Raw genomic sequence first — 55,398 nt, 5'->3', positions numbered from 1 at the left:
TCGACGGGTTGTACGTGGTGGACTTCACCGGCATCTCGACGGTGAGCGGCCCGGACTTGGCGAATCCGAGCTTCACGGTGACCGTCTGGCCCCGCCTCGGCGCGTGCTTCAGCTTCTCGAACATCAGATGGTTGCCACCGCTGCGGAACACGAGCTTCCCGTGGGCCGGTATGGCGAAGGAGGACCGCTCCGTCATGGCGCCGCCCGTCGTGCTGTGCATGGTGACCTCGCCGGCGGCGTCACTGGTGACCGAGGTCAGCTCGTCCTCGGAGGCGCCCTTGTTGGTGATCGTGAGGAAGCCGGCGGCCATGTCGGCGGAGACGGGCTGGGGCATGTAGGACGCGCTGACGGACAGCTCGGCCCGCCCGGGCCCCGTACCGGAACCCGAGCAGCCCGTGAGGGCGAGGGCACCGGTGAGCGCGCCCGCGGTCAGGGCGGCGGTACGACGCCTCACGGGGTGGCTCCCTCGACGAGCTTGGGCAGGTCCTTGGTGTAGTCGTCGACCGAGGCGCTCTCGCCGTAGAGCACGTACCCGGCGTCGGTCTTCGGGGAGAAGGCGATGACCTGGGTGCCGTGCACCGAGACGAGCTTGCCGTTCTTGTCCTTGCTCGTCGGCTCCACGGAGATGCCGACGGACTTGGCGCCCGCCTGGATCTTGGCGAAGTCGCCGGTCAGGCCGATGAACTGGGGGTCGATGCCCTTGAGCCACCTGCCCATCTCGGCGGGGGTGTCCCGGCCGGGGTCGGTGGTGACGAACACGACCCGGAGGTCGTTCTGCGCGGCCTTGGGCAGCGCCTTCTTGGCGACGGCGATGTTGCTCATGGTGGTCGGGCAGACGTCGGGGCAGTGGGTGTAGCCGAAGTAGACGAGGGTCGGGTGGCCCTTGGTCTCCTTGCGGAGGTCGTACGTCCGGCCGTGGGTGTCGGTGAGGACCAGGTCCGGCTTGTCGAACGGCCGGTCGAGGACGGTGGCGGCCCTGCCCGCGCCGGATCCTCCCTCCACCACGGCGACCGACGAGCCGGCGTCGTCGTCCCCGGAGCCGCAGGCGGAGAGGGTCAGGGTGGCGGCGGCGAGCAGGACGGCCGCCGTGAACGTCTTCTTGCGCATAGAGAAATGTCCCAGATGTATGAACTCCGGCGCGCACCGGGGTCGTGCGGGCGTCACGACGACGGCCCCGCACGACGCCCGGTACGCGCGGCGGAACGAGGGGCTCAGGCGGTGGTCCGGCGGCGGCTCGCGACGACGCCGTAGCCCACGCCGGCGACACCGATGACGATGCCCACCACGCCGAGCACGCGGGCGGTGGTGTCACTGCCGCTGCCGGAGTCGGCGGCGGCCGTCTTCTCGGTCTTGTCGGCCGTCTTCTCGGCGGCTGCCGAGCCGTGGTGGTCGTCGGTGGCGGCGGACAGCTCCAGGACGGGGGCCGGGTTCTCCGGTTCGTCCTGGCCCTCCTGCGGCACCTCGATCCAGCGCACGACCTCCTTGTTGGAGTACGTCTGGACCGCCTTGAAGACCAGTTCGTCGGTGTTCTCGGGCAGGGCGCCCAGGGAGACCGGGAACTTCTGGAAGTAGCCGGGCTCGATGCCCTTGCCGTCGGCGGTCCAGGTGACCTTGGTGACGGCCTCGTCGATCTTCTCGCCGTGCATGGTGAGCGGCTTGTCCAGCTTGGCCTTGGTGACCTCGACCTTCCAGCCGGGGAGCGCCTCCGGCATCACGGAGGCGATCGGGTGGTCGGCCGGGAGGTTGACCTCGACCTTGGTGGTCGAGGCGTTGTCGCGCTCGTTCGGGACCTTGAAGTCCACGACCGCGTAACCGCCCTTGGCCGCCGTGCCCTCCGGCTGCACGGAGACGTGCGCGAAGGCGGGGGCGGACAGCGTGAGGACGGCCGTACCCGCGACGGCAGCGGCGGCGGCGATACGAGAAGCCTTCATGGAAGCAGACACTCCACTCTGAGTCAGGTCCGGGTGGTTCCGGTGGTGAAGAGGAATACGCGCACGCGCGCGTGCCGCTCGACGGCGGCGCACCGGAATCCCTGTTCGTGAAGAAGTGGAGCGGTGACCGCGTCAGGCGGCGAGGAGGAAGCCGGCGGCGGGCGGGCCGCGGCGGATCACCGTGTGCTGGAGTACGGCGGTGTGCGGGGCCGGTGCCTCGTCGCGGTCGTCGCGCGGGCCGCGGGGGCCGGGCCCGGTGGCGGGCGGCAGCCCGGAGCACAGGGCGCGCGTCAGCGCGAGCGCGGCGCGCAGGGACCGTACGAGCGCCCCCTCCGCGACTCCATGCGCCGACAGGGCGATCAGCCGCAGCACGGCCAGGTCCCCGCGGCGCAGCAGCCAGCCCACGGCGAGGGCCGCGAGCAGATGGCCGAGCAGCATCGGCAGCGACGGCAGCAGGCCGGCCGAGGCGCCGGTCGCGTCGTGCGCGTGCTCCATGGTGCCGAGGGCGGCCGTGGGCCGTCCGGCGCGGTCGATGAGACGCGCGTCGAGCAGCAGCCGGAAGGCATGCCCGGGGGTGAGTGACGCCGGGGCCGACCCGCACACCAGCCGGGCGGCCTGCTCGACCAGCGCGCTGTCGCTCAGCATCCCGCCGGTCGTCGCGCCGCCCGTCGGACCGCCGGCCGTCATCGACGCCGCCGGCATCCCGCCGGAGGTCACGGCGGTCCCGTGCTGGCCCAGCCCGAACAGCGTGTGCAGCACGGTCTGGCCGAGGGCGAGGAGCGCGGCGATGCCCGGCAGCGAGCGGGCCCGCCCGGCGAGCGGTGCCACGAGCAGCAGCGAGCCGAGGAAGCCCGCGCAGAGCGTCCACAGTGGCACGCTCGCGCAGGAGGCCAGGGTGTGCCCGCACGCGGCCAGCGCGACGCAGACCGCGGCGAACACCGCGGCCCGCAGAATCCGGAGCCCGGCTCCGGGACGCGCCGTGCGCGGGTGGGGGGCAGTCATGGCCGCCTCATCATCGCACTGCCCGCACCGGCGGCGTACGCCAGGTCGTCCGATCCGGCCGCGATGCGCGTCCCTCATACACCGATTCCTCCCGGCGCACATCGGCCGTATGGGCTCGGTCACGGCGACGGAGTGCTTACGGAAACCTACGGGCGGCAATACGTAACGGTATGTCGAGCCGCGGCCAGGAGGCTGGAGCATGAGCATCTGGTGGTCACTCCATCTGCGGCGCGAGGCCGCCAGCGTGCCGCTCGCCCGGCGGCTGCTGATCGGCACGATGGAGACGGCGGGCGTCGACCCCGAGATCTCCTACGACCTGTCCGTCGCCCTGAGCGAGGCGTGCGCGAACGCCGTCGAGCACGGCGGGGACGCCGCGCGCGGCGCCTCGGAGGCGTACCGGGTCACCGCGTACCTCGACGGCGAGAAGTGCCGCATCGAGGTGGCCGACTCCGGTCCCGGTCTCACCCGCCCCCTCGACCCCCGGCCGGCCCGCCCGGACGCCGAGCACGGCCGCGGCCTCTGTCTGATCCGCGAACTCGCCGACCACGTCCACATCGGTGCCAAGCCCGGCCGGAGCGGCACGGTGGTCAGCTTCGACAAGATCCTCAAGTGGAAGAAGGATCCTTCGCTGCTCACGGCGTGACGAGCACGGGCGCGAGGGCTCAGCGGGGCGGCCCCAGCACCTTCGCCAGTGCCTCCAGGGCCTCCGGGTACGCCCGCTCCCGGGGGGTGCCGTAGCCGACGACCAGGCCCTGCGGCCGGCCGGCGCGCGGGCTGTGCCAGTGCTCGCCGAGGGTGCCCAGCGCCAGGCCCTCCGCCTCCGCCCGGGCCAGCACCTCGGCCTCGTCCGGAACCTCGATCAGCGCGTGCAGCCCCGCCGCGATCCCGCGCACGCTCCTGCGCGCCCCCAGCCGGTCCAGCAGCTGGTCCCGGCGCCGCCGGTAACGCAGTCGGCACGCGCGCACGTGGCGGTCGTAGGCGTGGCTGTCGATCAGCTCGGCGAGGGCGAGCTGGCCGATGGTCTCGGTGTGGTGGTCGCTGTGCAGCTTGACCTCGGTGACCGCGTCGACCAGGTGCGGGGGCAGCACCATCCAGCCGAGGCGCAGCGCGGGGCCGAGCGTCTTGGAGGCGGTGCCGAGATAGACGACCTGTCCGGGCGCCATGCCCTGCACCGCGCCCACCGGCTGCCGGTCGTAGCGGAACTCGCCGTCGTAGTCGTCCTCGACGATGAGCCCGCCCCGCGCGCGGGCCCAGTCGGTGAGCGCCCGGCGCCGCTCGGGGTGGAGGGTCACCCCGGTCGGGTACTGGTGGGCCGGCGTGACCACCACGGCCGCCGCGTCACCCAGCTCCTCCGGGCGCACCCCGCGCGTGTCGACCGGGACCGGCAGGACCGTTCCGCCGTTGTGCCGCACCACGTCCCGGTGGAACGGCAGCCCCGGGTCCTCCATGGCGACGGCGGCACCGCCCAGGACACGCGTGAGCAGCGCGAGGCCCTGGACGTACCCGGAGGTGACGACGATCCGCTCCGGCGGCGCGAGCACTCCGCGCGCCCGGCCCAGATAACCGGAGAGCGCGGTGCGCAGCTCGATCCGGCCGCGCGGGTCGCCGTAGTCGTACGCCAGCGAGGGGGCCGTCGCTATGGCGCGGCGCAGCGCGCGCAGCCAGGCCGCCGCCGGGAACGCGCCGACATCCGGGCTGCCCGGGCGCAGGTCGTGGCGGGGGGCACGCGCGCGTGCGTGCGCCTGCGGCGCCTCGGCGTCCACGACGGGCAGCTCGGCGACCCGGGTACCGGAACCCTGCCGGGCCGTCAGGTACCCCTCGGCCACCAGCTGGTCGTACGCCGCCTTGGCGGTGCCGCGCGAGATGCCCAGGCCGGCCGCGAGCCGCCGGGTGGCGGGGAGCCGGGTACCGGGCGCGAGCCGCCCCTCGCGTACGGCGTCCCTCAGCGCCCGTTCGAGCCCGACCCGGCGTCCGTCGGCCGAGTCGGGTTCGAGTTGCAGGTCCACACCGCATGCGGCCCAGAAGTCGTCCACGTGTCCACCCCCGTGAGTGCAGCGCCCCGTAAGGGGCGCGGGGACCTGCGCGACCAGCCACGGCTCCACCCGCAGACGAAATGGCCGGGCACCTCCCCGGTACCCGGCCATTCAAACGCAGATCAGCCCTTCAGCGAGGCCATCCAGGATTCGACCTCGTCCGACCGCCGAGGCAGCGCAGCGCTCAGGTTCCGGTTGCCGTCCTCCGTCACGAGGATGTCGTCCTCGATCCGGACGCCGATGCCCCGGTACTCCTCCGGCACGGTCAGGTCGTCGGCCTGGAAGTACAGCCCGGGCTCGACGGTGAGGACCATGCCCGGCTCCAGCGTGCCGTCCACGTACGTCTCGGTCCGCGCGGCAGCGCAGTCGTGGACGTCCATGCCGAGCATGTGCCCGGTGCCGTGCAGGGTCCAGCGGCGCTGGAGGCCCAGCTCCAGAACGCGCTCGACCGGGCCCTCGACCAGGCCCCACTCGACGAGCCGCTCGGCCAGCACGCGCTGCGCGGCGTCGTGGAAGTCGCGGTACTTGGCGCCCGGCCGCACGGCCGCGATACCGGCCTCCTGGGCCTCGTACACGGCGTCGTAGATCTTCTTCTGGATCTCGCTGTACCTGCCGTCGACCGGCAGCGTGCGCGTGACGTCGGCGGTGTACAGGGTGTGCGTCTCCACGCCCGCGTCCAGCAGGAGCAGGTCGCCGGAGCGGACCGGACCGTCGTTGCGGACCCAGTGCAGGGTGCAGGCGTGCGGGCCGGCCGCGCAGATGGAGCCGTAGCCGACGTCGTTGCCCTCCACGCGCGCGCGGAGGAAGAACGTGCCCTCGATGTAGCGCTCGGACGTGGCCTCGGCCTTGTCGAGGACCTTCACGACGTCCTCGAAGCCGCGCACGGTGGAGTCGACGGCCTTCTGCAGCTCGCCGATCTCGAACTCGTCCTTGACCAGACGCATCTCGGAGAGGAAGACCCGCAGCTCCTCGTCGCGCTCGGCGGTGACCTTGTCGGTCAGGGCGGCCTCGATGCCGGCGTCGTGGCCGCGCACCACGCGGACCGGGCCGGTGGCCTCGCGGAGCTGGTCGGCCAGCTCGCGCACGTCGGCGGCCGGGATGCCGTAGAGCGCCTCGGACTCGGTGAGGGAGTGCCGGCGGCCGACCCACAGCTCGCCCTGGCCGGAGAGCCAGAACTCGCCGTTCTCACGGTCCGAGCGCGGCAGGAGGTAGATCGTCGCCTCGTGGGCGTCGCCCTTGGGCTCCAGGACCAGGACGCCGTCCTCGGTCTGGTTGCCGGTGAGGTACGCGTACTCGACGGAGGCGCGGAAGGGGTACTCGGTGTCGTTCGAGCGGGTCTTCAGGTTGCCCGCCGGGATCACCAGGCGCTCGCCGGGGAAGCGGGCGGAGAGCGCGGCACGGCGGCGCGCGGTGTGCCCGGCCTGCTCGACCGGCTCCAGGTCACGCAGCTCCGTGTCGGCCCAGCCGGACTTCATGTTCTCGGCCAGCTCGTCGGAGACGCCCGGGTACAGGCCGTTCTTCCGCTGCTTGACGGTCTCCTCGGCCTCGGTCTCCGGGCCCTCCGCGGTAGCGGAGTCGGGTACAGCCGGGTTGAGCTCGTCGGACACGTGATCCTCCTCGATACGCCATTGATCTCCCCCGGGGCCCGCGACGCTCCTGCTTGTGGCCGAGCGGGGACCTCCATCATCGTACGGTCGTACCGGGTCCGGGCGGGGGCGGATGACCTGTTATGCCCGGTCATGCCAGCCGCCGGAGCGCGGCGCTCGGTGGGAGCGCGGTGCTCGGCCGAAGCGTGGCGCTCAGTCGAAGCGGGCCGCGAGCAGGACCACGTCCTCCTCGCTGTCGGCGGCGTCCAGGCCGTCCGGCAGGACCGCGCGCAGGACGTGGTCGGCGACGGCTCCAGGATCGTGCCGCACCGCGCGCGGGAGGCCCGCCGCGGCGGCGTGCAGCCGGGCGAAGGCCCGGTCCATCGGGTCGCCGGTACGGTGCAGCAGTCCGTCGGTGTAGAGCAGGACCGTCTCCCCGGCCGCCGCCTGGATCTCCACGCTGGGCGCCTCCCAGCAGGCGAGCATGCCGAGCGGGGCGGAGACGGAGGTCTCGGCGAACTCGGTGCGCCGCTCCCCGGTCAGCAGAGGCGGGCTGTGCCCGGCCCCGGCCAGGGTGATCTTGCGCAGGGCGGGCTCGCAGTAGGCGAACAGGGCGGTGGCGGAGCGTGCGGGCTCGGTCAGCCGCAGCAGCAGCTCCAGGTCGGACAGGACGGCGACCGGGTCCTCGCCCTCCATCACGGCGTAGGCGCGCAGGGAGGCCCGCAGCCGGCCCATGGCGGCCACCGCGCTGGGCCCGGAGCCGGTGACCGAGCCGACGGACAGGCCCAGCGCGGCCTCCGGCAGCGGCAGGGCGTCGTACCAGTCGCCGCCGCCGCGCGGACCGGTGCGGTGCCGGGCGGCGAGCTGGACGCCGGCCACCCGGGGCAGCCGGGAGGGCAGCAGCTCCCTGGTGAGCGTCGCCACGCACGCGCGCGTGCGTTCCACCTCCAGCAGCCGGGCGAGGTGTTCGGTGGCGTTCCGGACGTAGAGCCCGACGAGGTGGCGCCGGCGTTCGTCCGGCTCGGCCGGTTCGTCGTAGAGCCACACGGCGGCGCCGAGGCGGCCGGCGGTCTCGGTGGCCAGCGGGAGGGCGTAGCTGGCGGCGTAGCCGAGGCGGGCGGCGACCTCACGGTGGCGCGGGTCCAGGCCGTCCTCGGCGAACAGGTCGGGGTGGGCGATCTCGGCGGCGGCGCCGGTGTCGTACGGCAGGGCACCGGGCGGCACGGTCTCGATGTGGCCGAGGTCGGCGCGGCCGAGGCCGAGGCCGAGCGTGGTGCGGGGGCCGAGGCCGTCGGCGGGCTCCAGGACGACCAGGCCGCGGCGGGCGCCGACCAGGGTGGCTCCGGCGCGCAGCAGTTCGTGCAGGGCGTGGTCGAGGGCGTGGGTGCGGGAGAGGCGCTCGGTGAGTTCGTGGAGGGTCGTCAGATCGGAGACCCAGCCGGCCAGCCGGTCCTGGAGGACGGCGCCGGGGGCGGGGGCGGGGGCGTGGGGGGCGGGGACGGCGGGGGCGCCGGAGGCGGGCGGGGCGGGTGCGACAGTGTGGGCGGGAGTGGGAACCGTGGGATCGATTCCGGCCACTTTCGGAGGATGCGGGGCGTTCATGGCGCCCGGCCTTCAGACCGGTGCGTATTGCTCAAAAGCATCGCGAACCCCCATGTCATTCTGCGCCGCTAGCAGTGTCTCCACATGTACACGCACTCGTGAGGGGATGTCCAGCATTGTCCTGCGAGGATTCCTGGTGTCCATGGAGTCGGGGAGGGTTTTTCCCGAACCCCTTGCCTTACTGCCAAGTTGGCTAAAAACTGCCTTAGGTATCGCCTCATTGCGGTCGACTGGCCTTGCTCCACGGAGCGTCACAGCGGTCGTGATGGGTACGTACTCGGTGAAGGCCAGGGGTGGTTGGGGACCACCCGGAACCTGGCGACGGACCCGGGCGTCATAGCCACCGACGGCCGAGCCCCATCCTCCCGTGGCGGAGGCGGAGAGAAATACGCGCGACGGCAAAACGCCAGACTTCGCCACCCCCACGCCGCAGCCGTGCTTTTGATCGACGCACTATGGACGCGGCACGGCCGACGTTCGACCCCTTGGGGTTTCACCGGCGTGCGCAGGGGTGTGATGCGCCACAAGGTACGCACAGTGAAGTGATCGACACATGGTGTGATGTAGCCCACGGTGTTGCCAGCGGTGCAACGGAAAGGAACGAGCGCTCATGCGCGAGATCCTCGGAAGGCGACGCAGGCTTCTGTCCAGGCGGAACGGCGACAGGCCTGAGCTGATCGGCGCGGCCCTGACCTTCGCGACGGAATGGCAGTGGCCGGTACTGCCCGGCGTGGCACCGGATCCGCAGGGGCGGGCCCGCTGCGCCTGCCCCGACCCGGAGTGCACGGTGCCCGGTGCCCATCCCTTCGACCCCGGCCTGCTCGCGGCCACCACCGACGGGCGCATGGTGCGCTGGTGGTGGACCAACCGGCCGACCGCCCCGATCGTCCTGGCCACCGGAGGCACGGCGCCCTGCGCGGTCAGCCTGCCGGCGCTCGCCGCCTCCCGCGCCCTCGCCCTGCTCGACCGGCGCGGCATGCGGCTCGGCCCGGTCGTCGCCTCGTCGAGCCGCTGGGCGCTGCTCGTGAAGCCGTACTCCATGGAGCAGCTGGGCGAGCTGCTCTACGCCAAGGACTTCGTCCCCGGCTCCCTGCGCTTCCACGGAGAGGGCGGCTATCTCGCGCTGCCCCCGTCCGAGACCGGCCAGGGCGCCGTCCGCTGGGAGCGGGCCCCGCTGCCCGGCTCCGCCTCGCCGTGGGTGCCGGACGTCGAGGCCGTGGTGGACGCCGTGGTCGACGCCCTCACTCGTACGGGTGTGAGCGCGCCCGAGTTGTAGGGGTGTCGGGCGCGGGCGGGCGGCCGAGCGCCGCTCGCTCGTTATCTTCCGCCTATGCTGCGTCATTCCGGGCGTTCTTCCGGGCGTCATGCCGGGCGCCACTCCGGGCCTCGTTCCGGGGGTCCCTCCGGGCCTCGTTCCGGGCGCCACTCCGAGTCTCGTTCCGGGGGTCCTTTCGGGGGTTGGTCCGGCGACCACCGTGCTCCGTGGCCGCTGTGCGGTCTGCGGGATCCCCGACGGCTCCGTGTGCTCGCCCTCGTGGGTGTCGTGGTGGGCGTGGTCGCGCTGCCGCTGGCCGTGGCGTCCGCCGGGCAGGTGGGCGACGCCGGCCCGGCCGTCGACCCGTCCGCAGCGCCGACCGCCGCGCCTGCCGCTGCCCGCGGGAGTGCCGACGACCGCCCGGACACCGCCCGGCGCTCCCCCTTCCTGCTCGGCGTCGGGCTCGCCACCGCCGTCCGCTGCGGACCGGAACTGACCTCGCCCGACGGCATCGAGGCGCAGACCTGTGTGCTGACGCAGGGCGAGGACACCTGGGCGCGCGCGTACTACCGCAACGCCACCGGCGAGTCGCTGGACTCCCTGTTGAGCCTGATGGGGCCGGGCGGCCGGAACGTGCAGATGCGCTGTGTCACCGGGGCCGACGACGAGCCCGCCACCTGTGAGACCCCGCGCGAGCACAGGCGGGGCCGACCGGACGCCTACACGGCCGTCACGGAGTTCGCGGAGCGCGGGGCGCGGGGCGCGCTCCTGCTGCGGTCGGGAAGTAATTCCTGAGCGGGACACGGGAGTTGCAGTGCGGGGGGTGAGGGGCCCCGCGCCGGCGGGGCGGGCGAGGCGCGCCGGGTGTCGGGAGAACCGGCGCCGGGCGGCCGGGGATGTCCCGCTGAGGTGTCGCGGGCGTCGGGGGCGGCGGTGCCGGGGGGCGCCGGTGCCGGGATGCGGGGCCTTCGCGCGGGGGCGGCAGGGGAAGCGGCGCGGGGCGGCAGGAGAGGCCACGCGGGGCCGGCAGGAGAGGCGACACGGGTCGCTGTGCGGCGGCGGGCGCACAGATGGAAAGACCCGGTTGCTGGCGACGGGGGATGCACCAGCAACCGGGCTACTGGAACGGTAACAAGAGATCGGCGGTTCGCAAATTCCGGGTTGCCTATTCGGACACCGATTTCCCTGCTGGAACCGGGAGTTGTGACAGGAGTCACCTGCCCCGCGGCCCGGCGCCAGGGCTGACCGACCGGTCAGCCGTGACACGCGCGAGCGGGATGTCAGCTGAGCGTGACCTGCCGGTTGGTCAGCCCGCCGCGCGCCCGGCGCTCTTCAGGAGTGAGCGGTTCCTGCACGGCGAGGGCGGCGGCGAGGCGCTCGGCGAACTCGGCGGCCGGCTTCTCCACGTCCTCGGCACCGACTCCGCTCGGCAGGTCCCAGACCGGCACGGTGAGGCCGTGAGCACGGAAGGAGCCCACGAGCCGGGTGCCCTCGCCGAGGCTGGAGCGGCCCGCCGCGTGCAGCCGGGCGAGGGCGTCCAGAAGCTGCTCCTCCGGGTGCGGCATGACCCAGCGGAGGTGGTTCTTCTCCGGGGTCTCGCACCAGTACGCCGCGTCCACGCCGGCCAGCTTCACGGTCGGGATGGCGGCGGCGTTGGCCCGCTCCAGAGAGGCGGCCACCTCCGGCGTGGCGTTCTCCGCGTCCGGCACCCAGAATTCGAAGCCGCTGTGCACGACCGGCTCGAAGGCGGCCTCCGGGTCGAGCAGGTCCTGCAGCCGGGGCCCCTCGGCGGGGGCGCGGCGGCCCTGCACCGGGGTGCCGGGCTCGGCCTCCAGCGCCCGCCGCAGCGTGTCGGCGAGGTCGCGGCTGATGTCGCCGGACGCCGTGTCGTTCTGCAGGCCGATCAGGACCGAGCCGTCGTCGCGGCGCAGCGCGGGCCAGGCCATCGGCAGCACCGTGGCCAGGGTGACCGAGGGGACGCCCTCGGGCAGGCCGTCCTTCAGGGTCAGCTCGGCCGTCGCCGCCGGGACCAGCTCCCGCATCGCCACCCAGTCGCACTCGCCGGGCAGCCCCTCGAACGGGCGGTGCACCAGCTCGGTCGCGGCGTGCGCGGCGGCCCGGCCGTGGCAGGCCTTGTAGCGTCGGCCGCTGCCGCAGGGGCAGGGTTCGCGGGCGCCGACCACCGGGATTTCCCCGTCGATCGGCTGCGGCTTGGCCTTCGTCTGGGGTCGCTTCTTGGCCATCGTGGGTGTCTCCCGGTTACGGCGCTTCTCGTACGGCGGGAGCCTAGCCGTTCACGACACAACCAACGGGAACCTGTGGACAACGCACGCGCGCTCGACGCCGGTGGTGTGACCGGGGGCCGTCGGCCGCCCCGGTCAGTCCAGGTCCTCGAAGGCGTCCGCGAAGTCCAGACCGGACAGGCCGGGAAGACCGGAGAGACCGGGCAGACCGGCGAGGCCGGGGAAGCCGGGCAGGTCGGGCAGCCGTGACGGCTCGGCCAGGCCGGGGACACCCGGAGTGCTCACGTCGGGCACGCTCGGCGTGCTCAGGTCGGATACGCCCGGAGCGGTCAGGTCCGGAAGCGTGGGACGGGTGACGCGCGTAGCGAAAGCCTCACGGCTGCACCGGGCGTCGGGATCGTGGACGTCCGCGTGGACCACCACCCAGACCGTCACCTCGCCCTGGACGTCGTCCCGGACGCCCCAGTCGTCGGCGAGCGCCGTGATGATGTTGAGCCCCCGCCCGCCGTGCGCGGTCACCGACGGAGTGGCCGGCGCCGGGCGGGTCGGGCCGCCGCCGTCCGTGACCTCCACGATGAGCCGCCCACGCGTGTCGACCCGCCAGGCGGCGCGGACGTCCCCGTCCCCCACCGGCGCGTCCCCAAGAGGGCGCCCGTGTTTGCAGGCGTTGCTCAAAAGTTCGGAAAGGATCAGTACGGCGTCGTCGATGACCGATTCCGGTACGCCACCGCTGCGTAGCTGCGCCCGCATCCGGTGCCGCGCCTTCCCCACGCCCGCAGGGCCATGGGGTACGGCCATGCTCGACGACGTGGGCACCTCCTGTGCCACCACCAACGCCACCCCCGAGACCTCCTTCGCCCCACGCCACGGTGTGGATGCCCTCTTGGCCTGTACCGGAAACCGGCCAATCCCCTTCCGGTGAGGCACTCGACGGGACCGAACACGCACCGAACGCGCCGGAGCACTCCACGTGACCAGGAGGAGGGTCGGGAGGCGCCCGGTACGCGCCGGAACGGGACGGGTGGCGGACCGTCCGCTCAGCGGCCCAGTTGCCGCAGCACCGCGCGCGGGCGGTTGGTGATGATGGCGTCCACGCCCAGTCCGACGCAGAGATCGACGTCCTCGGGCTCGTTCACGGTCCAGACGTGGACCTGGTGGCCGGATCGCTTCAGCCGCTCCACGTAGGCGGGGTGGCTGCGCACGATGCGGATCGAGGGGCCCGCCACGCGCACGCCCGCGGGCAGCCGGCCGTCGCGCAGCCGGGGCGAGACGAACTGCATCAGGTAGACCGTCGGCAGGGTCGGCGCCATGGCGCGCACGCGGTGCAGCGAACGCGCGGAGAAGCTCATGACCCGGACCGGCGACTCGGCGGCGGAGGCCGGCGCGTCCAGTCCGAACCGCTTCAGGAGTGTCAGCAGCCGCTCCTCGACCTGGCCCGCCCAGCGCGTGGGGTGCTTGGTCTCGATGGCCAGCTCCACCCGCCGTCCGGCGTCCGCGACCAGTTCCAGCAGCCGTTCCAGGGTGAGGACGGAGGTCTCCTCGCGGTCCTCGGGACGGTGCTCCCAGTCGGGCTCCTCGTCCCGCCCGCGCCAGGCCTCGCGCGTCTTCCAGGAGCCGAAGTCGAGGGCGGCGAGATCGGCCAGTTCGAGCGCGGAGACCGCGCCGCGGCCGTTGGAGGTACGGTTCACCCGCCGGTCGTGGACGCAGACCAGATGGCCGTCCGCGGTCAGCCGTACGTCGCACTCCAGGGCGTCCGCGCCGTCCTCGATCGCCTTCCGGTAGGCGGCGAGGGTGTGCTCGGGGGCGTCTTCCGACGCGCCCCGGTGGGCGACGACCTGGAGGGCATGCTGTCGTGCGTGGGTCACCGCGTCATGGTGCCACCGTCGCCGGGTACACGGGGCGGCACTGCACCCGTGGATAAGACCTTTGCCTCGAAGATCCTATATAAACCGATATAAAGAAGACCGTCGAACCCACAGCAACGGCTTATCGTGCTCTGACGGCCAGTGGGAAAAGCTGAGTGCAGACCAGTGCTTGACTGCAGACCAGTGTTATCGACGACAACAGGCGTGGACCGAGGAGAAGACCTGTGAGCACCGAGAACGAGGGCAACGCGGTACCCCCGGCGCCGTCCGCACCTCCCGTGCCGATGGCCTCTCCCGCCGTCTCCCCGCAGGGCCCCGCGCCCGTGGGGAGCGCACCGACCGCTCCGCTCCCGCCCGTGCCCCCGGAGGCCCCCGCGGCCCCGGCGGCCTCCGCGGCGCCGGACCACGGCCCGGGGTACCAGGGGCCGCCGCAGCCCGGCCCGGCCCCCGACGGCTCCTGGCCGCCGCCGGCCACCCCGGCCTACAGTGACGGCGGCACCGGCGGCCCGGGTGCCGGTTGGGGTGCCTCGTACCAGCAGCCCGCCCCCAAGCCGCGCAGCGGACGCGGCGGACTGGTGGCGGCGGTCCTGGTGGCCGCGCTGGTCGCGGGCGGCCTGGGCGGCGGCCTCGGTTACACCCTGGCCAAGGACCGGGACGACCGCGGCTCCACCACCGTCTCCGCGAGCGACAGCGCCACGCAGGTCAAGCGCGCGCCGGGGACGATCGCGGGCGTGGCCGCCAGGGCGCTGCCCAGCACGGTGACCATCGAGGCGGAGAGCAACAACGGCGAGGGCGGCACGGGCACCGGGTTCGTCTTCGACACCCAGGGCCACATCGTCACCAACAACCACGTGGTGGCCGACGCCGTGGACGGCGGCAAGCTCACGGCCACGTTCCCGGACGGCAAGAAGTACGACGCCGAGATCGTCGGCCACGCGCAGGGCTACGACGTCGCGGTCATCAAGCTCAAGAACGCGCCGTCCGACCTCAAGCCGCTCGCCCTCGGTGACTCCGACAAGGTGGCCGTCGGCGACGAGACCATCGCCATCGGCGCCCCCTTCGGGCTGTCCAACACGGTGACCACGGGCATCATCAGCGCCAAGAACCGCCCGGTGGCCTCCAGCGACGGCAGCTCCAGCAGCAAGGCGTCGTACATGAGCGCGCTGCAGACCGACGCGTCCATCAACCCGGGCAACTCCGGCGGCCCGCTGCTGAACGCCTCCGGCGCGGTCATCGGCATCAACTCCGCGATCCAGTCCAGCGGGAGCGGCGGCTTCGGCACCGGCCAGTCCGGCTCGATCGGTCTGGGCTTCGCCATCCCGATCAACCAGGCCAAGTACGTCGCCCAGCAGCTGATCAAGACCGGCAAGCCGGTGTACGCCAAGATCGGCGCGTCCGTCTCCCTGGAGGAGTCCACCGACGGCGCCCAGATCACCGACCAGGGCACGGGCGGCGCCGCCGCGGTCGAGGCGGGCGGCCCCGCAGCCAAGGCCGGCCTCAAGCCCGGCGACGTCATCACCAAGCTCGACGACCACGTGATCGACAGCGGTCCGACCCTGATCGGCGAGATCTGGACCCACAAGCCGGGCGACAAGGTGGTGATCACCTACAAGCGGGGCGGCCAGGAGCACACGGTGGACCTCACGCTGGGGTCCCGCCAGGGCGACAACTGACCCGCCCCGCCCCGCACACGCGAGGGAGCCCGGTACGCTGTACCCGCTCCGTCCCGGCCGGACGGAGCGAGGTGGGTTGCCCGAGCGGCCTAAGGGAACGGTCTTGAAAACCGTCGTGGCGCGAGTCACCGTGGGTTCAAATCCCACACCCACCGCGCAGGTTGAAGGCCCCTGACCAGGAACATTGGTCGGGGGCCTTCGTCGTACGCGGTGCCCGCTCGTAACCGTGGTTCCCCGTGAGTTCCCGGTCCATCGGGCGCGGTAGGGGCACGGTCAGACGTTGCGACCGAACCTGGACACTGAGCCGCCAAAAGCAACTAGCAGGGGTGCGAGAGCGATGGCGTTGGCGTAGGCCGAGGCGGCCAGACCAGCCTGCGGCCACGCGATCAGGATCAGGACGATCACGATGATCGGGTACTGCTTCCGCCCGTGGTTTGACAGGTCCCACGGGGCAAGGGCCACACTCATTATTGGGCCTCCTAGAGGTTCGAAACCCGCTCCTGCCGTGCACGCCTAGGAACCTGTTCGGCAGGGGCGGGTTCTCTGTGCTGCCTGGCTCATGGTGACCCAATCCAGTGAGTTGGCAAATTCGATCTGGCTTTTGCCCCGGACGGAGCCGCACCTCCTCACACCGCTCGAAGCGTCCCGGATCGTGCGGAGCGCGACCAAGCCGCATGACCTGCTGATCGCGCTCCTTGCGTACGCGGGTCTGCGAGTTGGCGAGGCTTTCGCCCTGCGGCGTGTGGACATCGACGTGTCCGGCGGTCTGGTCCTGGTCGATGAGAACCTGGCGGAAGCCAACGGCGCCCTGGTCTTCGACACGCCGAAGTCACATCAGAAGCGGCTTCTCCGGGCTGGCCCGACGTGGGCTACGCCCCTCGGCCGACACCTGGAGCAGTGCCCGGTGGAGATGACGCGCTCCTCTTGACGACGCCCGGCGGCAAGCCCCTGCTCGCGAGCCACCGTGGGTTCACATCCCCCACCCACCGCGTGATCAACGGCTCCTGACCAGGAGAGATGGTCAGGGGCCGTTGTGCTGCGCTGCGCTCCTCTAATAACCGCCGCTTTCCGCTTCGTCAAGTCCCGAATCCTCGGAGCGTGACCCTGTTGCCGGATTCCGGCCTACTTGAAGTGCGGGCCTCACCGGAAACCCCCCAGGAACACGAGGCACCGGGACGTGAAAAGCGTCTTTCACTTCACGAGGAGAGCCATGATCCGCAGCATCCGCAAGCAGAACCGAGTCCGCAGCAACCGTGCTCTGGCCCTGGCGACGATCACCGCTTCGGCCGCCGTCGTCGGCGGCGTCGTGATCCCGGCCGGCGCGGCGCTCGCGGCCCCGATGCCGGATTCCGCGGTGGTCACCTCCGCACCGGGCAAGGGGCACCACAAGAATCACCACAAGAACCTCTGCACGGACAAGAAGTGGCACAAGAAGCACTCCAAGGACTCGAGGTACTCCTGCTGGTACCGGAACCAGCAGTTCTTCTGGGACAAGCACCACAAGGTGTTCTTCGTGGAGAAGGACAACAAGCCGCGTTTCCTCGCCCCGAGCCTCAACAACATCAACTTCTTCCAGACCGTCAACATCACCAACAACCAGACCAACAACATCACCAACAACGGCATCCTCAACGGCGGAATCAATATCAACAACGGCAACCAGTTCAAGGACGAGAAGGGAATCGAGAAGCTGGCGGATCAGAAGAAGAAGGAGGAGGAGCAGAAGAAGACTGACGAGGAGAAGAAGACCGACGACGAGAAGAAGGCCGACGACGAGAAGAAGGCCGACGACGAGAAGAAGACCGACGACGAGCAGAAGAAGCAGGAGGACCAGCAGAAGAAGGCTGACGACGAGCAGAAGAAGACCGACGAGGAGCAGAAGAAGGCCGACGACGAGCAGAAGGCTGACGACGAGCAGAAGAAGCAGGAGGACCAGGCCCCGGCCCAGGACAACGCCGACCAGCCGGCCGACCAGAGCGCGGACCAGCCCGCCGACGTGCCCGCCGACCAGAGCGCGGACCAGCCCGCCGACGTGCCCGCCGACCAGAACGCGGACCAGCCGGCCGACCAGCCGGCCGACCAGAACGCGGACCAGCCCGCCGACGCGCCCGCCGACCAGAACGCCGACCAGAACGCGGACCAGCCCGCCGACGCGCCCGCCGACCAGAACGCGGACCAGTCCGCCGACCAGAACGCGGACCAGAGCGCGGACCAGTCCGCCGACCAGTCCAGCGGCCAGTCCGCCGACCAGCCGGCCGCGGACGCCGGGGCCGGTGACGCCGGGGCCGCCGACGCCGGTGAGTGATCCGTCAGTCCGTTCCCTGTGGGGTGAAGGCCTTCCCGGCCTTCACCCCACAGGCATGCTCACGGCCGGTGCCCGGTCAGCCGTGCCGCCGACGCGATGGTGGCGCGGGCCTCGCGTTCGGTCAGCCCGGTGTCGCGGGCCGCGGCCACGAGCGGGGCGACGAGGGCGGGCCCGATGCCGCTCTCGTAAGCCCGGCAAGCCGCCCAGAACAGGCGGGTGTTGCGCTGCCCCTCGTGCGCGGCGAGGACGAACTGGACCAGTCCCTGCCCGTGGCCGCCCGTCGGCGGATGGGCCGCCGAGGCGGGGTGCGGCGCGCGGGGCGGGGGCAGCAGCAGGCGGAGCAGGGACGGCGGACAGGGAGCCGGGGGCAGGTGGGCGGTGCCGGGCGCGGTGGTGTAGACGCCGTGGTCGGTGCGGGAGCCGGGGCCCACGAGATAGCCGCCGGCACCCCGGATGTCGATGCCGGGGGCGAGCCGGCCGGCCGAGTTCGGTACGACGGTGTCCGGCGGGCCGGTCAGCCACAGGTGCCGTCCGCCGCTCGGGGTGAGGACGACGACCGTCTCCGGGATCGTGAACAGATGGCGCAGGGCCAGCTCGCGCAGGGCGGCCGAGGAGTCCGTGCCGGACTTGGTGTCCAGGTCCACGCCGATCAGGCGGTACGGGGGGAGTCCGCAGGCGATGCCGTAGCCGGTGGCCCAGGGCGCGGCGGCGAAGAGCGCGCGGATGCGGACCGGATCGGTGGAGGCGTCGTACACGCCGTGGCCGAAGCGTCCGCACTCACCGTGGCAGGGGCGTCCGGCCGGACCCGGGCTCGGGTCGGCGTGGTGCGGGGAGCGCAGGGCCGGGAGCTTCGTCCGGGACAGGGGGATGACGGCCAGACCGCGTTCGGCGGCTGACAGGGCGTGTGCGAGGGCCAGCGTCCTGGCCTGCCGGTCGGTGGTGGCCATGGAACCATGTTCGTACGTACGTTCGAAAAAGGGAAGGGCGGCACGGGGTGACACGCCGGTGTGGGCGGGGGTGGTCGGAAAAGTGCCGGAACGATTCATCCCTTGTGTTGCCTCAGGGGAGGGATGCGGGAGGCGGTCCGCATGGGGGGGCGAAGCGGCAAAAGGTGGCGATAGGGGTTTATCGACTTGTCCTCACGCTTACGTGCTAATCGCGGCTTCCGAGACGGTTCGCCGGGGATTCGGTGGGCAACTCTGGTGGCGCGACGTCGTCCACGACTGTCAAGGCGGTCGGCCAACTGCCTCGACACCAACCACAGTTCACGAACTCCCGGCCTTCGGGCCGCTGAGTGCTTGGTTCTGGAGGAACACATGGCACGTATCCGTACCGCTCGCGTTCTCGCCGCCGTCTCCGCCCTCCCACTCGCAGCCGCCCTCTTCGCCGGTGTCGCGGCGGCGGACAACGGCGCCATCGCGGACGACGGATCGAACGCGGGCGTGGCGGCCGTCCTCGGCAGCGGGGTCGGCGGCATCAACACCGGAAACTCGGCCACCACGAACCAGAACGCGGTCGGCTCCGGAGCCTCGAACCAGAGCAACACCGCGCAGGTCGACGGCTCCGCGTTCGCGGCCGTCCAGCAGGGCAACGACAACGTCCGCGTCGACTTCGTGAACCTGTGGTGAGCCTCGGGCGGGGGCCCTCCTGACGAGGGTCCTCGCGGGGTGTGCTTCAGGGTCGCACGACGTCTGCGCGGCGGTGCCTCGGCGCCGCCGCGTCGGCGTTCCCGCGGAGAAGGGCGGGCCGGCCGGCCCCGGCCGGGGAAGCGTGCGGTTCGCGCAGTGCGGGGTCCGACGGTGACCTTGACACTCCCGGTAATCTGACGGACAGTCAGAAATCGTTCCCGACGTCAGGGGGTGGCGGTGCGCGAGGAGCGGACGTACGACGAACTGGGCGCGCGGCTCAAGGAGTTCGAGGGGCGGCCGGCCGCCGCCTCCGGGACCGGGAAGGACCCGGTGAACGCGCCGATGATCCGGCACTGGTGCGAGGCACTGGGCGACACCCACCCCGCCTACACCGGCCCGGACGCCATCGCCCCGCCCACCATGCTCCAGGTCTGGACGATGGGCGGCCTGAGCGGACACCAGGGCCGCACCGGCGCGTACGACGAACTCCTCGGCCTGCTGGACGCGGCGGGCTGCACGGCCGTGGTGGCCACCGACTGCGAGCAGGAGTACCTGCGGCCCCTGCGGCCGGGCGACGAGATCGTGTTCGACACGGTCGTCGAGGAGGTCTCCGGCCGCAAGACGACGAGGCTCGGCACCGGCTACTTCGTCACGACCCGGATGGAGGTCCGGGTGGACGGCGAGCCGGCCGGCACCCACCGCTTCCGCATCCTCAAGTACGCCCCCGCCTCCGCAGCACCCCGGGCGCGCCGCCCCCGCCCGGTGGTCAACCGGGACAACGCCGGCTTCTGGCGGGGCGTGGCCGAACACCGGCTGCTCATCCAGCGCTGCACGGGCTGCGGCACCCTCCGCCACCCGTGGCTCCCGGGCTGCAACGCCTGCGGAAGCCCCGAGTGGGACACGGTGGAGGCGGGCGGCGAGGGCACGGTCCACTCGTACGTCGTGCTGCACCACCCGCCCTTCCCGGCCTTCGACCCCCCGTACGCGGTCGGTCTGATCGAGCTCGCCGAGGGCGTGCGGATGGTGAGCAACGTGGTGGGGGTGCCGTACGACAAGGTGCGCATCGGGCTGCCGGTGCGCCTGGAGTTCCGCGCGTACGACGAGGAGCTGACGCTGCCGGTGTTCCGGGCGGTGGAGCGGTGAGGGCCGGGGACCGGCTGGCGCCGCTGGAGATCCCGGTGACCCGCACCCTGATCGTGGCGGGCGCCATCGCCTCCCGGGACTACCAGGACGTGCACCACGACCCGGAGCTGGCCCGGCAGAAGGGCGCGCCGGACGTCTTCATGAACATCCTGACGACGAACGGCCTGGTCGGCCGGTACGTCACCGATCACTTCGGCCCCACGGCGGTGCTCCGCAAGGTCGCCATCAGGCTGGGGGCGCCCAACCATCCGGGGGACACCATGGTGCTGACCGGCAGCGTCGAGGAGGTCCACGGTGACACGGCCGTGGTCCGGGTCGTCGGGACCAACGGCCTCGGCACCCATGTGACGGGCACGGTGACGGTCACGGTCGCGGAGGCCGCCGTCCCGCGGGCCGTGGTTCCGGAGATCGCGGTCACGCAGGCCGTGGTTCCGGAGATCGCGGTCGTGGAGGCCGTCGTCCCGGAGACCACGGTGCCGGAGGCCGGTCGATGAGCCTGCGCCGCCGCGACACCCTCGGCGGGCGCGCGGCGATCGCCGGCATCGGGGCCACCGAGTTCTCCAAGGACTCCGGCCGCAGCGAGCTGCGCCTCGCGGTGGAGGCGGTACGGGCCGCGCTCGACGACGCGGGGCTCACACCGGCCGACGTGGACGGGCTGGTCACCTTCACCATGGACACCAGCCCGGAGATCACCGTGGCCCAGGCGTGCGGCATGGGCGAGCTGTCCTTCTTCTCGCGGGTGCACTACGGCGGCGGGGCGGCCTGCGCCACCGTCCAGCAGGCGGCGCTCGCGGTGGCGACGGGCGTGGCCGAGGTGGTGGTCTGCTACCGGGCGTTCAACGAGCGGTCGGGCCGCCGGTTCGGCGCGGGGGTGCGGCACCGGGAGCCGTCGGCGGAGGGCACGGCGCTCGGCTGGGTGCTTCCGTTCGGGCTGCTCACCCCGGCCTCCTGGGTGGCGATGGCGGCCCGGCGCTATCTGCACGCCTACGGCCTGGCACCGGAGGCCTTCGGGCACGTGGCCGTGGTGGACCGGGCGTACGCGGCGACCAACCCGGCCGCGTACTTCCACGGCCGCCCGATCACCCTCGCCGACCATGCCGCCTCCCGCTGGATCGCCGAGCCGCTGCGGCTGCTGGACTGCTGCCAGGAGACCGACGGCGGACAGGCGGTCGTCGTCACCTCCCTGGAGCGGGCCCGGGACCTGCCGCACCCGCCCGCCGTGATCGCGGCGGCGGCCCAGGGCGCGGGCCGGGCCCAGGAGCAGATGACCAGCTTCCACCGGGGGGACCTGACCGGCCTGCCGGAGATGAGTACGGTGGCCCGCCAGCTGTGGCGCACCTGCGGTCTCGGCCCGGACGCCATCGACGTGGGCATCCTCTACGACCACTTCACCCCGTTCGTGCTGATGCAGCTGGAGGAGTTCGGGTTCTGCGGCAGGGGCGAGGCGGCGGACTTCGTGGCGGAGCGGAGGCTGCCGCTGAACACCCACGGGGGCCAGCTCGGGGAGGCGTACCTGCACGGTATGAACGGCATCGCGGAGGCGGTCCGTCAGCTGCGGGGCACGGCCGTCAACCAGATCCCGGGCGCGTCCCGCACCCTGGTGACGGCCGGCACCGGCGTGCCGACGTCCGGCCTGGTCCTGACGGCGGACGGCTGACCTCCCCCGGGGATGCCCGCCGTGACCCTCATGGGTGTACCGGGGTCCAGCCGTGGGTCTTCCGGTGGTGCCCGCGGACCCCAGGGTGGTACCCCTGATTCTCCGGGCCGTACCCGTGCGTCTCAGGGCGGTATCCCTGGACCTCCGGGCCGTACCCGTGCGTCTCGGGGTCGTACCCGCAGACGGGACGAGGCCGCGCTCCACCTTCAGGAGGTGCAGCCGGCCCCACCCCTACAACCTGAGGGGGACTCCGCTTCGGGACCTGCGGCCGATCCCGGGCGGTGGGTCCCGCTCCTAGCGTGGAGCCATGACCACACCCGTCTGCACCAGCGCCTCGGCCGCCGCCGCACCCGCGCGGCAGACCCGCACCCACTACCCGTCGTTCGCGTCCTACGTGCGGGCCCGTCAGCCGGTCCTGCTGCGCACCGCCCGCTCGCTGACCGCGAACCCCAGCGATGCCGAGGACCTGCTGCAGACCGCGCTCGCCAAGACCTACGTGGCCTGGGAGCGCATCGAGGACCAGGGGGCGCTCGACGGCTATGTGCGCCGGGCACTGCTGAACACCCGGACCTCGCAGTGGCGCAAGCGCAGAGTCGACGAGTTCGCCTGCGACGAGCTGCCCGAGCCGGAGCCCGCGCCCGGCCACGACGACCCGGCCGAGCGGCAGGCGCTGCACGACGCGATGTGGCAGGCGGTCCTGCGGCTGCCGGTCCGCCAGCGGGCGATGGTCGTCCTGCGGTACTACGAGGACCTCAGCGAGGCCCAGACCGCCGAGGTGCTCGGTGTGTCCGTGGGCACGGTGAAGTCGGCCGTGTCGCGCGCGCTGGGCAAGCTGCGGGAGGATCCCGAGCTGGTGCTGGCCCGCTGACCGGGGTTCCCGTCACCTCAGTGACGTACCCCCTAGTGACATACCGCGTGGTATGTGCGCAGAATCAGCGCACCCCTACCCCCGCGTAGGACCACCGCGAAGGCAATGTCGCCCGGGAGGACTCCGTGCTGGCCACCATGCAGGACGTACCGCTGTTGATCTCCAGGATCCTGACCCACGGGTCGACGGTCCACGGCTCGTCGCAGGTGACCACCTGGACCGGGGAGCCCGAACCGCACCGGCGCGGCTTCGCCGAGATCGGAACCCGCGCCGCCCAGCTGGCGCACGCCCTGCGGGACGAGCTGGGGGTGAGCGGCGACGACCGGGTGGCCACCCTCATGTGGAACAACGCCGAGCACGTCGAGGCGTACTTCGCGATCCCGTCCATGGGCGCCGTCCTGCACACACTGAACCTGCGGCTGCCCGCCGAGCAGCTGGTGTGGATCGTGGGCCACGCGGCCGACAAGGTCGTCGTCGTCAACGGCTCCCTCGTCCCGCTGCTCGCGCCGCTGCTGCCGAAGATGCCGACGGTCGAGCACGTCGTCGTCTCCGGGCCCGGCGACCGCGCACCGCTGGCGGGCGCCGGCGCCCGGGTGCACGAGTACGAGGAGCTGATCGCGGGTCGGCCCACCCACTACGACTGGCCGGAGCTGGACGAACGCCAGGCCGCCGCCATGTGCTACACCTCCGGCACCACCGGCGACCCCAAGGGCGTGGTGTACAGCCACCGTTCCATCTACCTGCACTCGATGCAGGTCAACATGACCCAGTCGATGGGCCTGACCGACCAGGACACCTCGCTCGTCGTCGTCCCGCAGTTCCACGTCAACGCCTGGGGGCTGCCGCACGCCACCTTCATGACCGGCGTGAACATGCTGATGCCCGACCGGTTCCTGCAGCCGGCCCCGCTCGCCGAGATGATCGAGCGTGAACGGCCCACCCACGCCGCGGCCGTCCCGACCATCTGGCAGGGCCTGCTCGGCGAACTCCAGGCACGGCCACGCGACGTCTCCTCCCTCACCCAGGTCACCATCGGCGGCGCGGCCTGCCCGCCCTCGCTGATGACGGCCTTCGACGAGCTGGGCATGCGGGTCTGCCACGCCTGGGGCATGACGGAGACCTCCCCGCTGGGCACGGTGGCCCGCCCGCCGGCCCACGCCGTCGGCACCGACGAGGAGTTCTCCTACCGCGTCACCCAGGGCCGCTTCCCCGCCTCCGTCGAGGCCCGGCTCGTCGGCCCCGACGGGGAACACCTGCCCTGGGACGGCGAGTCGGCGGGCGAGCTGGAGGTGCGCGGCCCGTGGATCGCCGGCGCCTACTACAACGGCCCGGACGCCGCACCGCTCTGCCCCGCCGACAAGTTCAGCGAGGACGGCTGGCTGCGGACCGGTGACGTCGGCACCATCTCTCCCGAGGGCTTCCTCACCCTCACCGACCGCGCCAAGGACGTCATCAAGTCCGGCGGCGAGTGGATCTCCTCGGTCGAGCTGGAGAACGCGCTGATGTCCCACCCGGACGTCGCCGAGGCCGCCGTGGTCGCCGTACCGGACGAGAAGTGGGGGGAGCGCCCGCTGGCCACGGTCGTACTGCGGCCCGGCGCGACCGCCGACTTCGAGACCCTGCGCACGTTCCTCGCCGAGGAGGGCCGCATCGCCAAGTGGCAGCTGCCCGAGCGCTGGACGGTCATCGAGTCGGTGCCGAAGACCAGCGTGGGCAAGTTCGACAAGAAGGTGCTGCGGCGGGAGTACGCGGAGGGCCGGCTGGACGTCACCCGCCTCTGACGGTGCCCGTCCCTGATGATCCGCCTCCGCCTTCGACGGTCTCCGTCTCTGACTGCCTGCGTCTCTGACGGTCTCCGTCTCTGGTGGCCTGCGTCTCTGACGGTCTCCGTCTCTGGCGGCCTGCGTCCCGGATGGTCTCCGTCTCTGGCGCTCTCCGTCTCTGACGGCCGCGACCGTCACCGGCGTCCGCCCCGAACCGTCGACGTCCACCCCAGCACCAGCCACACCCCCGCCACCGCGCACACCCCGCCCCAGCCCCAGTGGCCGAAGGCGGGGCCGGCGACGGCCGAGGCGAGGGCGCCGCCGGCGAAGCCGGAGACGACGTAGGCCGTGTTGGCGGTGGCCGGGGTGGACGTCGTGGTCAGCGCCAGCGTCTGGTTGGCGACGTGGGAGGCGACCAGGGCCGCGTGGATCGCGACCGCGGCGGCGAACAGCGCCGGCAGCACCTGCCCGCCGAACCAGAACAGCGGTACGGAGACGGCGGCCAGCACATACGCGGCGCCTACCACCTTCGCCGCGCCGAACCGGTCCACCAGGCCGCCGGCCAGCGGCGCCACCGCACTGGCGGTCAGGCCGAAGAGGCCGAAGAGCCCGGCGGTCGCGGTGGACAGGCCGTAACCCGGCCCGGTCAGCAGCAGCGCCAGCGAGGTCCACAGGGCGCTCCACGCGCCGAACATCCCCGCCTGCCGTACGCACGCCCGCCACAGGTCGGGCGAGCGGCGCAGCAGCCCCGGCAGCTCGGCGATGCCGGAGAACAGCCCGCCCCGGCGCTCCCGCCGCTCGGCCGGCAGGGCCAGCGCGGTGGCCAGCCCCAGGGCGAGGGTCAGCACCGCGGACCCGGCGAACACCCAGCGCCAGCCGAAGGCCTGCCCGGCGAGACCGCCGACGACCCGGGCCGCGACGATGCCGGTGAACAGCCCGGCGATGACGGCCGCGACATGCCGGGCGCGCCGGTCGGCCGGGGCCCGCGCGGCGACCAGAGGCACGAGCAGCTGCGGTACGACGGTGGCCGCGGCGGCGACGAACACGGCGGCGGCGAGGGCCGCGGCGCCCGGGGCGACGGCCGCGACGAGCAGCGCCGCCGTGGTGGCCACGGAGAGCCCGCCGACGAGCCGGCGACGGTCGACGCGGTCGCCGAGGGGGGCGAAGAAGAGCAGACCGGCCGCGTAGCCGAGCTGGGCGACCGAGGCGATCCAGGCGACGGCCGAGGGGACGGTGCCGAAGTCGTGGGCGATCAGGGGCAGCAGCGGGGCCGCGAGGTAGATGTTGGCGGCCGTGACGGCGGTGCAGACGGCTATGAGCAGGAGGAACAGGGAGCCGGAGGCGGACCGCTCGCGGGCGGTGGCCGGGACCGCGGGCGTCTGGCGGGTGCGGGTGTCTGACGGCATGAACGGATGTACTCCTTGGAGCCGACTCACATAACCAACTGGTTGGTTGTAACGAGGAACAGACTGCACCCGTTCGGCATTCCCCGTCAACCAAACAGTTGGTTACCGGCCGGGGCGCGCCTACCCTGTCCCCATGGCACCAGTGAGGGACCCCGAGGCCACCAAGGCCCGCATCTTCGACGCGGCGGTCGCCGAGTTCGCCCGGCACGGCATCGCGGGCGCCCGCATCGACCGCATCGCCGCCGCGGCCAAGGCCAACAAGCAGCTGATCTACGCCTACTTCGGCAACAAGGCGGAGCTGTTCGGCCGGGTCCTCGGCAAGGCCATGCTCGACCTGGCCGCCGCGGTCCCCGTCGACCCGGACGACATCGAGGGCTGGATCGACCGCCTCATGGACTACCACGAGGCCCACCCGGAGGTGGTGCGCCTGCTCTTCTGGGAGGGCCTGGAGTACGGCACCACCACCGAGCTGCCCGACGAGGCCGAACGCCAGGAGCACTACCGCCGGAAGGTCGCGACCCTCCAGGACGGCCAGGACCGCGGTGTCGTCACCGACGCCCTCCCGGCCCGCGACCTGATGTTCCTGCTGATCGCCGTGGCCAACTGGGCGTCGGTCGTCCCGCAGATGAAGCGCATCCTGGTGGGCGCGGAGAGCGCCGACCGCGACCGCCTGCGCGCCTCGGTGAAGGAGGCGGCGCGCAGGCTGGTCGCCCGCTAGTTCGTGCCGATCCGGGCCAGCAGGTCCACGATCCTGCCCTGCACCTCACCGCTGGTCGACCGCTCGGCGAGGAACAGCACCGTCTCGCCCGAGGCCAGCCGCGGCAGGTCGGCCTGGTCGACGGCGGCCGTGTAGACGACCAGCGGCGTGCGGTTGAGCTGCCCGTTCGCGCGCAGCCAGTCCACGATCCCGGGCCGCCGGCGGTGCACCTGCATCAGGTCCATCACCACCAGGTTCGGCCGGAACTGCCCCGCCAGCGTCACCGCGTCGTTGTCGTTCGCGGCCCGCGCGACCTGCATCCCGCGCCGCTCCAGCGTCGCGGTCAGCGCCAGCGCGATCTCCGCGTGCTCCTCGATGAGCAGCACCCGCGGCGGATGCTGCTCGCTGTCGCGGGGCGCCAGCGCCTTCAGCAGTACGGCGGGGTCGGCACCGTACGCCGCCTCGCGCGTCGCCTGCCCCAGTCCCGCCGTCACCAGCACCGGCACCTCGGCGGCCACCGCGGCCTGGCGCAGCGACTGCAGCGCCGTCCGCGTGATCGGCCCGGTCAGCGGGTCCACGAACAGTGCGGCGGGGAAGGCCGCGATCTGGGCGTCGACCTCCTCGCGCGAGTGCACGATCACCGGCCGGTAGCCGCGGTCGCTGAGCGCCTGCTGCGTCGTCACGTCCGGCGCGGGCCACACCAGCAGCCGACGGGGGTTGTCCAGCGGCTCCGGGGGCAGCTCGTCGTCCATCGGCTGCGGACGCGGCGGGTCCGCCACCTCCACGGCCCCACCGGGACCGTCCAGCGGCTCCGGCCCCTCGGCGGCGTCGGGCTCCGGGGCGCCTATGGCGTACGACCGCCCGGCCCCCTCGGTGCCGGCGGCCGGCCGGGACTGCCCGCCGAGCGAGGGCTGCGGCACGGGCGCCGCGCCGGGCGCGGGGGCGGCCTGCGGTGCCGCCTGTGGTGCGGACGGCTGCGCGGGCAGCGACGACGGTGCGGGCGTCGGCTCGGTCGGGGGGTGCGGGCGGGCCGCCTGGTCCGGCTGCGGATCCGGGCGGGTGGCCGGGTCGGGGGGCGTGCCCAGCTTGCGCCGCCGGCCCGAACCGCCCGGCGCGTGCGGTGGCGGAGTCGCCGTCGGCTGCTGCACCTGGACGGCCTGCCGCGCGAACGGCACGCCCTGCCCGAGGGTACGGACGCTGATCGCCCGTCCCTGCGTCGAGTCCGGGTCGACCGGCACACCGCCCGCGGCCTCCGCGGGCAACGGCATCGCGGCCCGCGGCGGGGTGCCGGGGGCGGGAACGCCGGGCGCGGAGGTACCGGTTGCCGGGGCCGGGGTGGTCGCGGTACCGGCGGTCGCGCCGGCACCGGGCCACTGCTGCGGGACACCGGCCGCCTGGCCGCCGGCGGGCGGCACGGCCACCTGTCCGGTTCCGGCCTCGGCCGGCAGCGGGAGCGCGCCGGGGGGCGGTACGGCGGTACCGGCGGGCGGGGTGCCCGGCTGGGCGGCGGCCGGGGGCTGGGGCGCCTGGGCGGGTGCGGCCGGAGGCTGCGGGGTTCGGGCGGGTACGGCCGACGGCTGCTGCGCCGGCGGGGTGGGCGCGGGCTGCGCCACCGTGCCGTGCGGGGGCGTGGCGTGCGCGGGTGCGACCGGCGCGGGTGCGGGCGCGTCCGGGGCGGGGGGTGCTGCGGGAGCGGCGGGTGCCGCCGGGGTGGGCGTCGGCGTGATCTGCGGGGGCACGGCCCGGGCGTGCGGGGCCTGGGCGGGAACCGCGGGGTGGGCCGCCGCCTGCTGGTCCGGGGCGCCGGGCTGGGCACCGGGAACCGGCGGCTGGGCCGGGGCGGCCGGCTGGGCCGGGGCGGTCGGCTGTCCCGGCGACGGTACGGGACCGGCCTGGACGGGGGCGCCCTGCCCGGCGGCACCCTGCGCCGGGACACCGTGCGGTGCCTGGCCGGCAGCCGGCGGTACGGGGGCCTGGCCGGGTGCGGCCGGGGTCGGAAGGGGCTGCGGCGGGGTCTGCGCGGGCGTGCCCGGGGCCACCGGCTGGGCCACGGCCCGGCGCCGGCGGCCGGTCGGGGCACTGGTGGGGTGCGGCTGCGGCGGGGTGTGGTCCTCGGCCTGGTCGAGCGGTACGGCGTCGTGCCGGCCGTCGTCTCCCGGGACGGCCGCCACGGCCACCGGCATCTGAGCGGGCACCTGCACCTGGCCGGGCAGCTGACCCGGCATCCGACCAGGCACCGGGGCCGTCCCGGCCTGCGGTGCGCCGTCGGGAACGGCCGGGTTCCCGGCGTCCGGAGCCACGGGAGCCACCGGGCCCCCGGCGTCCGGAGCCACGGGCGCGCTCGCACCCGGCGCCACCGGAACGGCCATGGCGGGGATCGCGGGCGCCGTGGGGTCCGGGGACCGGTCGGCCTCGGCCGGCGGCAGGGCGAAGACCGTACGCGCGGCGCCCGCCTCCTGGGCCGCGGCCCGCTCGGCCGCGGCGGCCAGCGCCCGACGGCGCCGTCCGGTCGGCTGCGCGCCTTCGCCCGGGACCGCCTCGGCCTGCGGAGGAGCCGCCGAGGCACCTTCACCCGACACACCAGGGACACCCGGAGTACCCGGAACGCCCCGCGCCCCCGCTGCCGGGAGTGCCGGCGGCAGGGCGGCCTGCGGGGCGTCGGCGTCGCGGCGGGCGCGCCGGCCGGTCGGCGTGGGCACGCCCTGCGGCGGCACGGTGCCACCGAGCCCGGTGTTCGAGGCGGCGGCCGCCACGCCCTGCTCGGCCGAGGTCACCACCGCACCCTCGGCCACACCCTCGCCCTCGCCCGTGTCCGCACCGGCGCTGTCGGCGGGCCGGCCGCGGCGCCGTCCGGTCCCGCCGGAGCCGGTCTCCGCGCCCTCGGCCTCGGCCGCGGCAGCCGCCTCGACGGGCGCGGCGGCGCGCCGTCGGCGCCGCCCGGTCGGTACGGGCGCCTGCGCCTCACCGGCGTCGGCCGCGCCGGCCACGTCACTCTCCAGGAAGGCGTCCGTGGAGGGCCGCCGGCCCCGCCGCCGACCGCCGGCGGCCTGTTCCACGGCCTGTTCGGCGGTCGTGCCGGCGTCGTCCGCCACGACCTCACCGGAGTCGGCGAGCTGCACCGCGGCGCCGGCCGGGACACCGGTGACCGCGCCGGCCCCGCCGCCGAGCGGTACTTCGAGGACGTACGCGCTGCCGCTCATGCCCGGCACCTCGTGCGTCTGCAGCACACCGCCGTGGGCGCGCACGATCCCGCGCACGATCGGCTCGTGCACCGGATCGCCGCCGGAGTACGGCCCGCGCACCTCGATGCGCGCGACCTCACCGCGCTGCGCCGCGGCCACGACGACGGTGTTGTCCAGGTAACCGCCCGCCGAGACGGGCGTGTTGCCGGTGGCGTCGACCCCGGCGACATCCGCCACCAGATGCGCGAGCGCGGTGGCGAGCCGCTGCGGGTCGACCTCGGCCTCGATGGGCGGCGCGTGGACGGCGAACTGCACCCGTCCCGGCCCGATCAGCTCGACGGCCCCGTCCACACCGGCGGCGACGACGGCGTCCAGCATCACCTTCGTACGGGTGATGTCCTCACTGCCCGCGTCCAGCCGCTGGTAGCCGAGCACGTTGTCGATCAGGGCCGTGATCCGCGAGTACCCGGCGGAGAGGTGGTGCAGCACCTGGTTGGCCTCGGGCCACAGCTGCCCCGCGTCGTCGGCGGCGAGCGCGGACAGTTCGCGGCGCAGCTCGTCCAGCGGCCCGCGCAGCGACCGGCCGAGCAGCGTGAGCAGCTGCTCGTGCCGCCCGGCGAGGGCCTCGTAGCGGTCCTTCTCGCGTTCGGCGAGCGCGGCGTACCGCTCCTCGCCGGCCGCCAGCTCCTCCGCGTGCTGCTCGCGCAGCTCCTCGATCTCGGTGACGTGCTGCTGGCGCAGCGCGGTCAGGTCGGAGGCGTGCTCCTCGGAGAGCCGTTCCAGCTCGTCGGCGTGCGCCTTCTCCAGCGCGGCCTTCTCCTCGACCAGGGCGTCGTACGGCCGCCGGTCGGTGAAGGTCATCACGGCGCCGACGAGCTGGTCCCCGTCGCGCACCGGCGCGGTGGTCAGATCGACCGGAACCTTCTTGTCGCCCTTGGACCACAGCACCTGCCCGCGCACCCGGTGCTTGCGCCCGGAGCGCAGGGTGTCGGCGAGCGGCGACTCGTCGTACGGGAAGGGAGTGCCGTCGGCGCGGGAGTGCAGCACCAGCGTGTGCAGCTCCTTGCCGCCCAGCTCACCGGCCCGGTAGCCCAGGATCTGGGCGGCGGCCGGATTGACGAGCACGATCCGCCCGTCGGTGTCGGTGCCCACGACACCCTCCGCGGCCGCCCGCAGGATCATCTCGGTCTGCCGCTGCGAGCGGGCCAGCTCCGCCTCGGTGTCGACGGTCCCGGACAGGTCCCGGACCACGATCATCAGCAGCTCGTCGCCGGTGTAGCCGTAAGCGTCGTACGCCTGCTGGCCGCTCTCCAGGTTCGCGCTGGTGACCTCGACCGGGAACTCGCTGCCGTCGGTCCGCCGGGCGACCATCCGGGTCGGCTTGGTCCGTCCCGTGGGATCCATGTGATCGGGGCGTCGCATGGACCCGGGGATCAGCCGGGAGTCGAACTCGGGCAGCAGATCGAGCAGCCCGCGCCCCACGAGAGCCGTACCGGGCGCCTCGAAGGCCTCCAGCGCGATGGTGTTGGCGTTGACGACGGTTCCGTTGGCGTTGACCAGGACCAACGCGTCCGGCAGCGCGTCGAGTATGGCTGCGAGGCGAGCAGCGCCTCGGGATGGCCTGCTGCTCACGAGACGCCTTCCTCCCTGTTACCGCACCTTGCCGACCGCTCGGGCCATCTTGCCAACCGGCCCGCGACGTGTCACGCGAGGGAGTCTAAGGGCATGGGTTGCGCTCGCGGCGCCGGATGAGGGGGAGGTCCCACGACGAAGTGACGACGAACGCATGACCGCATGCTCCGACTCCCCGAGACCTCCCCCGGACCTTTACGGAACCAATGCGTCCGCCAAGGCGCGACTCCCGCACACGACTCCGTCGCGCGGTTCCCCCGTACGGCCGTCTCTCACGGCTCCCTCACGGGACTCCCTGGTACGGCCGTCCCGCAGCCTCCCACTGCGCGGCTCCCACCGAGCCGAGAGGCTGCCTCGTACGGCGGCTCCCTACGCGGACGCGCCCATCTCCGGCAGCAGCGGCACCATCCGGTCCCACCGTCCGATCTCGCACCCGTCGCCCCGGTCGTACGACGCGTCGACCGGGCGTCCGGCCCAGGTCCCGGTGACCCGGGCGGTGGCCGGGCCGCCGTAGATCATGGTGCAGGCGCTGCCGGGGGGCACCGGCGCGAAGGGGTCCCGGCCCCACCGCGTCCGTGCGTCGAGCACCCGGCACGCCCCGGCGGCGTCCGGGTGCCGTCCGGCGCTGGGGTGGCAGGACACCCGGTACGTCCCGTCCCGCCCCGCACCGGCGTGCCGGACCACGACCGTGAGGTGGTCCCCCTGGTCCTCGGGCCGCACGGGCGGCGGCAGGGCGCCCGCCGCGGCGGCGGGCACGGCGGTGAGGGGGACGACGGGGACGAGGGGCGCGACGGCGCACAGGGATGTCAGCAGAAGGCGCCGTCCGGCGCCCGGCAGCACAGAGACCATGCCCCGTCCAACGCGGATCCGGCGGAGACGTTGCGCCCCACCCCTCCCTCGGCCCTCCTCCGGTTCCCGCCCCGCCGGGCGAAGCCCTTTGCCCTGCGGCCCGAGTGCCTAGTACCGTGGGGGGCGATTGGTGACGCGGTGCTCGACTGTGTCATCATCTGCACGCACCAATCGCGCGCTCGCGTGAGCGGTTGTGCTGGAGGCGTCGCCTAGTCCGGTCTATGGCGCCGCACTGCTAATGCGGTTTGGGCCTTAAAGCCCATCGAGGGTTCAAATCCCTCCGCCTCCGCCCCGATCCCGAAGCCCCGGTCCCCAGGACCGGGGCTTCGGCGTTCCCCGGCTCCGGGTCGCTTCCCCGGGACTCTGGACGTTTTCGCAGGTCACAAGGGGTGTGCGGATCGGATTTCACATGACGGCGGCAGTCATGTAATGTTCTTCCTGTCGCCGCGAGCGGGCCGAAAGGACCGGGAGCGGGGGCAAAACAAAAGAACAAGCACTCGTAGCTTAACGGATAGAGCATCTGACTACGGATCAGAAGGTTGCAGGTTCGAATCCTGCCGAGTGCACAACAGACCAGAGGCCCTGTGGAGCGATCCACAGGGCCTCTGGCTTTTGCCTTGACGGCAGTGCTTGACGGCAACCGCCTCCGAGGGCGGGAGCGGGACCGATCAGACGGCCACGAGTACACCGGCCGGGCCGTCATCATCGTCCGGCCCGTTGCCGTCACCCCTCAGTGCGTCGCCGACGCGGTCGAAGGCGGACCGCTGGGAGTCGAGCCGTACGAAGGTGTAGATGTCCATGGTCACGCGGATGGAGCTGTGGCCCAGGACTTCCATGATCATTCGGGCGTCGGCGCCCTGTTCGTGGAGCAGGGAAGCGCAGGTGTGGCGCAGGTCATGGAAGCGGACCTTACGGACTCCGGCGCGAGCGCACAGCGCCTCGAAGGACCGGTTCAGGTTCCGCGGCTCGATGGGGGTCCCGTTCTTCGTTGTGAAGTTTGCATCGGTGTGACAGCCGATCCCGCGATCCACCCCACTCCTCCATCTTCGACTCCGGGCAGGGCGGAGGCCCGCCCTCGTGTGCTACAGGTGCCGGATAGCCAGTCGGTGTGACAGTGGCCGGGTAAAAGTCAGCTCTGCCCACCCGCACACACGGCATCTTGTAATCCCCTGCCTGTGGATAGAGTCCGCCGACCGTCAGAACAAACAGGAACCAATGCGGCTATAAGCGCCATAGAGGTGTCGATGCTGCGGAACGGGTGGGTAGGTGGGGACCGCGTGGCCGCACGCCCGGCCAGGGCTCAGCGCAGCGGAGCTGTTCAGAGTTTCTTTACTGGATCAAGGCGCCCCGCCTGCGGCGGGCCGCGCGCGCTGGCGGCCCGTGGCCGCCGCCGCTCCCTGTCTCCGCCACCGCTCCGGCGGCCCCCCGCCGCTCAGCGCGCAGCACCGCCAAGGCTGTCGACCAGGCCAGGAGGAAACCCGACCTCCCCGAGCACCAGGACCAGGCCGCCGCTGACCATGCGTGACCACACCGCCCAACCGGCCACCGCTCCGAGCCGGATGGGCCGCAGAGCCGCATGCGGTGCCCATGCGTCATGCAGCGCTGACAACGCTCCGGCCGGAATGGGACCGAGGACCATGACGCATTGAAGAAGCGTGGTCGAGGCCGGCGGGTGGTCGCTGGAAACACACGTGACGGGTGCTCGTTCGGCGCATCCGCCGTCGTGGCTGACTTTCGGTGGCTCAGGTCAGAAATCCTCTCCAACTCGACAACGAGGGAGCGGGGTTCCAGCAGCACCCGCATACGAGCACGCCAACCGCCCCGGTACCATCGGCACCGGGGTCCTGACCAGGGACTCCGCGACCGGGCCACCCTGAATGCTGTCCAGGCGGAGGGGTGGTCCGGTCTTCTGCTTGTGGATCTATGGCTCAGCTCAGGGCCTTACCGACCTCGTAGATCGTGGGCCTGTCCTCGGGCGCCGGACTGAGCATGGCGTCGATCAGTTCGCCCAGCTCGCCATGCACCTTCACGGGCCGGCGCTTGCCGCTCGCGACGGCTTGTCTCTGCTCGGGGCGCGGTGCGTCGTCCGGGTACTCGACGGGCCGCCAGCCCGTGGCGGAAATGAGCAGGGACGCGCCGAGCGCATAGATGTCCGCTTCCTGCGTAGGCTGCGCCTCTCCGGTCGCAAGCACGCTGCGCGCGATCTCCGGCGCCTCGTAGTGGACGAGGCAGCCGCGGAACGGAAAGTCGTACCCCTCGGGGACGTGTCCGCCGCGCGCCAAGGCCAGGTCGATGAGGTGCGTGCGATCCGGGCCGATGATGAAGTGTGCGGGCTGCACGTCGCCGTGGGCCCAGCCCTTGCCATGTAGCTCGGCCAGCGCCTCTACGCAGCCGAGGGCCGCGCCGGGATGAGGTTCCGTACGAGAGTCCGGCTCACGACAGGGTTTCCACAGCTCGTACAGGTCGGGCCCTTCGTGCCACGGCTGGAAGTTCCAGGTGCCCAGCTCCCATTCGCCGTACGCGAAGTCATCGAGGCCGAGTCGGTACAGCACGGCCCCTTCGCGCGCGGGGGCAAGTGCCGTCCAGGGCTGTGCGGACCAGTCGGCCGTGGCCTCGATCGGGTAACCGACCTTCACGGCGTACTGCCCCCGATGGCTCTCGACCTCCCAGACCATCGAGCCCCGACGATTGACGACCAGGCGCTGAGCCTTGGGCATCAGTGCGTCGAGCACGACGATCGGCAGTTCAGGGGGTCTCCCGGACAACGTCTGTTCTCCTTCCGGGCGGCGCGGCCGACCCCGCATCGAGGCCGGCCGCGTCGCTGGTGTCGTGTCGCTACGCCTGACCGTACGGACGGCCGCAGTCCGCGTCGCACTGCGCGAGGTTCGTGCCGTCCATGGTCCAGAGGTCGTCGAAGACCATGAACCCGGCCGCCTTCATCGCGTGTGCGGACGCGGTGACCTTCTTCGGGTCACGGGGCCCTCCGCCCGGCATGGGGTTGTGGTGGAGGAAGCGGCCCGCGTACCGGTCGCAGAGCGCGGCGTACTCCTTCGTGTGCAGGATGAGTGCGTGCAGACCGAGGTCCACGTCGTCGGACGGGACCATGGGGACGGTCGCGGTCGCGGCGGTGACCACGAAGGCCACCGCCTGGTCCGCGATCCGCTCGGCCCGTTCGCGGGACTGCCCGTTGTGGACGATCACGAAGTGGGTGAGGCTGTCGAACAGTTCCTCACCAGCCACCGCGCGACCGGTTTTCTGGTCGTTGGCCGTTGCCGTCATGCGAATACTCCTTGAGTGTCGCTGTGCTCTGGCACTTGCGCATGCGTCGGTCGCCGAGGCACGGCCTATGGCGACCAGCGGATGGAAGGCCGACCCCGAACGGGGAAGGGGGAGCCAGGGAAGGTGGCACCCCGTTCGGGGCGGCCGGTCTACTGGCTGGTTCCGAGGGCCATGCCGATCACCAGGCCACACGATCCGCTGATCATGATGATGAACAGGACCCCGGCATACTGGCCGATGGCGCGCATCACAGGCCGTCCCGGCTGTTGCCGTTCTTGATGGCCAGGCGGGCGCTCAGTTCTTCCCGCGCAGTCGGGGCCACCACGTTGTCCGGCAAGGCATCCCACTCGACGCCGCCGCCGACGGGCCTTATCTGCACCCGGGCGCCGATCTCGCCCATGACGACGCCGATACGTCCACTGGCAGTGTCCTTCGCCAGTTCACCGATGCCTGGTCTGGTCTGCTGGTTGCTCGCCATGCGGACGAGCATCCTGCCGCTCATCAGGACGTCGGAACCTCCGACAAACCCCACTTCGGGACGTCCCGCGTCGGGTAGAACGTCCCTAGTGCCGTCCCCGGCTGTTAGGAGAGATTGGGATGCCGAACGAGAGGTTACGTGCTGCCATGGCGGCCGGCGGCTGGACTTACGCCGCCCTTGCGGACAAGGTCGAAGTCGACCCCAAGTCCGTTGAACGATGGGTCAATCTGGGGCGTACGCCGCGCCGGGCCACGGCCATGCTGGCAGCGGAAATACTAGGAGAAGACGTGCACGCTCTATGGCCCGCGCTCCGGCAGGCACGCCCTGCCCGCGCTGTCAGTCCGGAACTCGTGGCTCTCTACGACCAGCGGGCGGACATCCCCGTGTCCACCTTCGTGGACATGCTGACCCAGGCGCGCGAGCACATCGACGTGCTGGTGTACGCCGCTGTCTTCCTGCACGAGGCGTACCCGCGGCTCAACGACCTCCTGCGAGAGCGAGCGTACGAGGGATGTGTGGTCCGTATCGCGATCGGTGACCCGGACAGTACGAATGTGCAACAGCGCGGTGCGGAGGAGAGGTTCGGCCACGGGATCGAGTCCCGTTGCCGACTCGCCCTCATGCACTACCGCCCGCTTGCCGGGGTACCTGGCATCGAGGTGCGCACCCATGCCACCACGCTCTACAACTCGATCTATCGTGCAGATGACCAGGCACTGGTCAATGCCCATGTCTGGGGCGTGAACGCCTACGGTGCTCCCGTGTGGCATCTCCGGCGCAGCGGGAAGGGCGGCATGTTCGACACCTACGCCAGCAGCTTCGAGGCGGTGTGGGAAACCGCGACGCCGGTACGAGAAGGGTGACCATGGCACGGACCGAGTACTACGACGACCCAGCGGCACCGGAGCCGAACAGCCTGGTGGTCGCAGCGTCCGCCGCGGTCACCGACGACGAAGGGCGCATTCTCCTTCAGCGCCGACGGGACAACGCTCTCTGGGCGCTACCTGGTGGCGGCATGGAGCTGACCGACTCACTCCCAGGAACGGCCGTCCGCGAGGTGAAGGAAGAGACCGGTCTGGACGTAGAGATCACCGGGCTCGTGGGCACGTACACCGACCCTCGTCACGTCATCGCCTACTCGGACGGTGAGGTGCGCAGGCAGTTCAACGTTTGCTTCACCGCCCGCGTGGTCGGGGGCCGGCTCGCGATCTCGGACGAGTCCACGGAGCTGCGGTTCGTTCAGCCAGAGGAGATCGATCAGCTGCCGATGCACCACACGCAGCGACTTCGGATCCGTCACTTCCTGGAGCACCGCGATCGGCCTTATCTCGGCTGATCGCACCCGCGACACCGCTTCAGGAGTCCGATCCTGAGCGCGGCCTGGCGATACCACCGCGTCGTCGGGCGAGCGTACCGGGCTGACCCTGTACCCCGGCCTTGGTCGCGCTGCTTCCCTCTCTGATTCCGTGAGGCTCCAGCACGGTGGTTCGGCTTCTGCCTACTGGGAAGCGCACGCTGTCCCCGGTGCACGCGGGCGCACGTCCACGTCATCAGCTTGGGATTTTTCGATCACTCATGACATGACCGGCCTTCCGCGTGCGCGTCCGTCTTCACTGCCGTGGAAGCCCTTCGTCGGTGGCTGAGCAGTGCGCCGATCGGCAGGGCTGCCGCCAGGCCGCTGAGCAGGATGGCGGCGAGTGCACCGAGGATGGCGGGCTGGTCGTTGAAGGCGATGCCGATCGCGGCCAGTGCGGGACCGGCGTTGCGTACAGAGGTGACGCCGCCCATGGTGGTGCGTCGTACGGATGGCCCCGTGGACAGCAGCGTTCCGACGGTGAAGGCGGCGGCGGAGAGCAGGAAGCCGGCCAGGAGAGCGAGGGAGCCGAGGAGCGCGACGACACCCCGCCAGTTTCCGAGCAGCATGCCCGCCAGCACGATCAGGAAGGTGATGTTGGAGACCGTCGCTGCCGGGGGGTGCCATGACCTTGCGGTGGTCTCGGCGTAGTGGCGTATCAGCAGGCCGATGGCGAACGGTACGAGTTGCAGCAGGGCCACGGTCCGGACCAGTGCTCCGACGTCGAGGGAGACATTGGTGCCGACGTCGGCGGCGGTGAGGAGGCCGTTGACGGTGGGGGCGAAGGTGAGGCTGCCGATGGAGGCGAGCAGCACCTGCATCGCCGCGCCGACGACGACGTCACCGCTTTGCACCATGGCGAGTTTCGCCCCGAAGGGGCCGCCCGGGGAGGAGGCGACCAGGACGAGCGCGATGAAGGAGGCGGAGGGAAGGCTGAACAGCGCGCCGATGCCCCAGCCGAGCAGCGGGACGACCACCATGTTGGCGATCAGTGCCAGCAGCAGGAGGGGGAGGTTGGTGAAGACCCCGCGCAGTGCCGGCACGGTGGCGCCCAGTCCGGCGGCGAACATGGTGGCCGCGATGAAGATGACGGTGACGGCGTTGAGCACCAGGTGCAGGGTCTCCATCAGGCTTTCCTCATGTCCGTCCGGTCCCCTCCGCCGGCGGTGCGTGGGGGCCGGTGCTGGGCCGGCCCGTCACCGCGCTGTCAGTCGTGCAGGTCGCCGAGCCAGCGCAGGGCGGTCAGGCTCGGCAGGAAGCAGTACTCGCCCCCGCGGGTGACGACGAAATGCGGCAGCGAGGCCAGGCGCCGGCGCAGCGGCCGCCGGGGGATCGTGAAATCGGTGGAGCCGTCGCGGGATCCGGTCACGGGGTCCTGGGCGTTGTTCGCGCCGAAGAAGACGCCGTCGTTCATCCACTGGGACTGGACGAACTCGAACTGCCGCCCCGGATGGGCGCCGATGAACGCGAACATCAGGCCGCGGTCGACTCCGTCGTCCTCCAGTACCCCTTCGGGCAGGGACGGACCATAGACGGCGCCGCGCCGGATCATGCGGTGCAGTCGCACCTCTCCCGCCACTGCGGCGTCACGGGGATTGGCCCGGCGGATGTGGCAGCCGCCGGGTGTCTTGAACCCCGCCGGGTCGTCGCTCTCGTACAGGAAGGTGTTACGACGGTACGGGTCGGCACCGAGGGCGGGATCGTCCTGCTGCGGTGCCAGTGCCAGGGGAGCTCCGCTGCGCCAGCGCCCCATGATCTTCGCGGCGATCAGCTCCTCGTCCTGGGGTCCGGTGGAGTTGTCCTTCAGGTAGCGGCGGAACTGGGCGGCCTTCTGATGGAGCTTGCGGAAGACCGCGTAACTGCCGTTGCGAGCCAGGACGGCGGGTTCGGGGCTCTGGATGCCGCCGATCTCGTCCCGGTATCCCAGGATGAATTCTCCGGCCTTCAGGGGCACTTCCAACTCGTTGGACCCGGGTATGCCGCTGCCTTCGACGGCCGGATGGCTGACCCCGTCGCGATAGCCGAAGTGCTCGGTCTCGGTGGGCAGCGCGTAGCAGTCCTGCCGCCATATCGCCGTGACACCGGAAAGCCGGTCGTAGGCGGGGCGGGCGCGGTCGACGGCTTCCTCCAGGTGCGTGGGGTCGGGCGCGACCGCTGTGATCACCACGTGCACATCGGAGCTGCCGAGCGGCGCTTCCCAGTGTTCCGGACCGCTCTCGCCCACATCGCCCAGCGCCCTGGCACGCGCTGCCATGCCCTGTCGGAACTCCCAGGCGAACGTGTCCAGGGAGGCGCGCGGCACCCCCAGCACCTCCAGGCCGCGACAGGTGACGGCCACACTCACCCAGGTCTCCCCCAGGGGACTCACCGAGTCCGCCGCGGAGGTCACGGCCGTGCTCGCGCGCCGCATCAACTCCCGCCCGTGCGCGGGGTCGTCGATGCGGAAGACGAGGTAGGTCGCCGCGTACGGTGTCGGCCGGGCGCTGAGAACCCCGCGCTGGATGTCGTCGAGTTGCAGGGTGATATCCGTGTGCACGCTCACGGTTGACCTCCGCGCCGGCCTTACTTGGAGACGACGTTCCGCCAGAAGTTCCGCAGGCTGTCGTCACCGCCGAACAAGGAACTGAAGATCGTCGAGTCCGCCAGCAGCAGATCGGCCGCGCGGTCACCGCTGGGCGGCATCCACAGACACATGTTGAACTCGGCGTTGCCGGACTCGGTGAACGGATGCGGGCGGGACGTGTCGATCGGCTGTCTGGCCAGCACACGGACGGCGTCCGGGTCTTCGCTCGTCACGTCGTAGTGCGGCAGGTGCATGTGGAAGTTGAAGTTCGTCACCCCCTCCAGCCAGCCCTTCGGATCCAGGTCCCGGACCGTGGACAGAGGGGCGATCTGGTTGTCTTCGAGCATCGCGGGACGCAGTCCGTAGCGGTTCATGACCGGCACGTCGAGGCCCTTCATCAGGTCTCTCACGTAGGTGGCGAAACGCTGCTGCCGGGGCACCAGCGGATCGCCGTGGTGGCGGTACTCCATCTCCCGGACCTTCAGGTCGTCCGAGGAGCCGACATCGTGGTGCGGGCCCAGGACGAGGCAGGCGTCCTCCCGGGCGAGGAACGCCCGCAGCGCCTCGATCTCCCCCGGCTGGGCCTCCTGCTCGGTGACCGCGTGGTCCAGCCCGAACACGAACAGCACGTCCGTGTCGCCGAGCACCCGCTCGTCGAGCGGGGTGAAGAAACCCGCCTGGTCGATGCGCTGGTACACCGGGACGGGATGCCCCGTGACCTCCTCGACGTAGTCCTGGAACGGCACCCAGGCCCAGAAGAACAGCTCCAGCGAGCCGGCGATGCCCTGCTGGAACCGATACGGATCCGACCACTTCGGGTCCTCGTACGCGGGCCATGCCACCCGCCTGACCTCGGTCATCGTGGAGAACCGGTTGTCCAGCTCGGACGCGTTGCGACCGGCCTCGGCCGGATAGCTCCACGAGACGTAGATGCTCACCCGCCGCCCGCCAGGGGTGTACTTACGCGGAATGTGCCGCTGGTTGTACGTGCGCGCGGTCCTGATCTCGCTCATGTCGATCGTCTCACTGCACCTGGTCGTCTCACTGCATCTGGTCGCTTCACTGCATCTGGTCGAGCATCTCCGAAAGGGCGCTCTTGATCCGCAGAGCCTTCTTGATCTCGTCCGCCGTCACGTACGGATACTCTCCGTACTCGATGAAGCTCGGACAGTGGTGTTCGCGCACAAAGCGCACGAAAGCGTCGGGATTCGTCCGCCAGTCCTCGGGAAACCCTTCGAGGTTTTCGAAGGCCGTGCTCACGCCCGCCTTGCTGAACAGCGCGACGGCGTCCTCGGTGTACTTGTCGAAGTCGGTGTCGAAGATCCCCTGGTACATGAAGCGCGTGTCGTCATCGAAGAGGACCCAGCGCAGGTAGTGCAGCTTCAAGGGCGCGAGGAGGTACGGGTCCTGTTCCAGCGCCTTGGCCAGGGTGTAGCCGTACTCGCGCATCGTGTCGGCTCTGCCCGGCTTGACCTTCGCGACGATGGTGAATCCGTAGCACGCCGGGGTCCTCGGAAAAACGGGACCGTATTTCCCCTGTTCCAGATGGTCGGTCTCCTTGGGGATGACGGCCGCCTGGGGCTTGATCTCCATGTCCGCTCCTCACTGTTCGAGAGGCCGGGACGGACCACTTCCAGCGTCACACCGGGCGACGGGATGCGCCTGCTGGGCAGGTGCGCTGATCTACGGCTCTCACCGCCACGGCGTCAGTGCTTGCTGGCGACCTTGAAGACAACGACCACCAGCCCGAGCATCAGATTCACCGCCCCCGCGATCACCACCGCGCGGCCTGTGGCCCCCGCGCTGCGGGCGGCGACCGTGGACCAGCCCACATGACCGGCCAGCGCCACCCCGAGGGCCAGCCACACCGCCCCCTTCGGGCCGATGCCCAGCAGGGGAGTGACGGCGACTGCCACGGCCGGCGGCACGGCCGCCATGATCACGGGCCACTCGTCCGCGCACGCTCCACGGACTTCCGCCAAGCCCACCGGGCCGCCCTTGATCCGTTCTCGGAACAGCCGGCCGTACACGCGGGTCGTCCAGGACACCATCCCGGTGCACAGCAGCAGGAGAACGAGTTGAAGCCTGGGGGCGGAACCGAGTGAGCCCGCTCCGACCACCACCGAGGCCGCGAGCAGCGAGCCGTACACGGCCCCCGTGTATTCGCGCCCCTCGGCAGCTTCCGACTGGGGCACGTCCGCAGCTTGCGAGGGAGCCCGGCTCTCCATGGTTCCAGTGTGGTCAGGTGCGTGGCGCGCCGCACGGCCGCAGGCTGCGGGCGATGAGCGGAGCAAGCGTCTTGAAAGTTGTCACTCCCGGCCTGGCTGGGTCCTGAACCCGCGTACGTTGTGAGCCGGTGCCGCCGCTCAGAGCTGACGGCAAGCCTGACGGCAACGACGGCACACAGAGACCGTTGAACACGGCCATCAACGATCAACCGGGAGGAAGACGGAGCCCCTGCGCAACGGCCCGCCCGATCCTACGGATCAGAAGGTTGCAGGTTCGAATCCTGCCGAGTGCACACAGACAAGAGGCCCCGGAGAGATCCGGGGCCTCTTGCGTTTCAGGGGCGTACAGCAGTGAAGTCGGGCAACGCGCCGGAAGGTGACGCTCTCGCGTCCGCTGTCACCACCGGTGACTTGGACGTCCGGGCACGTCGGAGCACCGCGCAACTCCGACCGTATGAACGATGCCTTCGTCGTCCTCGGGCCGGCCGCCGGCAACGATCTCGTGGCCGTGGCGATGGAAGCCGGCGTCATCACCGCCGGGCAGGGCGAGTGGAACAAGGCTGCGTGGGCCCGGCACCTGTGGTGCTGACCAGTGCGGTCATGGACCTTGCCGCTCAGTAGGGCCGGGGGATGTCGTGCTCCCGCAACGCATCCGCGTAACGCGTCAGCAGAGCGTCGAGGTCCGTCAAGAGCAGGCCGGCCGCGTCCCGGGCCTCGGCCAGGTCGCCGCGCTCGCACGCCTCCGCCACCTCGGCCAGATCGCTGCGGAGGATGTGGAGGGAGTCGCCCTGCATCAAGACACCCGGGAACCTCCGGCCGGGCAGGCGGACCACAGCATCGTTGCCGCCATCAGTGAACAGCTCCGCCTCAACGCGCTCCATCACGCCATCCAATCCGACACTCGGCTCCGTGAGCGCCCTGGTGAGGGGGGTGGGGTCCGTGGCCTGCGACATGGTCCCGAGGCGGCTCCCGGGGACTTTTGTGCCCACCCCCCTTGACCGCGGACCTCGAAGGTTCTCTGACCGGTCTCTCTCCACCAGGCAAGCTGACAGGGGCCACTGACAACGGGACCGCGGCCGGGAGTTGGCCTCGGATCACTCCGGGGGTCGGTGTGTTCCGGGGCTGCTCAGCACTCCTCGTTCGGGTCGTTCCGGTTCAGTTTCTCCAGGTATTCGTGGGCCAGGGCCGTGGCCCGGGTGAACCAGTCGGTGATGATCGCCAGTTCGTCCGGGGAGTAGCCGGCGAAGAGGGCCGTCAGGCGCTTGTAGTGGCCCGCGAACACCGCCTCGACGCGGGTGACGGCGTCCGGTACGGCGGCCACGCGGACCCGGCGGCGGTCCGTGGGGTCGGGGCGGCGGGTGACGTAGCCGGCGCGTTCCAGGCGGTTGAGGATGCCGGTGACCGCGCCGGTGGTGACGTGGGCGCGGGCGGCGAGGTCGCCCGCCGTCAGCAGGTCGTCGCCGGCCTCCAGCACGAAACCGAAACAGGTCAGGTCGGTGACGGTCAGTCCCAGTCGCCGGGCCAGCTCCTGCTGTCCGATGAGGTGGGCGGCGATGAGGTGGTCCATCGCCGACAGTGCCTGGGCCGGGGTGGCGGGCGGACGCGGCGTGCCGTGCATCTTTCGGAATCCCTTAGTTCGTGAGATATTTGTAGTGAAACTTCTTAGTCCGTGAGGTACTTGTTTCGTCGCTGGAGGTGGCTCCATGAGTCTGTACGACGAGGGTCACACGATCGCCGGCTGGACCGGCTTCGGCATCGCGGCCGTGGGCGACGCCGTGGTCGGATGGGGGGTGTGCGCGGCCTCGCTGCCACTGGTCGCCGGCGGACTGGCCGTCGTCGCGGTGAGTGTTCTGGTCACCTGGACCCTCCATCTCTCCGGCTGGGGCAAGCCGCCCGGCGTGCGGCCGCGCGGTCAGTGGGGGATGCGGGTCCGCGACGCGCAGGCCCGCGAGGGGCACGCGGGATGCGTCGGCTGCCGGCTCGCGGGGCGGGGACGGGGGCGGCGGGCCGCGAGGCCGGCGCCTGCCTCGGCGCCGGAGGTGATACCTGCCGAATCGATCCCTCTGTCCCCTATCGAGTGAACGCTCTCTCATCGAACGGCAGTTGCGTCTCGCCGACCCTAGCTTCCGGCGTGGAGGTGATGCTCGGTGAACGAGCAGAACGACACTCCGCCGGAACAGCCGGCGGGGCACGAGCAGGACGCGATCGACATCAACGACTTCGTGTTCGCGGCCACGGGGACGCGGGTACGGAGGCTGACGCTGCCGGACGGGGAGCACTGGTTTCCGGCCGTGGACGTGGCGGTGCATCTTGGGTACGCGAACACGCGGCAGGCCTTGGTGTGGCACGTTGCACCACTGTGCAAACAGTCCCTGGAGGATCTTGCACGAAGCGTCTATACAGCAGACGCTTTGAGCAAAATCGCAGGTCACGGGCTCAAGAAGTCGATGTGGATGGTGAACCTCAAGGGACTCATCCAGCTCGTCAACGGCTGCACCAAGCCCGAGTGCGCGCCCTTCAGAACATGGGTGAGCGAGGTCATCGAGACCATCCAGCGCGACGGTTCCTACAGCCTCGACCCCGCCCCCGTGCAGCCCGCGCCGGACGGCACCACCGCCTACCTCGTGCCCCGGGAGGTCGCGGAGGCGATCGTCCGGCTGGAGGAGCGGAACATCAGGGCGGACGAGGAGCTGGTGGTGGCGCAGGTCGAGCGGATCGAGCAGATGCGCCGGATGAACGACCGCCTCGGCCGGATCGACGACCGCCTGGGCCGGATCGGCGGAGGCATCGGCCGGGTCGACGAAAGCCTCGGAAGTCTCACCGAACGCGTCGGCGGTGTGCACGACGTGCTCGGCCGGATCGCCGACGCGCTCGATCTCATCGCCGACCGGCTGCGGCCGCCGGGCACCGCTCAGCCCACGATGACCCCCCGGCAACTCCTTGCGACCTGGCGGGCGAAGAACCTCGTCGTCACCGACGACGTGCACGCCGTGGCGGCGTACCTCGCGCCGGCGCTGGTGCGCGGGCCGGTGCACTGCCGGATGGAGGAGGTCGCGGACCGCACGGGGCTCACGCTCGACCGGGTCCACGACTGCGTGCGCATGCTGATCAGGCGGGGTTGCGTGCGGCAGACGGGATTCGGGGCGGGCGGCGTGCCGGTGTTCGCGCTGCCGTAGGTCCCGTCACGACCGGGTCGCAGGCCGGCCCCGGCACGAACGTGAGAAGGCCCGAAGTCGCAATACGAGGGTGCGGCTTCGGGCCTTCCGGCACCGTACACCCGTCCCGCCGCCCCGGCCGTTGTCAGACCCACCCTCTACCCTCACGAGTGATGGCACAGGTGTGGAAGTGCTCCGGGCTGCGCTGGTCGGTCGAGGGTGGTCCGGTGCTGGAGTGGGACGGCGGGCGGCGTAGTGCGCTGCCCCTGGGGAAGCGGGTCGCGTTCGCTGTGCCGGAGGGGGGCGTCCGCAGGTGCGTGGGGGCGCGGGGGAACGCCTGCGCGGTGCGGGCGGTCGTGCCGGGCAGGAGTAAGGGGGCCCGGTGCGAGGAGTGCGCGCGGCTGGACCGGGCGCACTCGGTGGCCGCCGACACGCTCGCCGACGATCCGCGGCCGTACCGGGTGTACCTGGCGTGGTTCGGGCCGGGGATGGTGAAGGTCGGGATCACCGCCCAGGAGCGCGGGTCGGCCCGGCTGCTGGAGCAGGGTGCCGTCTGTTTCAGCTGGCTCGGCACCGGCCCGCTGATGGCCGCGCGGCGCACCGAGGAGCTGCTGCGGGCCGCGCTGCGGGTGCCGGACCGGATTCCGTACGCCGAGAAGCGGGCGGTGCGGTCAGTGCTGCCCGGGACGGAGGAGGAGCGCGCCGCCGAGGTGCGGGAGCTGCACGCCAGAGCCGTCGCCCTGACCGGGTGGCCGGAGTCCCTGCGGCCCGAGCCCTGCCGAGTCGTCGACCACGCGCGGGATTTCGGGATCGGTGGAGGGCCCGCGGTCTTCGGTGAGGTGGTGGAGCTTGTTCCCGGCGGGGGCGTCGGCGGTGAGCTGCTCGCCGTCGCCGGGCCGGATCTGCATCTGGCGGTCGGCGAGCGCGGGGCCGTCGTGCTGGACACCAGGCTGATGACCGGCTGGGAGCTGGTGGCGGCGGGGGCGGCGGGATCGGTGGCCGGTGGATGCACCTTTCCCGTACGGGAGTTGAGGAGAGAGCCGGACGGACTGTTCTGACCGGGGGGTCGCCTGAGAAACGCCTGTGTGTTTCTCAGGGAAATCACAGACTGGGGAAAGCGTCTTCTCAGAGGGCCCCGACAGGGTGTCCACCATGACCACGACCTCGCCCCAGGGGCGCACCGAACTGCTGAGGCCGGACGGGAGCCCCGTCCGAGTGCTTGTGGTGGACGACGAGCTGTCGATCACCGAACTGCTGAGCATGGCCCTTCGCTACGAGGGCTGGCAGATCAGGAGTGCGGGGGACGGGCAGGGGGCCATCCAGACGGCCCGTGAGTTCCGGCCCGACGCCGTCGTGCTCGACATGATGCTGCCCGACATGGACGGGCTCGCCGTCCTCGGGCGGCTGCGCCGTGAGCTGCCCGATGTGCCGGTCCTCTTCCTCACCGCCAAGGACGCGGTGGAGGACCGTATCGCCGGGCTCACCGCCGGTGGCGACGACTATGTCACCAAGCCGTTCAGCCTGGAGGAGGTCGTGGCGCGGCTGCGCGGGCTGATCCGCAGGTCCGGGGCCGCCGACCGGCGGTCCGAATCCGTGCTCGTCGTCGGCGACCTGACCCTGGACGAGGACAGTCACGAGGTGTCGCGGGCCGGGGACTCGATCCACCTCACCGCCACCGAGTTCGAGCTGCTGCGCTTCCTGATGCGCAACCCCCGGCGGGTGCTGAGCAAGGCGCAGATCCTGGACCGCGTGTGGTCGTACGACTTCGGCGGGCAGGCCAATGTGGTCGAGCTGTACATCTCCTATCTGCGGCGGAAGATCGACGCCGGGCGGGAGCCGATGATCCACACCCGGCGCGGCGCCGGTTACCTGATCAAGCCCGCCGCGTCATGAGCCGGCGGCGACGGCCGGATCCGCAGCCACGCAGGCAGCGGCAGAAGCAGTGGTGGAAGCGGCGGGTGCGGCAGCCGCGCACCCTGCGGACCCGGCTCGTCGTCGCGTCCGTGACGCTGATCGCCGTGGTGTGCGCGGTGATCGGCACGGTGACCACGCTGGCGCTGCGCACGCACCTCTACGACCAGTTGGAGGGCAAGGTCACCGAGATCGCCATGCGCGCGGTCGGCCACATGCAGGAGCCGGGCGGCGCGGAGAGCCCGGGGGCGCCCCGGGTGCCCGGTACCACCACTCCGAGCGGCAAGGTGGAGAGCCTGCTGACGAAGGGGCCCACCCCGTTCGGCGCCGTCGCCGCCTATGTGCGGAACTCCTCGATCAGCAGCGCGGCCGTCGCCCGGCAGCAGAACGACGACAACGGCTTCTTCAAGCGGTCCCGGGCCGACGGTCTGGACACCGTGCAGAAGGCGGCGCTCAACACGGTGCCCAAGGACCATGAAGCGCACACCGTGGAGATTCCCGGGCTCGGGGACTACCTCGTCACCTACATCGCGAGCCGGGACAGCAGCGACGCCTTCTACGTCGGCCTGCCCACCCAGGACACCGACGACAACATCGACACCCTGATCCTGGTCGAGGTCAGTGTCACCGCCGCCGGTCTCGTCGCCGCCGGCATCGCCGGCTACGTGCTCGTCGGCGTGGCCACCCGCCCGCTGCGCAGGGTCGCCGCCACCGCGACCCGGGTCTCCGAGCTGCCGCTGCACACCGGCGAGGTGCGGCTGAGCGAGCGGGTGCCGGAGGCGGAGTGCGATCCGCACACCGAGGTCGGCCGGGTCGGTGCCGCGCTCAACCGCATGCTGGACCACGTCCACGGCGCCCTGCACGCCCGGCAGCAGAGCGAGACACGGGTCCGGCAGTTCGTCGCCGACGCCAGCCATGAGCTGCGCACCCCGCTCGCCTCCATCCGGGGGTACGCGGAACTCACCCGGCGCGGACGGGAGCAGGTCGGACCCGACACCCGGCACGCGCTCGGCCGGATCGAGTCCGAGGCGGGACGGATGACCCTGCTGGTCGAGGACCTGCTGCTGCTCGCCCGGCTCGACGCCGGGCGCCCGCTCCAGTTCGAGCACACCGACCTGATCCCCCTGGTCGTGGACACGGTCAGCGACTCCCGTGCGGCCGGCATGGACCACAACTGGCGGCTCGATCTGCCCGACGAACCGGCCCTGGTGTCGGCGGACGCGGCCCGGATCCAGCAGGTGCTGGTCAACCTGCTGGGCAACGCCCGTAAGCACACCCCGCCCGGTACGACGGTCACCGCGCGCGTGCGGCGACGCGGGCCGTGGATGCGCGTCGACGTGGAGGACGACGGGCCGGGGATCCCGGCCGAGCTGCTGCCGCACGTCTTCGAGCGGTTCGCGCGCGGGGACTCCGCGCGGTCGCGGGCCACCGGTTCCACGGGGCTCGGGCTGGCCATCGTGCAGGCCGTGGCCACCGCGCACGGCGGTGCGGTGACCGTGGACAGCGTGCCGGGGCGGACGGTGTTCACCGTGCATCTGCCCGCGCTCGGCCCGGTCGCTCCCCGGCCGCTCCCCGCGCTCGGCCCGGACGTCCCCCGGCCGCTCCCCGCGCTCGGCCCGGATGTCCCCCGGCCGCTCCCCGCGACGGACCGGCAGCCGCACTCACAGGCACAGCACAGTGCTGCCACACGGGTGCGACAGGGCACCTGACCAGAGTCGGTGCCATGCGAACCGACTCTTCTCCCGGCACCCTGCCGGCGCGGGAGCACCTCCCGGCCGGAGACGCCGGTACGCCTGTCCTGGACGTAGTGGTCCCCGTCTACAACGAGGAGAAGGACCTCCAGCCGTGCGTCCGCAGACTGCACGAGCACCTCGCGCGCACCTTCCCGTACGCGTTCCGCATCACGATCGCGGACAACGCCTCCACGGACACCACCCCGCTGGTGGCCGCGCGGCTGGAGGCGGAGATCCCCGAGGTCACCACCTTCCGCCTGGAGCAGAAGGGCCGGGGGCGGGCCCTGCGGACCGTGTGGTCCGCGTCCGAGGCGCCGGTCCTCGCCTACATGGACGTGGACCTGTCCACCGACCTCAACGCCCTGCTGCCGCTGGTGGCGCCGCTCATCTCCGGCCACTCCGACCTGGCGATCGGCTCCCGGCTCGCCCACAGCTCCCGGGTCGTGCGCGGCCCCAAGCGGGAGTTCGTCAGCCGGGCCTACAACCTGATCCTGCGCGGTTCGCTCCAGGCCCGCTTCTCGGACGCGCAGTGCGGGTTCAAGGCGATCCGGCGCGATGTGGCGCAGGTGCTGCTGCCGCTGGTGGAGGACACCGGCTGGTTCTTCGACACCGAGATGCTGGTGCTGGCCGAGCGGGCGGGGCTGAGGATCCACGAGGTGCCGGTCGACTGGATCGACGACCCCGACTCCACCGTGCACATCGTCAGGACGGCCACCGACGACCTCAAGGGCGTGTGGCGGATCGGCAGGGCCCTGGCCACCGGCTCGCTGCCGCTGGACCGGCTGGCCCGTCCCTTCGGTGACGACCCGCGCGACCGCGAACTGACCAACGTCCCCAAGGGGCTGGCCCGCCAGCTGGTCGGCTTCTGCGTGGTCGGCGTCCTGTCCACGCTGTTCTACCTGCTGCTGTACAGCGTCTTCCGGCAGTTCTCCGGCTCCCAGCTCGCCAACGCGCTCGCGCTGCTGGTCTCGGCCGTCGCCAACACGGCCGCCAACCGCCGGCTCACCTTCGGCGTGCGCGGCCGGGGCGGTGCGGTACGGCACCAGGCGCAGGGCCTGGTCGTCTTCGGCATCGGCCTCGCGCTGACCAGCGGTTCGCTCGCCGCCCTGGGCGCGGCCACCGACAGCCCGGCGCACTCGACCGAGCTGGCGGTGCTCGTCGCGGCCAACCTCGCGGCGACCGTGCTGCGGTTCCTGCTCTTCCGCGCCTGGGTCTTCCCGGACCGCGGGGAAACCGACCCGGGCGTCCCGGCCGCCCCCGCCCCGGTCGCCGCCGGGCACACCCCGGCCGGCGCGCCGTACCGCACGCCGGACCCGTACGCACCGCTGCCGCAGCGCCCGGTGCCGTACCAGCGGACGTACGAGCCGCAGCCGTACGTGCCGCAGGCGCACGAGCGGCAGACGCACGTGCCGCAGGCGCACGAGCAGCAGACGTACGAGCCGCAGCCGTACGGCGAGCGGACATGCCGACGGTCGTACGACGACGGCGGCCGGCGGGGTGCCGGTGACGCGACCGTGCGGTTGCAGCCGGTGCCCCCTCACGACACCGACCCGGAGGACGCCCGATGACCAGTACGACCGTCTGGGGACCGCCTCCGGCCGCACCCTCGCGGGCACCCGGGGCCGATCAGCCGCGGCAGCCGTTCCCGCGCCGACTGTGGCGCGGCCGGCCCGAGGACCCCCGCTGGGCCCGCCCGGCACTCCTCGGCCTGCTCGCCGTCACCCTGCTGCTGTACCTGTACGACCTCAGCGCCTCCGGCTACGCCAACTCCTTCTACTCGGCGGCCGTCCAGGCGGGAAGCACCTCCTGGAAGGCGTTCTTCTTCGGCTCGCTGGACGCGGGCAACGCCATCACCGTCGACAAGCCCCCCGCCTCCCTGTGGCCGATGGAGCTGTCGGTACGCGTCTTCGGCCTCCGCTCCTGGGCGATCCTCGCGCCCGAGGTGCTGATGGGCGTGGCGAGCGTCGCCGTCGTGTACGCGGCCGTGCGCCGCCGGTTCAGCCCCGTGGCGGGTCTGATCGCGGGCGCGGTGCTCGCGCTCACCCCGGTCGCGGCGCTGATGTTCCGGTTCAACAACCCGGACGCCCTGCTGGCGTTGCTGATGTCCGTGGCCTGCTACCTCGTCGTCCGGGCGGTGGAGGACGGCCGTACGAAGTGGCTGGTGTGGGCCGGGGTCGCGATCGGTTTCGCGTTCCTCGCCAAGACGCTCCAGGCGTTCCTGATCCTGCCGCCGCTGGCGGTCGTGTACGCCGTGTGCGCCCCCGTCCGGCTGAGGAGGCGGTGGGGGCAGCTGGCCGCGGCGACGCTCGCGCTGGTCGTCTCCGGCGGCTGGTGGGTGGCGGTCGTCGAGCTGTGGCCGGCCTCGTCCCGCCCGTACATCGGCGGCTCGCAGAACAACAGTTTCCTGGAGCTGACCTTCGGCTACAACGGTCTCGGCCGGCTCAACGGCGAGGAGACCGGCAGCGTGGGCGGCGGTGGCGGCGGGGGCGGCACCGGCATGTGGGGCGAGACCGGCTGGGACCGGATGTTCGACTCGGAGGTCGGCGGCCAGATCTCCTGGCTCCTGCCCTCCGCCCTCGTCCTGCTCGCCGCCGGCCTGGTGGCCACCCGCGGGCTGCGCAGGACGTCCGTCACCCGGGCCTCGTTCCTGGTCTGGGGCGGCTCGCTGCTGACGACCATGGTGGTCTTCAGTTACATGGCGGGCATCTTCCACCAGTACTACACCGTGGCCCTCGCCCCCTACCTCGCCGCCGTCGTCGGCATGGGCGCCGGCCTGCTGTGGGAGAGGCGGCGGGAGGTGTGGGCGTCGATCGCCCTCGCCGCCTCCGTGGTCGCGGCGGCGGCGTGGGGGTACGTCCTTCTCAACCGCACCCCGGACTACCTGCCGTGGCTGAAGTGGCTGGTGCTGGTCGGCGGGCTGACCGCCGCGCTCGGTCTGGTCTTCGCCGGCCGGCTCACCCGGCGGTTGGCCCTGGGCGCGGCGGCCGCCGGTCTCGTGGCCGCGCTGGCCGGTCCGACGGCGTACACCCTGAGCACCCTTCAGGAGGGCCACACCGGCTCGATCGTCACGGCCGGCCCGGCGGGCGCGAGCGTGATGGGCGGCCGGGGCGGGGGTCCCGGCGGAGGCCCCGGCGGCGGTGGCGGCATGCGGGACGGCTTCGGCGGCGGGATGCCCGGGCAGCAGGGGCAGCAGAACCAGCAGGGGCGGCAAGGGCAGCAAGGTGGGCAGAGTAGGCAGGGCAACGGGTTCCCGGGAGCCGGTGGCTTCGGTGGCGGCATGCCGGGGCAGAACGGTCAGCAGAACGGCGGGCAGGGTCGGCGGAACGGCAACGGCAACGCGTTCCCGGGTGGCGGTCGTATGGGCGAGGGCGGCATGGGCGGTGGCGCCGGTGGCGTCGGCGGCCTGCTGAACGGCGCGAGCGTGTCGTCCGGGGCGAAGAAGCTGCTGGAGCAGGACGCGGGGAAGTACACCTGGGCCGCCGCGTCCGTCGGCTCCCAGAACGCGGCCGGCTACCAGCTCGCCACGGGCGAACCCGTCATGGCGATCGGCGGCTTCAACGGCACCGACCCCTCCCCGACACCGGCCCGGTTCAAGAAGTACGTCGAGGAAGGAAAGATCCACTACTTCATCACCGGCGGCGGCATGGGCGGCGGCGACGGCGGGACCGCCTCCGCGATCAGCTCGTGGGTGCAGAGCACCTTCAAGAAGGTGACGGTGGGGTCGGCGACCTTCTACGACCTCACGCGGAAGGCCTGAGGCCGCGTCCGGGAGCCTGGCCGGTAACTGTGTTGTACACCGTATAGCGACGGCTATACGGTGTACGGCATGTCCGCACCCGCACCCGCTCCCGTCCGCCAGGGCCACGCCCGGCGCTGGCTGATCCTCGGCGTCATCTGTCTCGCGCAGCTCACCGTGCTGCTCGACAACACGGTCCTGAACGTGGCCATCCCCTCGCTCACCCGCGAACTGCACGCGAAGACCTCCGACATCCAGTGGATGATCAACGCGTACTCCCTGGTGCAGTCCGGCCTGCTGCTCACCGCCGGCAGCGCGGCCGACCGCTACGGCCGCAAGAAGATGCTGATCACGGGGCTCGCCCTGTTCGGCGTCGGCTCGCTCGTGGCCGGGCTCGCGGGCAGCACCTCCCAGCTGATCGCCGCGCGGGCCGGCATGGGCATCGGCGGCGCGCTGCTGATGACGACCACGCTGGCCGTGGCGATGCAGATCTTCTCCCCCGAGGAGCAGCCGAAGGCGATCGGCATCTGGAGCGCGGTCAACGCGCTCGGCTTCGCCGGCGGCCCGCTGATCGGCGGTTTCGTGCTCGACCACTTCTGGTGGGGCGCGATCTTCCTGATCAACCTGCCGGTCGCGGCGCTGGGCCTGGTCGCGGTGGTGGCCCTCGTCCCCGAGTCCAGGAACCCGCGTGGTGACCGCCCGGACCTGCTGGGCGCGCTGCTGTCCACCATCGGCATGGCCGCGCTCGTCTACGCGATCATCTCCGGGCCGGGGCACGGCTGGACGTCGGCGCGGGTGCTCGCGACGGCGGCCGTCGCGGTACTGGTGCTGGGTGCCTTCGCCTGGTGGGAGAGCAGGGTCGAGGAGCCGATGCTCGACATGCACTTCTTCCGGGACCGGCGCTTCACGGGTGCGGTCGCCGGGGCCGTGCTCATCGTGTTCGGCATGGGCGGCGCGCTGTTCCTGCTGACGCAGCACCTCCAGTTCGTGCTCGGCTACGAGCCGTTGGAGGCCGGTCTGCGGACCGCTCCGCTGGCGCTGACGGTGGTCGTCCTCAACTTCAGCGGGCTGTCGGCGAAGTGGTCGGCGCGGCTGGGCACGCCGGTGTCGATCGCGCTGGGGATGGTCTGCATGGCCGGTGGCCTGGTGGCCATCGCGGAGGTGGACAAGGGCGGCTACGCGGGCACGCTGCTCGGGCTGCTGCTGATCGGCGCGGGGTGCGCGGTGGCGAACCCGGCGATGGCGCACGCCATCATGAGCGCCATCCCTCCGGAGAAGGCCGGTGTCGGAGCGGGGATCAACGGCACGCTGGCGGAGTTCGGGAACGGGCTCGGTGTGGCCGTGCTGGGTGCCGTGCTCAGCTCCTCCGTGGCGTCGGGGGAGTCGTTGTCCGCCGGGCTGGGGACCGGACAGTTGGTCGGAGCCGTCGCGGTGCTGCTGGGCGGGTTCGTGGCGGCGGGGCTGTTGCGGCGGGCGGAGAGGGTGTCCGTCTGACAGCCCTAAGGTGGGGACAGTGGCCGGTTTCGAGAAAGGTGCGCCGGTGACGAAGCAGGCAGGTCGGTCGGCCCGGGACAGCGTGTGGCGGGAGGGCGGGCCCCGCCGTGGCGGGCGCAGCGGGCAGCCCTCGGGGCTGGACCGGGAACGGATCACCGCGGCGTCGGTGCGGCTGCTGGACGCCGAGGGGCTCGCCAAGTTCTCCATGCGGCGGCTGGCGGCCGAGCTGAACGTCACCGCGATGTCCCTGTACTGGTACGTCGACACCAAGGACGACCTGCTCGAACTCGCCCTGGACGCGGCCTTCGCCGAGCTGCGGCTGCCCGATCCGGAGAACGCGGACGAGGACTGGCGGGAGCAGCTGAGGGCGCTGGCCACGGCGTACCGGCAGCTGCTGTTCCTGCACCCCTGGCTGTCCCCGCTGGCCGGCCGCTTCCTCAACATCGGCCCGAACGCGCTCGCGTTCTCCCGGGTGGTCCAGCGGGTCGTCCGCCGGGCGGGGCTGCCCGCGCACGGGGTGACCGGGGCGATCTCGGCCGTCTTCCAGTTCGTGTACGGCTTCGGGACGATCGAGGGACACTTCTTCGCCCGGATCGCGGACACCGGGCTGAGCCCCGACGAGTACTTCGAGCAGGCCATGGCCGTCGTGGACGAGGTGCCCGGGTCCGGCGACGTCATGAAGGAGTCCAAGGACCTGATGGCGGCGCGCGGCGGGGACACGGTGACCGAGATGCTGGACCGCGACTTCACCTTCGCCCTGGACCTGCTGATCGCCGGCATCGAGGCGATGGTCGCCCGCGGCTGACCGCTCCCCCGTCACCACCCGCGCCGGCAACGGGACTGGTCAGTCGTCGGTGGTCGGTCGGGCGGGGAAGCCGCCGGTGGCCACCGGGCCCCAGCGTTCGGGTGTCACCCGGATGACGGACTTGCCCTGCCTGACCATCGCCTCCGGGCCCCTTTCGTCTGCCCCTCTCGCGTTGCTGCGCAGGCTTCGGGGAGCTGCGTCGGACTCCGTCCGCCGGTTCGGTGTGGGGGGTGGTCAGGTGTCGACGGTCAGTCGTCGGTGGTCGGTCGGGCGGGGAAGCCGCCGGTGGCCACCGGGCCCCAGCGTTCGGGTGTCACCCGGATGACGGACTTGCCCTGCCTG

Annotated in this window: 49 protein-coding genes, 3 tRNA genes and 4 pseudogenes (1 of these 56 running past the window's edge); 28 read left to right on the top strand and 28 right to left on the bottom strand. The window is 72.0% G+C overall.

Annotated elements, in window-relative coordinates; genetic code table 11:
* The 4 genes from ACZ7N4_RS14935 to ACZ7N4_RS14920 form a co-directional block, all read right to left on the bottom strand.
* On the bottom strand, positions 1 to 454 hold the 5' portion of the coding sequence (locus ACZ7N4_RS14935) for a copper chaperone PCu(A)C (RefSeq protein ID WP_471358223.1). Its footprint begins 11 nt before the window's first position; only the first 454 of its 465 coding nucleotides appear in the window; the start codon lies at positions 452 to 454; its stop codon lies off the left edge, out of view.
* On the bottom strand, positions 451 to 1,107 hold the full coding sequence (locus ACZ7N4_RS14930) for an SCO family protein (protein ID WP_471358220.1): 657 nt from the start codon (positions 1,105 to 1,107) through the stop codon (positions 451 to 453). Before ACZ7N4_RS14930 ends, ACZ7N4_RS14935 begins: the two co-directional genes overlap by 4 nt.
* Positions 1,108 to 1,211: 104 nt before the next feature.
* Positions 1,212 to 1,931 carry a YcnI family copper-binding membrane protein gene (locus ACZ7N4_RS14925; protein ID WP_471358217.1) on the bottom strand — a complete coding sequence of 240 codons (720 nt, stop codon included), beginning with the start codon at positions 1,929 to 1,931 and terminating at the stop codon, positions 1,212 to 1,214.
* Between the two features lie 132 nt (positions 1,932 to 2,063).
* Entirely contained in the window at positions 2,064 to 2,933 is an 870-nt protein-coding gene (locus tag ACZ7N4_RS14920; RefSeq protein WP_471358215.1) for a hypothetical protein, read from the bottom strand.
* 199 nt (positions 2,934 to 3,132) lie between these two features.
* Between ACZ7N4_RS14920 and ACZ7N4_RS14915 the strand changes: the two genes are divergently transcribed.
* Entirely contained in the window at positions 3,133 to 3,576 is a 444-nt protein-coding gene (locus ACZ7N4_RS14915; protein ID WP_471358213.1) for an ATP-binding protein, read from the top strand.
* A 19-nt stretch (positions 3,577 to 3,595) separates the two neighbouring features.
* Here ACZ7N4_RS14915 and pdxR read toward each other — a convergent pair whose 3' ends face one another.
* The 3 genes from pdxR to ACZ7N4_RS14900 all read right to left on the bottom strand — a co-directional run bounded on the left by pdxR (position 3,596) and on the right by ACZ7N4_RS14900 (position 8,154).
* Entirely contained in the window at positions 3,596 to 4,966 is a 1,371-nt protein-coding gene (gene pdxR, locus ACZ7N4_RS14910; protein WP_471358211.1) for a MocR-like pyridoxine biosynthesis transcription factor PdxR, read from the bottom strand.
* Between the two features lie 122 nt (positions 4,967 to 5,088).
* Complete coding sequence (locus ACZ7N4_RS14905) at positions 5,089 to 6,573, bottom strand: aminopeptidase P family protein (RefSeq protein ID WP_471358209.1); 1,485 nt, start codon at positions 6,571 to 6,573, stop codon at positions 5,089 to 5,091.
* A 192-nt stretch (positions 6,574 to 6,765) separates the two neighbouring features.
* The gene (locus ACZ7N4_RS14900; RefSeq protein ID WP_471358207.1) at positions 6,766 to 8,154 is read right to left on the bottom strand and encodes a PP2C family protein-serine/threonine phosphatase; all 1,389 of its coding nucleotides are present in this window, start codon (positions 8,152 to 8,154) and stop codon (positions 6,766 to 6,768) included.
* 610 nt (positions 8,155 to 8,764) lie between these two features.
* Here ACZ7N4_RS14900 and ACZ7N4_RS14895 point away from each other — a divergent pair.
* A complete protein-coding gene (locus tag ACZ7N4_RS14895) occupies positions 8,765 to 9,430 on the top strand; it encodes a bifunctional DNA primase/polymerase (protein WP_471358205.1) in 666 nt (221 codons plus the stop codon).
* A gap of 258 nt (positions 9,431 to 9,688) precedes the next feature.
* On the top strand, positions 9,689 to 10,204 hold the full coding sequence (locus ACZ7N4_RS14890; protein WP_471358203.1) for a hypothetical protein: 516 nt from the start codon (positions 9,689 to 9,691) through the stop codon (positions 10,202 to 10,204).
* A gap of 485 nt (positions 10,205 to 10,689) precedes the next feature.
* Here the strand turns inward: ACZ7N4_RS14890 and ACZ7N4_RS14885 are convergent, their stop codons facing one another.
* From ACZ7N4_RS14885 to ACZ7N4_RS14875, 3 genes are all read right to left on the bottom strand, one after another.
* Entirely contained in the window at positions 10,690 to 11,652 is a 963-nt protein-coding gene (locus ACZ7N4_RS14885; RefSeq protein WP_471358201.1) for a DUF5926 family protein, read from the bottom strand.
* A gap of 135 nt (positions 11,653 to 11,787) precedes the next feature.
* Complete coding sequence (locus ACZ7N4_RS14880) at positions 11,788 to 12,579, bottom strand: ATP-binding protein (RefSeq protein ID WP_471358199.1); 792 nt, start codon at positions 12,577 to 12,579, stop codon at positions 11,788 to 11,790.
* A gap of 110 nt (positions 12,580 to 12,689) precedes the next feature.
* Positions 12,690 to 13,517, bottom strand: coding sequence for a glycerophosphodiester phosphodiesterase (locus ACZ7N4_RS14875; RefSeq protein ID WP_471358196.1), 828 nt, complete (start codon positions 13,515 to 13,517; stop codon positions 12,690 to 12,692).
* A 224-nt stretch (positions 13,518 to 13,741) separates the two neighbouring features.
* On the opposite strand from ACZ7N4_RS14875, the gene ACZ7N4_RS14870 reads away from it, so the two are divergent.
* Together ACZ7N4_RS14870 and ACZ7N4_RS14865 are read left to right on the top strand one after the other, a co-directional pair.
* On the top strand, positions 13,742 to 15,190 hold the full coding sequence (locus ACZ7N4_RS14870; RefSeq protein ID WP_471358194.1) for a S1C family serine protease: 1,449 nt from the start codon (positions 13,742 to 13,744) through the stop codon (positions 15,188 to 15,190).
* Positions 15,191 to 15,260: 70 nt separating this feature from the next.
* Positions 15,261 to 15,345 (top strand) — tRNA-Ser (locus ACZ7N4_RS14865).
* A 118-nt stretch (positions 15,346 to 15,463) separates the two neighbouring features.
* On the opposite strand, the gene ACZ7N4_RS14860 is transcribed toward ACZ7N4_RS14865, so the two are convergent.
* The gene (locus ACZ7N4_RS14860; RefSeq protein WP_471358192.1) at positions 15,464 to 15,658 is read right to left on the bottom strand and encodes a hypothetical protein; all 195 of its coding nucleotides are present in this window, start codon (positions 15,656 to 15,658) and stop codon (positions 15,464 to 15,466) included.
* A gap of 133 nt (positions 15,659 to 15,791) precedes the next feature.
* Here ACZ7N4_RS14860 and ACZ7N4_RS14855 point away from each other — a divergent pair.
* Positions 15,792 to 16,141 (top strand): annotated as a pseudogene (locus ACZ7N4_RS14855) (tyrosine-type recombinase/integrase); the annotation flags it as partial.
* 259 nt (positions 16,142 to 16,400) lie between these two features.
* A complete protein-coding gene (locus ACZ7N4_RS14850) occupies positions 16,401 to 17,495 on the top strand; it encodes a hypothetical protein (protein WP_471358191.1) in 1,095 nt (364 codons plus the stop codon).
* Between the two features lie 59 nt (positions 17,496 to 17,554).
* Here the strand turns inward: ACZ7N4_RS14850 and ACZ7N4_RS14845 are convergent, their stop codons facing one another.
* Positions 17,555 to 18,442, bottom strand: coding sequence for a bifunctional DNA primase/polymerase (locus ACZ7N4_RS14845; RefSeq protein WP_471358189.1), 888 nt, complete (start codon positions 18,440 to 18,442; stop codon positions 17,555 to 17,557).
* 369 nt (positions 18,443 to 18,811) lie between these two features.
* Between ACZ7N4_RS14845 and ACZ7N4_RS14840 the strand changes: the two genes are divergently transcribed.
* From ACZ7N4_RS14840 to ACZ7N4_RS14815, 6 genes and pseudogenes are all read left to right on the top strand, one after another.
* Positions 18,812 to 19,123, top strand: a complete 312-nt coding sequence (locus ACZ7N4_RS14840) for a hypothetical protein (RefSeq protein ID WP_471358187.1) — start codon at positions 18,812 to 18,814, stop codon at positions 19,121 to 19,123.
* A 237-nt stretch (positions 19,124 to 19,360) separates the two neighbouring features.
* Entirely contained in the window at positions 19,361 to 20,266 is a 906-nt protein-coding gene (locus tag ACZ7N4_RS14835) for a bifunctional MaoC family dehydratase N-terminal/OB-fold nucleic acid binding domain-containing protein (protein ID WP_471358185.1), read from the top strand.
* Positions 20,263 to 20,649, top strand: a pseudogene (locus ACZ7N4_RS14830) (MaoC/PaaZ C-terminal domain-containing protein); the annotation flags it as partial. The gene ACZ7N4_RS14835 and the pseudogene ACZ7N4_RS14830, both read left to right, overlap by 4 nt.
* 107 nt (positions 20,650 to 20,756) lie before the next feature.
* Entirely contained in the window at positions 20,757 to 21,923 is a 1,167-nt protein-coding gene (locus ACZ7N4_RS14825; RefSeq protein WP_471358183.1) for a lipid-transfer protein, read from the top strand.
* A gap of 307 nt (positions 21,924 to 22,230) precedes the next feature.
* On the top strand, positions 22,231 to 22,791 hold the full coding sequence (locus tag ACZ7N4_RS14820) for a SigE family RNA polymerase sigma factor (RefSeq protein ID WP_471358181.1): 561 nt from the start codon (positions 22,231 to 22,233) through the stop codon (positions 22,789 to 22,791).
* A 125-nt stretch (positions 22,792 to 22,916) separates the two neighbouring features.
* A complete protein-coding gene (locus ACZ7N4_RS14815; protein WP_471358178.1) occupies positions 22,917 to 24,572 on the top strand; it encodes a long-chain fatty acid--CoA ligase in 1,656 nt (551 codons plus the stop codon).
* Positions 24,573 to 24,748: 176 nt separating this feature from the next.
* Here ACZ7N4_RS14815 and ACZ7N4_RS14810 read toward each other — a convergent pair whose 3' ends face one another.
* Positions 24,749 to 25,960: an MFS transporter gene (locus ACZ7N4_RS14810; RefSeq protein WP_471358175.1), complete on the bottom strand. Its 1,212-nt coding sequence runs from the start codon at positions 25,958 to 25,960 to the stop codon at positions 24,749 to 24,751.
* A gap of 133 nt (positions 25,961 to 26,093) precedes the next feature.
* Here ACZ7N4_RS14810 and ACZ7N4_RS14805 point away from each other — a divergent pair, with 133 nt between their 5' ends.
* Complete coding sequence (locus tag ACZ7N4_RS14805) at positions 26,094 to 26,678, top strand: TetR/AcrR family transcriptional regulator (RefSeq protein ID WP_471358173.1); 585 nt, start codon at positions 26,094 to 26,096, stop codon at positions 26,676 to 26,678.
* On the opposite strand, the gene ACZ7N4_RS14800 is transcribed toward ACZ7N4_RS14805, so the two are convergent.
* Together ACZ7N4_RS14800 and ACZ7N4_RS14795 are read right to left on the bottom strand one after the other, a co-directional pair.
* The gene (locus ACZ7N4_RS14800; protein WP_471358170.1) at positions 26,675 to 31,471 is read right to left on the bottom strand and encodes a hybrid sensor histidine kinase/response regulator; all 4,797 of its coding nucleotides are present in this window, start codon (positions 31,469 to 31,471) and stop codon (positions 26,675 to 26,677) included. The genes ACZ7N4_RS14805 and ACZ7N4_RS14800 overlap by 4 nt on opposite strands.
* A 369-nt stretch (positions 31,472 to 31,840) precedes the next feature.
* The gene (locus tag ACZ7N4_RS14795; protein ID WP_471358167.1) at positions 31,841 to 32,320 is read right to left on the bottom strand and encodes an SSI family serine proteinase inhibitor; all 480 of its coding nucleotides are present in this window, start codon (positions 32,318 to 32,320) and stop codon (positions 31,841 to 31,843) included.
* 198 nt (positions 32,321 to 32,518) lie between these two features.
* Here ACZ7N4_RS14795 and ACZ7N4_RS14790 point away from each other — a divergent pair.
* Positions 32,519 to 32,609 (top strand) — tRNA-Ser (locus tag ACZ7N4_RS14790).
* Positions 32,610 to 32,813: 204 nt separating this feature from the next.
* A tRNA-Arg gene (locus tag ACZ7N4_RS14785) sits at positions 32,814 to 32,886 on the top strand.
* 102 nt (positions 32,887 to 32,988) lie between these two features.
* Here the strand turns inward: ACZ7N4_RS14785 and ACZ7N4_RS14780 are convergent.
* From ACZ7N4_RS14780 to ACZ7N4_RS14765, 4 genes are all read right to left on the bottom strand, one after another.
* Entirely contained in the window at positions 32,989 to 33,351 is a 363-nt protein-coding gene (locus tag ACZ7N4_RS14780) for a tyrosine-type recombinase/integrase (RefSeq protein WP_471358164.1), read from the bottom strand.
* Between the two features lie 897 nt (positions 33,352 to 34,248).
* The gene (locus ACZ7N4_RS14775; RefSeq protein ID WP_471358162.1) at positions 34,249 to 35,085 is read right to left on the bottom strand and encodes a protein kinase domain-containing protein; all 837 of its coding nucleotides are present in this window, start codon (positions 35,083 to 35,085) and stop codon (positions 34,249 to 34,251) included.
* A gap of 70 nt (positions 35,086 to 35,155) precedes the next feature.
* Positions 35,156 to 35,599, bottom strand: coding sequence for a glycine-rich domain-containing protein (locus tag ACZ7N4_RS14770; protein WP_471358159.1), 444 nt, complete (start codon positions 35,597 to 35,599; stop codon positions 35,156 to 35,158).
* Between the two features lie 247 nt (positions 35,600 to 35,846).
* Entirely contained in the window at positions 35,847 to 36,089 is a 243-nt protein-coding gene (locus ACZ7N4_RS14765; RefSeq protein ID WP_029393047.1) for a hypothetical protein, read from the bottom strand.
* A gap of 107 nt (positions 36,090 to 36,196) precedes the next feature.
* Between ACZ7N4_RS14765 and ACZ7N4_RS14760 the strand changes: the two genes are divergently transcribed.
* Together ACZ7N4_RS14760 and ACZ7N4_RS14755 are read left to right on the top strand one after the other, a co-directional pair.
* A complete protein-coding gene (locus ACZ7N4_RS14760; RefSeq protein WP_471358156.1) occupies positions 36,197 to 36,940 on the top strand; it encodes an XRE family transcriptional regulator in 744 nt (247 codons plus the stop codon).
* A gap of 2 nt (positions 36,941 to 36,942) precedes the next feature.
* Positions 36,943 to 37,413, top strand: a complete 471-nt coding sequence (locus ACZ7N4_RS14755; RefSeq protein ID WP_471358155.1) for an NUDIX domain-containing protein — start codon at positions 36,943 to 36,945, stop codon at positions 37,411 to 37,413.
* A gap of 233 nt (positions 37,414 to 37,646) precedes the next feature.
* Here the strand turns inward: ACZ7N4_RS14755 and ACZ7N4_RS14750 are convergent, their stop codons facing one another.
* The 5 genes from ACZ7N4_RS14750 to ACZ7N4_RS14730 form a co-directional block, all read right to left on the bottom strand.
* Positions 37,647 to 38,558, bottom strand: a complete 912-nt coding sequence (locus ACZ7N4_RS14750; RefSeq protein WP_471358153.1) for a bile acid:sodium symporter family protein — start codon at positions 38,556 to 38,558, stop codon at positions 37,647 to 37,649.
* 80 nt (positions 38,559 to 38,638) lie between these two features.
* Entirely contained in the window at positions 38,639 to 39,973 is a 1,335-nt protein-coding gene (locus ACZ7N4_RS14745) for a Dyp-type peroxidase (protein WP_471358151.1), read from the bottom strand.
* Positions 39,974 to 39,993: 20 nt separating this feature from the next.
* Complete coding sequence (locus ACZ7N4_RS14740) at positions 39,994 to 41,007, bottom strand: hypothetical protein (RefSeq protein ID WP_471358149.1); 1,014 nt, start codon at positions 41,005 to 41,007, stop codon at positions 39,994 to 39,996.
* Between the two features lie 46 nt (positions 41,008 to 41,053).
* Positions 41,054 to 41,587, bottom strand: a complete 534-nt coding sequence (locus ACZ7N4_RS14735; protein WP_471358148.1) for a hypothetical protein — start codon at positions 41,585 to 41,587, stop codon at positions 41,054 to 41,056.
* A 113-nt stretch (positions 41,588 to 41,700) separates the two neighbouring features.
* Positions 41,701 to 42,222: a hypothetical protein gene (locus ACZ7N4_RS14730; RefSeq protein ID WP_471358146.1), complete on the bottom strand. Its 522-nt coding sequence runs from the start codon at positions 42,220 to 42,222 to the stop codon at positions 41,701 to 41,703.
* Between the two features lie 454 nt (positions 42,223 to 42,676).
* Here ACZ7N4_RS14730 and ACZ7N4_RS14725 point away from each other — a divergent pair, with 454 nt between their 5' ends.
* Positions 42,677 to 42,811, top strand: a complete 135-nt coding sequence (locus tag ACZ7N4_RS14725; protein ID WP_471358144.1) for a hypothetical protein — start codon at positions 42,677 to 42,679, stop codon at positions 42,809 to 42,811.
* Between the two features lie 25 nt (positions 42,812 to 42,836).
* On the opposite strand, the gene ACZ7N4_RS14720 is transcribed toward ACZ7N4_RS14725, so the two are convergent.
* Together ACZ7N4_RS14720 and ACZ7N4_RS14715 are read right to left on the bottom strand one after the other, a co-directional pair.
* Positions 42,837 to 43,103 carry a DUF6959 family protein gene (locus ACZ7N4_RS14720; RefSeq protein WP_471358143.1) on the bottom strand — a complete coding sequence of 89 codons (267 nt, stop codon included), beginning with the start codon at positions 43,101 to 43,103 and terminating at the stop codon, positions 42,837 to 42,839.
* Between the two features lie 245 nt (positions 43,104 to 43,348).
* Positions 43,349 to 43,840, bottom strand: a complete 492-nt coding sequence (locus ACZ7N4_RS14715) for a MarR family winged helix-turn-helix transcriptional regulator (RefSeq protein WP_471358142.1) — start codon at positions 43,838 to 43,840, stop codon at positions 43,349 to 43,351.
* A gap of 85 nt (positions 43,841 to 43,925) precedes the next feature.
* Between ACZ7N4_RS14715 and ACZ7N4_RS14710 the strand changes: the two genes are divergently transcribed.
* The 9 genes from ACZ7N4_RS14710 (at position 43,926) to ACZ7N4_RS14670 (ending at position 55,056) form a co-directional block, all read left to right on the top strand.
* A complete protein-coding gene (locus ACZ7N4_RS14710) occupies positions 43,926 to 44,303 on the top strand; it encodes an HGxxPAAW family protein (RefSeq protein WP_471358140.1) in 378 nt (125 codons plus the stop codon).
* 66 nt (positions 44,304 to 44,369) lie between these two features.
* Positions 44,370 to 45,398, top strand: a complete 1,029-nt coding sequence (locus tag ACZ7N4_RS14705; RefSeq protein ID WP_471358138.1) for a BRO-N domain-containing protein — start codon at positions 44,370 to 44,372, stop codon at positions 45,396 to 45,398.
* Positions 45,399 to 45,550: 152 nt separating this feature from the next.
* Positions 45,551 to 46,435 (top strand): DUF2797 domain-containing protein, encoded by an 885-nt coding sequence (locus ACZ7N4_RS14700; protein ID WP_471358136.1) that lies wholly within the window; start codon positions 45,551 to 45,553, stop codon positions 46,433 to 46,435.
* A gap of 94 nt (positions 46,436 to 46,529) precedes the next feature.
* On the top strand, positions 46,530 to 47,270 hold the full coding sequence (locus ACZ7N4_RS14695) for a response regulator transcription factor (protein WP_471358135.1): 741 nt from the start codon (positions 46,530 to 46,532) through the stop codon (positions 47,268 to 47,270).
* The gene (locus tag ACZ7N4_RS14690; RefSeq protein WP_471358134.1) at positions 47,267 to 48,997 is read left to right on the top strand and encodes a sensor histidine kinase; all 1,731 of its coding nucleotides are present in this window, start codon (positions 47,267 to 47,269) and stop codon (positions 48,995 to 48,997) included. Before ACZ7N4_RS14695 ends, ACZ7N4_RS14690 begins: the two co-directional genes overlap by 4 nt.
* Positions 48,998 to 49,011: 14 nt before the next feature.
* Positions 49,012 to 50,589 (top strand): bifunctional glycosyltransferase family 2/GtrA family protein, encoded by a 1,578-nt coding sequence (locus tag ACZ7N4_RS14685; protein ID WP_471358132.1) that lies wholly within the window; start codon positions 49,012 to 49,014, stop codon positions 50,587 to 50,589.
* Positions 50,586 to 52,778, top strand: coding sequence for an ArnT family glycosyltransferase (locus ACZ7N4_RS14680; protein ID WP_471358130.1), 2,193 nt, complete (start codon positions 50,586 to 50,588; stop codon positions 52,776 to 52,778). Before ACZ7N4_RS14685 ends, ACZ7N4_RS14680 begins: the two co-directional genes overlap by 4 nt.
* Positions 52,779 to 52,847: 69 nt before the next feature.
* Entirely contained in the window at positions 52,848 to 54,251 is a 1,404-nt protein-coding gene (locus ACZ7N4_RS14675) for an MFS transporter (RefSeq protein ID WP_471358129.1), read from the top strand.
* Positions 54,252 to 54,297: 46 nt separating this feature from the next.
* Positions 54,298 to 55,056: a TetR/AcrR family transcriptional regulator gene (locus tag ACZ7N4_RS14670; RefSeq protein ID WP_471358128.1), complete on the top strand. Its 759-nt coding sequence runs from the start codon at positions 54,298 to 54,300 to the stop codon at positions 55,054 to 55,056.
* A 39-nt stretch (positions 55,057 to 55,095) separates the two neighbouring features.
* Here ACZ7N4_RS14670 and ACZ7N4_RS14665 read toward each other — a convergent pair.
* Together ACZ7N4_RS14665 and ACZ7N4_RS14660 are read right to left on the bottom strand one after the other, a co-directional pair.
* Positions 55,096 to 55,200, bottom strand: a pseudogene (locus ACZ7N4_RS14665) (PPOX class F420-dependent oxidoreductase); the annotation flags it as partial.
* A gap of 104 nt (positions 55,201 to 55,304) precedes the next feature.
* Positions 55,305 to 55,398: pseudogene (locus ACZ7N4_RS14660) on the bottom strand (PPOX class F420-dependent oxidoreductase); the annotation flags it as partial.

This window comes from Streptomyces sp. NPDC107654 (genome assembly GCF_055639035.1).
This window is presented reverse-complemented; position numbering and strand designations above follow the sequence as displayed.

Excerpts from the sequence above, each read along its gene's own strand:
- ACZ7N4_RS14930 (WP_471358220.1), bottom strand. The coding sequence starts at position 1,107 with ATGCGCAAGAAGACGTTCACGGCGGCCGTCCTGCTCGCCGCCGCCACC.
- ACZ7N4_RS14925 (WP_471358217.1), bottom strand. The coding sequence starts at position 1,931 with ATGAAGGCTTCTCGTATCGCCGCCGCCGCTGCCGTCGCGGGTACGGCC.
- ACZ7N4_RS14920 (WP_471358215.1), bottom strand. The coding sequence starts at position 2,933 with ATGACTGCCCCCCACCCGCGCACGGCGCGTCCCGGAGCCGGGCTCCGG.
- ACZ7N4_RS14915 (WP_471358213.1), top strand. The coding sequence starts at position 3,133 with ATGAGCATCTGGTGGTCACTCCATCTGCGGCGCGAGGCCGCCAGCGTG.
- ACZ7N4_RS14900 (WP_471358207.1), bottom strand. The coding sequence starts at position 8,154 with ATGAACGCCCCGCATCCTCCGAAAGTGGCCGGAATCGATCCCACGGTT.
- ACZ7N4_RS14895 (WP_471358205.1), top strand. The coding sequence starts at position 8,765 with ATGCGCGAGATCCTCGGAAGGCGACGCAGGCTTCTGTCCAGGCGGAAC.
- ACZ7N4_RS14885 (WP_471358201.1), bottom strand. The coding sequence starts at position 11,652 with ATGGCCAAGAAGCGACCCCAGACGAAGGCCAAGCCGCAGCCGATCGAC.
- ACZ7N4_RS14860 (WP_471358192.1), bottom strand. The coding sequence starts at position 15,658 with ATGAGTGTGGCCCTTGCCCCGTGGGACCTGTCAAACCACGGGCGGAAG.
- ACZ7N4_RS14850 (WP_471358191.1), top strand. The coding sequence starts at position 16,401 with ATGATCCGCAGCATCCGCAAGCAGAACCGAGTCCGCAGCAACCGTGCT.
- ACZ7N4_RS14845 (WP_471358189.1), bottom strand. The coding sequence starts at position 18,442 with ATGGCCACCACCGACCGGCAGGCCAGGACGCTGGCCCTCGCACACGCC.
- ACZ7N4_RS14840 (WP_471358187.1), top strand. The coding sequence starts at position 18,812 with ATGGCACGTATCCGTACCGCTCGCGTTCTCGCCGCCGTCTCCGCCCTC.
- ACZ7N4_RS14825 (WP_471358183.1), top strand. The coding sequence starts at position 20,757 with ATGAGCCTGCGCCGCCGCGACACCCTCGGCGGGCGCGCGGCGATCGCC.
- ACZ7N4_RS14820 (WP_471358181.1), top strand. The coding sequence starts at position 22,231 with ATGACCACACCCGTCTGCACCAGCGCCTCGGCCGCCGCCGCACCCGCG.
- ACZ7N4_RS14810 (WP_471358175.1), bottom strand. The coding sequence starts at position 25,960 with ATGCCGTCAGACACCCGCACCCGCCAGACGCCCGCGGTCCCGGCCACC.
- ACZ7N4_RS14805 (WP_471358173.1), top strand. The coding sequence starts at position 26,094 with ATGGCACCAGTGAGGGACCCCGAGGCCACCAAGGCCCGCATCTTCGAC.
- ACZ7N4_RS14795 (WP_471358167.1), bottom strand. The coding sequence starts at position 32,320 with ATGGTCTCTGTGCTGCCGGGCGCCGGACGGCGCCTTCTGCTGACATCC.
- ACZ7N4_RS14770 (WP_471358159.1), bottom strand. The coding sequence starts at position 35,599 with ATGACGGCAACGGCCAACGACCAGAAAACCGGTCGCGCGGTGGCTGGT.
- ACZ7N4_RS14765 (WP_029393047.1), bottom strand. The coding sequence starts at position 36,089 with ATGCTCGTCCGCATGGCGAGCAACCAGCAGACCAGACCAGGCATCGGT.
- ACZ7N4_RS14760 (WP_471358156.1), top strand. The coding sequence starts at position 36,197 with ATGCCGAACGAGAGGTTACGTGCTGCCATGGCGGCCGGCGGCTGGACT.
- ACZ7N4_RS14755 (WP_471358155.1), top strand. The coding sequence starts at position 36,943 with ATGGCACGGACCGAGTACTACGACGACCCAGCGGCACCGGAGCCGAAC.
- ACZ7N4_RS14750 (WP_471358153.1), bottom strand. The coding sequence starts at position 38,558 with ATGGAGACCCTGCACCTGGTGCTCAACGCCGTCACCGTCATCTTCATC.
- ACZ7N4_RS14740 (WP_471358149.1), bottom strand. The coding sequence starts at position 41,007 with ATGAGCGAGATCAGGACCGCGCGCACGTACAACCAGCGGCACATTCCG.
- ACZ7N4_RS14735 (WP_471358148.1), bottom strand. The coding sequence starts at position 41,587 with ATGGAGATCAAGCCCCAGGCGGCCGTCATCCCCAAGGAGACCGACCAT.
- ACZ7N4_RS14730 (WP_471358146.1), bottom strand. The coding sequence starts at position 42,222 with ATGGAGAGCCGGGCTCCCTCGCAAGCTGCGGACGTGCCCCAGTCGGAA.
- ACZ7N4_RS14725 (WP_471358144.1), top strand. The coding sequence starts at position 42,677 with ATGAACGATGCCTTCGTCGTCCTCGGGCCGGCCGCCGGCAACGATCTC.
- ACZ7N4_RS14720 (WP_471358143.1), bottom strand. The coding sequence starts at position 43,103 with ATGGAGCGCGTTGAGGCGGAGCTGTTCACTGATGGCGGCAACGATGCT.
- ACZ7N4_RS14715 (WP_471358142.1), bottom strand. The coding sequence starts at position 43,840 with ATGCACGGCACGCCGCGTCCGCCCGCCACCCCGGCCCAGGCACTGTCG.
- ACZ7N4_RS14710 (WP_471358140.1), top strand. The coding sequence starts at position 43,926 with ATGAGTCTGTACGACGAGGGTCACACGATCGCCGGCTGGACCGGCTTC.
- ACZ7N4_RS14700 (WP_471358136.1), top strand. The coding sequence starts at position 45,551 with ATGGCACAGGTGTGGAAGTGCTCCGGGCTGCGCTGGTCGGTCGAGGGT.
- ACZ7N4_RS14695 (WP_471358135.1), top strand. The coding sequence starts at position 46,530 with ATGACCACGACCTCGCCCCAGGGGCGCACCGAACTGCTGAGGCCGGAC.
- ACZ7N4_RS14690 (WP_471358134.1), top strand. The coding sequence starts at position 47,267 with ATGAGCCGGCGGCGACGGCCGGATCCGCAGCCACGCAGGCAGCGGCAG.
- ACZ7N4_RS14685 (WP_471358132.1), top strand. The coding sequence starts at position 49,012 with ATGCGAACCGACTCTTCTCCCGGCACCCTGCCGGCGCGGGAGCACCTC.
- ACZ7N4_RS14680 (WP_471358130.1), top strand. The coding sequence starts at position 50,586 with ATGACCAGTACGACCGTCTGGGGACCGCCTCCGGCCGCACCCTCGCGG.
- ACZ7N4_RS14675 (WP_471358129.1), top strand. The coding sequence starts at position 52,848 with ATGTCCGCACCCGCACCCGCTCCCGTCCGCCAGGGCCACGCCCGGCGC.